The organism is Weissella hellenica (assembly GCF_005405545.1).
GTDB classification, from domain to species: Bacteria; Bacillota; Bacilli; order Lactobacillales; family Lactobacillaceae; genus Weissella; species Weissella hellenica.
Window position 1 is genome coordinate 1 of sequence record NZ_BJEG01000011.1, and the last position, 57,671, is coordinate 57,671.

General features: G+C 37.4%; 52 protein-coding genes and 1 riboswitch (1 of these 53 running past the window's edge). Of the genes, 2 read left to right on the forward strand and 50 right to left on the reverse strand.

The window, feature by feature from the left end; genetic code table 11:
- Positions 1-256: 256 nt before the first annotated feature.
- The 13 genes from FFM61_RS06415 to FFM61_RS06465 all read right to left on the reverse strand — a co-directional run bounded on the left by FFM61_RS06415 (position 257) and on the right by FFM61_RS06465 (position 15,674).
- Positions 257-2,725 (reverse strand): lectin-like domain-containing protein, encoded by a 2,469-nt coding sequence (locus FFM61_RS06415; protein ID WP_074427728.1) that lies wholly within the window; start codon positions 2,723-2,725, stop codon positions 257-259.
- 358 nt (positions 2,726-3,083) lie between these two features.
- Entirely contained in the window at positions 3,084-4,283 is a 1,200-nt protein-coding gene (locus tag FFM61_RS06420; protein ID WP_074427729.1) for an SAM-dependent methyltransferase, read from the reverse strand.
- Positions 4,284-4,410: 127 nt separating this feature from the next.
- The gene (gene rpsN / locus FFM61_RS06425; RefSeq protein ID WP_074427730.1) at positions 4,411-4,680 is read right to left on the reverse strand and encodes a 30S ribosomal protein S14; all 270 of its coding nucleotides are present in this window, start codon (positions 4,678-4,680) and stop codon (positions 4,411-4,413) included.
- A gap of 2 nt (positions 4,681-4,682) precedes the next feature.
- Positions 4,683-4,832 (reverse strand): 50S ribosomal protein L33, encoded by a 150-nt coding sequence (gene rpmG, locus FFM61_RS06430; RefSeq protein WP_002827335.1) that lies wholly within the window; start codon positions 4,830-4,832, stop codon positions 4,683-4,685.
- A 185-nt stretch (positions 4,833-5,017) separates the two neighbouring features.
- Positions 5,018-5,650 (reverse strand): hypothetical protein, encoded by a 633-nt coding sequence (locus tag FFM61_RS06435; RefSeq protein ID WP_074427731.1) that lies wholly within the window; start codon positions 5,648-5,650, stop codon positions 5,018-5,020.
- 139 nt (positions 5,651-5,789) lie between these two features.
- On the reverse strand, positions 5,790-9,227 hold the full coding sequence (locus tag FFM61_RS06440) for a pyruvate carboxylase (RefSeq protein WP_074427732.1): 3,438 nt from the start codon (positions 9,225-9,227) through the stop codon (positions 5,790-5,792).
- Positions 9,228-9,384: 157 nt separating this feature from the next.
- Entirely contained in the window at positions 9,385-9,552 is a 168-nt protein-coding gene (locus FFM61_RS08975; protein ID WP_168388714.1) for a hypothetical protein, read from the reverse strand.
- Positions 9,553-9,619: 67 nt separating this feature from the next.
- Positions 9,620-10,852, reverse strand: a complete 1,233-nt coding sequence (pepT, locus tag FFM61_RS06445) for a peptidase T (RefSeq protein WP_074427733.1) — start codon at positions 10,850-10,852, stop codon at positions 9,620-9,622.
- Positions 10,853-10,867: 15 nt separating this feature from the next.
- On the reverse strand, positions 10,868-11,665 hold the full coding sequence (locus FFM61_RS06450; protein WP_074427734.1) for a Nif3-like dinuclear metal center hexameric protein: 798 nt from the start codon (positions 11,663-11,665) through the stop codon (positions 10,868-10,870).
- Positions 11,652-12,353 carry a tRNA (adenine(22)-N(1))-methyltransferase gene (locus FFM61_RS06455; RefSeq protein WP_074427735.1) on the reverse strand — a complete coding sequence of 234 codons (702 nt, stop codon included), beginning with the start codon at positions 12,351-12,353 and terminating at the stop codon, positions 11,652-11,654. Before FFM61_RS06455 ends, FFM61_RS06450 begins: the two co-directional genes overlap by 14 nt.
- A gap of 149 nt (positions 12,354-12,502) precedes the next feature.
- Positions 12,503-13,783 carry a tetratricopeptide repeat protein gene (locus FFM61_RS06460; protein ID WP_074427736.1) on the reverse strand — a complete coding sequence of 427 codons (1,281 nt, stop codon included), beginning with the start codon at positions 13,781-13,783 and terminating at the stop codon, positions 12,503-12,505.
- Positions 13,784-13,808: 25 nt separating this feature from the next.
- On the reverse strand, positions 13,809-13,949 hold the full coding sequence (locus FFM61_RS08980) for a hypothetical protein (RefSeq protein WP_168388715.1): 141 nt from the start codon (positions 13,947-13,949) through the stop codon (positions 13,809-13,811).
- 21 nt (positions 13,950-13,970) lie between these two features.
- Positions 13,971-15,674, reverse strand: a complete 1,704-nt coding sequence (locus tag FFM61_RS06465) for a hypothetical protein (protein ID WP_074427737.1) — start codon at positions 15,672-15,674, stop codon at positions 13,971-13,973.
- Positions 15,675-15,793: 119 nt separating this feature from the next.
- On the opposite strand from FFM61_RS06465, the gene FFM61_RS06470 reads away from it, so the two are divergent.
- Positions 15,794-16,270 (forward strand): NUDIX domain-containing protein, encoded by a 477-nt coding sequence (locus tag FFM61_RS06470; protein WP_083194518.1) that lies wholly within the window; start codon positions 15,794-15,796, stop codon positions 16,268-16,270.
- Positions 16,271-16,346: 76 nt separating this feature from the next.
- On the opposite strand, the gene FFM61_RS06475 is transcribed toward FFM61_RS06470, so the two are convergent.
- From FFM61_RS06475 to FFM61_RS06565, 20 genes are all read right to left on the reverse strand, one after another.
- Complete coding sequence (locus FFM61_RS06475; protein ID WP_074427738.1) at positions 16,347-19,553, reverse strand: AAA family ATPase; 3,207 nt, start codon at positions 19,551-19,553, stop codon at positions 16,347-16,349.
- 1 nt (position 19,554) lies between these two features.
- Positions 19,555-20,727 carry a metallophosphoesterase family protein gene (locus FFM61_RS06480; RefSeq protein WP_074427739.1) on the reverse strand — a complete coding sequence of 391 codons (1,173 nt, stop codon included), beginning with the start codon at positions 20,725-20,727 and terminating at the stop codon, positions 19,555-19,557.
- Positions 20,728-20,750: 23 nt separating this feature from the next.
- Positions 20,751-21,467, reverse strand: coding sequence for an MFS transporter (locus FFM61_RS09135; RefSeq protein WP_240005986.1), 717 nt, complete (start codon positions 21,465-21,467; stop codon positions 20,751-20,753).
- Positions 21,409-21,966: an MFS transporter gene (locus FFM61_RS09140; RefSeq protein WP_240005987.1), complete on the reverse strand. Its 558-nt coding sequence runs from the start codon at positions 21,964-21,966 to the stop codon at positions 21,409-21,411. Before FFM61_RS09140 ends, FFM61_RS09135 begins: the two co-directional genes overlap by 59 nt.
- 63 nt (positions 21,967-22,029) lie before the next feature.
- On the reverse strand, positions 22,030-22,536 hold the full coding sequence (locus tag FFM61_RS06490) for an ECF transporter S component (protein ID WP_074427740.1): 507 nt from the start codon (positions 22,534-22,536) through the stop codon (positions 22,030-22,032).
- Complete coding sequence (locus tag FFM61_RS06495) at positions 22,533-23,348, reverse strand: bifunctional hydroxymethylpyrimidine kinase/phosphomethylpyrimidine kinase (protein WP_074427741.1); 816 nt, start codon at positions 23,346-23,348, stop codon at positions 22,533-22,535. Before FFM61_RS06495 ends, FFM61_RS06490 begins: the two co-directional genes overlap by 4 nt.
- Before the next feature lie 509 nt (positions 23,349-23,857).
- Positions 23,858-24,133: a non-specific DNA-binding protein Hbs gene (hbs, locus tag FFM61_RS06500; protein ID WP_042493879.1), complete on the reverse strand. Its 276-nt coding sequence runs from the start codon at positions 24,131-24,133 to the stop codon at positions 23,858-23,860.
- A 206-nt stretch (positions 24,134-24,339) separates the two neighbouring features.
- On the reverse strand, positions 24,340-25,650 hold the full coding sequence (gene der, locus FFM61_RS06505; RefSeq protein WP_074427742.1) for a ribosome biogenesis GTPase Der: 1,311 nt from the start codon (positions 25,648-25,650) through the stop codon (positions 24,340-24,342).
- Positions 25,651-25,801: 151 nt separating this feature from the next.
- Positions 25,802-27,019 (reverse strand): 30S ribosomal protein S1, encoded by a 1,218-nt coding sequence (gene rpsA / locus FFM61_RS06510; RefSeq protein WP_074427743.1) that lies wholly within the window; start codon positions 27,017-27,019, stop codon positions 25,802-25,804.
- A 105-nt stretch (positions 27,020-27,124) separates the two neighbouring features.
- On the reverse strand, positions 27,125-27,790 hold the full coding sequence (cmk, locus tag FFM61_RS06515) for a (d)CMP kinase (RefSeq protein ID WP_074427744.1): 666 nt from the start codon (positions 27,788-27,790) through the stop codon (positions 27,125-27,127).
- Positions 27,791-27,899: 109 nt separating this feature from the next.
- On the reverse strand, positions 27,900-28,514 hold the full coding sequence (locus tag FFM61_RS06520) for a LysM peptidoglycan-binding domain-containing protein (protein WP_074427745.1): 615 nt from the start codon (positions 28,512-28,514) through the stop codon (positions 27,900-27,902).
- A gap of 91 nt (positions 28,515-28,605) precedes the next feature.
- A complete protein-coding gene (locus FFM61_RS06525; RefSeq protein WP_074427746.1) occupies positions 28,606-30,048 on the reverse strand; it encodes a RecQ family ATP-dependent DNA helicase in 1,443 nt (480 codons plus the stop codon).
- A complete protein-coding gene (locus tag FFM61_RS06530; protein WP_210726689.1) occupies positions 30,045-31,109 on the reverse strand; it encodes a YpbB family protein in 1,065 nt (354 codons plus the stop codon). The genes FFM61_RS06525 and FFM61_RS06530 overlap by 4 nt, the downstream gene beginning before the upstream one ends.
- Positions 31,110-31,371: 262 nt before the next feature.
- Positions 31,372-31,950 (reverse strand): ECF transporter S component, encoded by a 579-nt coding sequence (locus FFM61_RS06535; protein ID WP_074427748.1) that lies wholly within the window; start codon positions 31,948-31,950, stop codon positions 31,372-31,374.
- Positions 31,951-32,042: 92 nt separating this feature from the next.
- A riboswitch (FMN riboswitch) is annotated at positions 32,043-32,179 on the reverse strand.
- 61 nt (positions 32,180-32,240) lie between these two features.
- Entirely contained in the window at positions 32,241-33,008 is a 768-nt protein-coding gene (locus FFM61_RS06540; RefSeq protein WP_074427749.1) for a pseudouridine synthase, read from the reverse strand.
- Positions 33,008-33,649 carry an SMC-Scp complex subunit ScpB gene (scpB, locus tag FFM61_RS06545; protein WP_074427750.1) on the reverse strand — a complete coding sequence of 214 codons (642 nt, stop codon included), beginning with the start codon at positions 33,647-33,649 and terminating at the stop codon, positions 33,008-33,010. The genes FFM61_RS06540 and scpB overlap by 1 nt, the downstream gene beginning before the upstream one ends.
- On the reverse strand, positions 33,639-34,433 hold the full coding sequence (locus FFM61_RS06550; protein WP_074427751.1) for a segregation and condensation protein A: 795 nt from the start codon (positions 34,431-34,433) through the stop codon (positions 33,639-33,641). Before FFM61_RS06550 ends, scpB begins: the two co-directional genes overlap by 11 nt.
- Entirely contained in the window at positions 34,430-34,795 is a 366-nt protein-coding gene (locus FFM61_RS06555) for a reductase (RefSeq protein WP_074427752.1), read from the reverse strand. Before FFM61_RS06555 ends, FFM61_RS06550 begins: the two co-directional genes overlap by 4 nt.
- Before the next feature lie 19 nt (positions 34,796-34,814).
- Entirely contained in the window at positions 34,815-35,723 is a 909-nt protein-coding gene (gene xerD / locus FFM61_RS06560; protein WP_074427753.1) for a site-specific tyrosine recombinase XerD, read from the reverse strand.
- A 1-nt stretch (position 35,724) separates the two neighbouring features.
- The gene (locus tag FFM61_RS06565; RefSeq protein WP_074427754.1) at positions 35,725-36,597 is read right to left on the reverse strand and encodes a CvfB family protein; all 873 of its coding nucleotides are present in this window, start codon (positions 36,595-36,597) and stop codon (positions 35,725-35,727) included.
- Between the two features lie 244 nt (positions 36,598-36,841).
- Here FFM61_RS06565 and FFM61_RS06570 point away from each other — a divergent pair, with 244 nt between their 5' ends.
- Positions 36,842-37,393, forward strand: a complete 552-nt coding sequence (locus FFM61_RS06570) for a hypothetical protein (RefSeq protein WP_074427755.1) — start codon at positions 36,842-36,844, stop codon at positions 37,391-37,393.
- Positions 37,394-37,459: 66 nt separating this feature from the next.
- On the opposite strand, the gene FFM61_RS06575 is transcribed toward FFM61_RS06570, so the two are convergent.
- The 17 genes from FFM61_RS06575 to rpsB form a co-directional block, all read right to left on the reverse strand.
- Positions 37,460-38,425, reverse strand: coding sequence for a cation:proton antiporter (locus FFM61_RS06575; protein WP_074427756.1), 966 nt, complete (start codon positions 38,423-38,425; stop codon positions 37,460-37,462).
- 94 nt (positions 38,426-38,519) lie between these two features.
- Positions 38,520-38,696 carry a type II toxin-antitoxin system RelB/DinJ family antitoxin gene (locus tag FFM61_RS06580; protein WP_002827374.1) on the reverse strand — a complete coding sequence of 59 codons (177 nt, stop codon included), beginning with the start codon at positions 38,694-38,696 and terminating at the stop codon, positions 38,520-38,522.
- 145 nt (positions 38,697-38,841) lie between these two features.
- Complete coding sequence (gene dtd, locus FFM61_RS06585; protein WP_074427757.1) at positions 38,842-39,288, reverse strand: D-aminoacyl-tRNA deacylase; 447 nt, start codon at positions 39,286-39,288, stop codon at positions 38,842-38,844.
- Positions 39,288-41,519 carry a RelA/SpoT family protein gene (locus FFM61_RS06590; RefSeq protein ID WP_074427758.1) on the reverse strand — a complete coding sequence of 744 codons (2,232 nt, stop codon included), beginning with the start codon at positions 41,517-41,519 and terminating at the stop codon, positions 39,288-39,290. Before FFM61_RS06590 ends, dtd begins: the two co-directional genes overlap by 1 nt.
- Before the next feature lie 145 nt (positions 41,520-41,664).
- Positions 41,665-45,036: a DNA polymerase III subunit alpha gene (locus FFM61_RS06595; RefSeq protein ID WP_074427759.1), complete on the reverse strand. Its 3,372-nt coding sequence runs from the start codon at positions 45,034-45,036 to the stop codon at positions 41,665-41,667.
- A gap of 121 nt (positions 45,037-45,157) precedes the next feature.
- Entirely contained in the window at positions 45,158-45,346 is a 189-nt protein-coding gene (locus FFM61_RS06600) for a YjzD family protein (protein ID WP_074427760.1), read from the reverse strand.
- A gap of 97 nt (positions 45,347-45,443) precedes the next feature.
- A complete protein-coding gene (locus tag FFM61_RS06605; RefSeq protein WP_074427761.1) occupies positions 45,444-45,941 on the reverse strand; it encodes a dihydrofolate reductase in 498 nt (165 codons plus the stop codon).
- A gap of 1 nt (position 45,942) precedes the next feature.
- Entirely contained in the window at positions 45,943-47,841 is a 1,899-nt protein-coding gene (locus tag FFM61_RS06610) for an ABC-F family ATP-binding cassette domain-containing protein (RefSeq protein WP_074427762.1), read from the reverse strand.
- 6 nt (positions 47,842-47,847) lie between these two features.
- Entirely contained in the window at positions 47,848-49,065 is a 1,218-nt protein-coding gene (locus tag FFM61_RS06615) for a CCA tRNA nucleotidyltransferase (RefSeq protein WP_074427763.1), read from the reverse strand.
- Between the two features lie 90 nt (positions 49,066-49,155).
- Positions 49,156-49,986, reverse strand: a complete 831-nt coding sequence (locus tag FFM61_RS06620; protein WP_074427764.1) for an MYG1 family protein — start codon at positions 49,984-49,986, stop codon at positions 49,156-49,158.
- 229 nt (positions 49,987-50,215) lie between these two features.
- The gene (glmS, locus tag FFM61_RS06625; protein WP_074427765.1) at positions 50,216-52,036 is read right to left on the reverse strand and encodes a glutamine--fructose-6-phosphate transaminase (isomerizing); all 1,821 of its coding nucleotides are present in this window, start codon (positions 52,034-52,036) and stop codon (positions 50,216-50,218) included.
- 505 nt (positions 52,037-52,541) lie between these two features.
- Entirely contained in the window at positions 52,542-53,726 is a 1,185-nt protein-coding gene (locus FFM61_RS06630) for an ammonium transporter (protein ID WP_074427766.1), read from the reverse strand.
- 189 nt (positions 53,727-53,915) lie between these two features.
- The gene (locus FFM61_RS06635) at positions 53,916-55,028 is read right to left on the reverse strand and encodes an LCP family protein (RefSeq protein ID WP_074427767.1); all 1,113 of its coding nucleotides are present in this window, start codon (positions 55,026-55,028) and stop codon (positions 53,916-53,918) included.
- A 196-nt stretch (positions 55,029-55,224) separates the two neighbouring features.
- Positions 55,225-55,782: a ribosome recycling factor gene (gene frr / locus FFM61_RS06640; protein ID WP_074427768.1), complete on the reverse strand. Its 558-nt coding sequence runs from the start codon at positions 55,780-55,782 to the stop codon at positions 55,225-55,227.
- A 4-nt stretch (positions 55,783-55,786) separates the two neighbouring features.
- Positions 55,787-56,509 carry a UMP kinase gene (gene pyrH, locus FFM61_RS06645; RefSeq protein WP_074427769.1) on the reverse strand — a complete coding sequence of 241 codons (723 nt, stop codon included), beginning with the start codon at positions 56,507-56,509 and terminating at the stop codon, positions 55,787-55,789.
- A 21-nt stretch (positions 56,510-56,530) separates the two neighbouring features.
- Positions 56,531-57,412, reverse strand: a complete 882-nt coding sequence (gene tsf, locus FFM61_RS06650) for a translation elongation factor Ts (protein WP_074427770.1) — start codon at positions 57,410-57,412, stop codon at positions 56,531-56,533.
- A gap of 177 nt (positions 57,413-57,589) precedes the next feature.
- Positions 57,590-57,671, reverse strand: the 3' portion of a protein-coding gene (rpsB, locus tag FFM61_RS06655) for a 30S ribosomal protein S2 (protein ID WP_042493829.1). Its footprint extends 695 nt past the window's final position; only the last 82 of its 777 coding nucleotides appear in the window; its start codon lies beyond the right edge, outside the window — the gene reads right to left on this strand; it ends in the stop codon at positions 57,590-57,592.

The window sequence follows — 57,671 nt, forward strand, 5'->3', positions numbered from 1 at the left end:
GGAATGCTCCTATCTTGTTTTATTAATTATGGCACAACTGTTCAGAAATTTATGTACCAAATACTAGGATAGGAGCATTCCTTATTCTATGTTCTAGATAATATCTCTTAATTATCCTTTAATTTTTATTATATCAAAACACCTATAACATCGTATATATCTTAAAATACTTAGAAAAATAAACAGCAGCCTATTACAAATAATGTAACAGGATGCTGCTTAAAATTTAAATACAAAGTTGCCAATAATTAGTTGATTAATTATTTTTATCTGTATCTTTTTGCTTTTTAACTAAACTAAATAAACTTAATACAACACTAAATATAGTTAATATTGATACGCCAATTGTTTTGGCATTGTCTGCTTTATCATTTACACCAGTTTGAGGTAATTCTGGTTTATCAGTCACCGTATTCTCTGCTACTGTCGTTTCTGATTCCTCTTGAATTGACTCATTCAATGGTGTTTGATTTGCTTTACGAGTAGATGTTGTTATTTCATCCGTTGGAACATTCGTTACGTCAGGGATTTCAGGATAATCTGGTTCAATCTTATCATCCTCATTATCTGAATCTCCTGGATTCACCGGTGTGTCTTGTTCCTGATTTGCCGTATAAACAATCGTTTGTTCGTTATCCTGACTATCATGTCCTAAACCAGTGATCGCATCACTCTGCGCTTGACTTGGTGTGTAACCTGTAATCACGGGTGATTCCTTACGATCGAAGACATTGTCACCATCAACTGCTTGCCAGCCATCATCTTGTACAACTTCACCCGTTACCTTATCCACATGGATTTGGTGCGTAAAGTGTACGGCATCGGTCTGATCTGCTGCTGCAGTTGTGCCATCGGCGTACTCATAGTGGACCGTTTGGTTCACATCAGCTGTCAATGACGTTTCATCCGTTCCTGCTGGCCACTTGGGACCGTCTGGATCTTCTGGATTGATTGGTGTCCCTGGTTCTTGCGGTTCTTCTGGGTTAACCGGTACGATACCATGCACAAAGTGCACTTCATATTGCTTTATCACACCATCTTGATCGTAAACGACACCATCTGCTGGATAGTTATCTGATACGAATTCATAACCTTGGTGCTCGTAATTTGTAATCTTATCAGCTGTTCGGTAATCGTCAGAAGTTCCATATGCACCTGTTAATTGATCAGCACCAATGGTCTCACCCGTTGTGTCATCGATATACGTCACTTGCGCTTGTTCCTGATTTGCCGTATAAACAATCGTTTGTTCGTTATCCTGACTATCATGTCCTAAACCAGTGATCGCATCACTGTGCGCTTGACTTGGTGTGTAACCTGTAATCACGGGTGATTCCTTACGATCGAAGACATTGTCACCATCAACTGCTTGCCAACCATCATCTTGTACAACTTCACCCGTTACCTTATCCACATGGATTTGGTGCGTAAAGTGTACGGCATCGGTCTGATCTGCTGCTGCAGTTGTGCCATCGGCGTATTGATAGTGGACCGTCTGGTTCACATCAGCTGTCAACGCTGTTTTGTCACTACCTTCAGGCCACTTGGGACCATCTGGATCTTCTGGATTGATTGGTGTCCCTGGTTCTTGCGGTTCTTCTGGGTTAACCGGTACGATACCATGCACTAAATAAACATTATAATTTTGATCAACACTGATATCATTATCAAATACTGATCCCGGTATAAATTCATCACTGTCTAAAATGTAACCTTTATTTTCATAATTATTTATTATATTACTAGTAGTATATTCAATTGTGCTACCAGACTGTCCTGTTACTTCATCAACAGATAATTCATCTCCCGTTGTCTTATCAAAATAATGAACATATGCCGTTTGCCCCGCTACATAATTAAATTCATTGATTCTAAATTGCTGCAAATTAGTAGCACCACCAGTAGAACCTGACATCATAAATGCAGCTAACTTATTACTAAAATTATTAACATCAACAGCTTGTGACCAAACTAGGGAATTATTTTGTTGCTTTAAAGTAATCGTCATCCTGTGCGAATTTCCGTTATAATCAATTAAAAAATCATGAAAATGACCGTCATAAATATTGCGATTTAATGTTTGATACCCATCTTTTCCTTGTTTTTGCTCGGTCTCTGCCCACCACACATTATCTCTACCACCTTGTGGTCTCTTGTAAGTTGTTGTCACAAAACTACCAAAAGGAACACGGACAGGATCCTTATCCCAACCAAACTTATTTGATTCTGTTGAAGCATTTGGATTTGGTCGAGTCGCACTGTTATACCAAGAATCTAATTTAAACCCAAAAGCATTTTCCAAACCAGCAATTCCTAAATTACCACCTGAAACACCGACATCACTAGTTTTACCATCATGAAAAGCAATACCAATACCATCAGCACCATAAGAGTTAGAACCTAAATTAACAGAACCTGACAAAGTAAAATCATAATCTAAATTAATCTTATTTTTAAGCGTAAAGTTACCAACTTGGTCCTGTCTATTCTTTGTTAAAGTGACAATACCGTTTTTTTCATCATAGCTGGCATCTTTATTAAGAATAAAAAAATCTAAGAAATTGTCTTTGGTGACTTTTGTATAGTCTTGATTAACCTCTGCTAATTGATTAATTGCATCTTTATAAGACAGTTGAACAACACCATTTGTATCACGATTTGACGTTGCAACTTCACTCTCTGGCGCTACTTTCTCTGATATCGCTGCTTCACTCTCTATACACACTAAATATTGCTAATGAACTTTTCCCACATTATTATGAAAGTCCTATTTATATAGCCGTTGATTTTTCACAGAAATTACGTGAAAATTATGTCATTAACCGTTTAGAAAATTCAAAACGGTTAAATATTCATATCGAAAAAAGTACCTCTAATAAAACCGATATTTTAATATCAGATATGCATGATCCAAATTTCGATAATGAATTCATTTGGAAAGACGATCCTGACATTATTGACTGGATTAATCTAGACGAATTTATTCAATCGCAACATGAAGAAAATAACATTTGATTGTCTTTTTAATTCAAAATAAAAAGCCGAGTAACCCTCTAAAAAGGTGCTACTCGGCTTTATTTTATTTAATTATTATTATCACGAACTGTCATGTAGGCACGACTCATCGGTAAATCATGGCCTGCAGGTCCTTTAGTAACTAAGAATTGTATGATATCAATATTACCGGCTTCAAATGAAGCTGCACATGCTTGTAAATATAAGTCCCACATACGGGCAAATTGTTCACCATATTCTTTAACAGTCTCATCGTATACTTTATGATAATTTACTGTCCAGTGTTCCAGCGTCTTTTGATAATGGCGACGTAATGGTTCAAGATCATCTAGTTGCAAACCAGCATCCATAATATGCGTCATATTTTCAATGACGTTTGGAATATAGCCACCAGGGAAAATATACTTTTCAATAAATGGATCAACCCCTGCACCATAATGTTGACCTGTAATACCGTGAATTAAAGCACGACCATTAGGGACAAGATATTTAGCAACGTCTGCAAAATATTCTGCCAAATTATCCTTACCAACGTGCTCGAACGTACCAACAGATGTAATATAATCAAATTGTTGTTCAATATCACGATAATCTTTTAACATAACGTGAACTTTATCTTCCAAACCTAATTCTTTAACACGTTGGATCGTGTAGTTATATTGTTCCTCAGAAAGGGGCACACCATATGTTTCAAGATCATAATCTTGCGCAGCTGTAATAATTAAAGTTCCCCAACCTGAACCAATATCTAGTAGTTTTTTGCCTGGTTGACTATTTAATTTATCCAAAATGTGGTGAACTTTAGCAATTTGGGCTTCTTCTAATGTCATATCATCACGGGCCCAATAAGCACACGAATACGTCATCGTGTCATCTAACCATTTTTGATAAAAATCATTACCAATATCATAATGGCTTTGAATATCTTCTTTAGAAGTTTCTTTGTCGTGAGAAGACGTAAATTTTGATAGTAATGCACCCGTAAAGCCACTTTGATCTGTCAAAAAACTATCTGATTGACCATATGCTGCTGTCACAAGTTCTTGAATACTACCATCAATTTCAATATCACGTCTCATATATGCTTCGGCTAATTCTAGTGTTGGTACTTTTGCCATACGCTTTAAATCAAGCTTTTTGTTAAAAGTAATATGAATATCAGGTTGACCTTGACCATACGCTTCAGTCTTACCATCCCAATAAGTTACCTTAACAGGTATATTAAATGCCCTTGCTAACAGCTTATTTAAAACTTTCTTTTGTAACATACTTTTTAAACCTCACAAACAATAATAGATATACTTCTATTGTACCCCTCCGTGTCAAGTGCATTTAAAACAAAAAAAGAACATCCACATTAATGTGGATGTTCTTTAATGCTTTATGGTAAAAATTTTACCATGAAGCCTTCTTAACACCAGGAATTTGACCCTTGTGTGCCAATTCACGGAAGTTCAAACGTGACATACCAAACTCACGCATGTACGCACGTGGACGACCATCAATCTTGTCACGACGGTGGATACGAACAGGTGAAGCGTTGCGAGGCAACTTTGACAACCCAACGTAATCCCCAGCAGCCTTTAGTTCAGCACGCTTTGCAGCGTACTTCTCTACAGTTGCTTCAATCTTCATTTCCTTAGCGATCTTTGACTTTTTAGCCATGATTACTTTACCTCCTTGAACACTGTAACACGACGCAACTTTGGAGAATATTTCTTAAGCTCCAAACGGTCAGGTGTATTACGACGGTTCTTAGAAGTCAAGTAGATACGCTCACCGGTTTCGGCGGCTTCTAATAAAATGTTAATGCGCATTAACATAACTCCTTGAATTTATTTGCGGGGTGCCCCCCGCCACTAATTTGAACGACAGGATTAGCTGCATTAAACTAACCCCCAAGCTTGCGCCGTCACAATATAGCTAGTAAATTACAAATATTTATATTACACATGTTTTAGCGAAATAGCAAGAGTTTTGCTCGAAAAAATGAAATATTATTTTATGATTCAGCTAAACGCATAAAATACCAACTAACAAAGCCCATTGCAACAGCTATAACATCATTAGCAATAACATCCAGAAAACCATTCACCGGCCAGCCCAGTAACGTCACAACATATGTCAGAAAATTAAACAAAATATACAAAATCCCTAACAAGGTTACTGCATTACTCAATGATTCAAACTGATTGGCTTGAGCTGAACGCCCTAACTGTATTAAACTAACGCCTAACCCAATAATCACCAAACCAAACACAACATCTCTAACAGAAATTGGCGTTACTGTAATTGCGACGTCTAATGTAATTGGCCATACAAATTGTAAAACCATCCAGATTAACCAAATTAGTGATAACCATCGCAAACTGCGATTGAATTTACTCTTCTTAGTTACAACAGCGTATTTAATTAATGAAATTAGCGTAACTAAAATGAGCATCCCCGCAATCAATTGCAGCATTCTAAATCCTAATTCATAAGGTGTTCCTTTAGCAGTCAACATAGCTATTGGATACGGACCAATTTTATAAGTTGACCATGCCACCGTTCCCAAGACACTTTGTAGTATCAATAAAAGGCTTCCTATCATTCCTGCCCCAATAATAATTTTTTTCTGCCACCACTGTTGCATTATTTTCTCCTCGATTGTATAAAATAAAAAAGAGCAAAAAGCTCTATCACCAATATAACGAAAATTTTTTTGAACAGCAAGCTCATAAAATTAACTTTATCTGATGAAGTGTTTTTACTCTCTTTATCATCATTCATAATTAATTGGATTCTATTTCCAATAATAAATCACCACCATCAACCACATCACCGTTAGCAACATGAACTTGCTTAACAGTACCATTAAACGGCGCTTGAATGGTTGTTTCCATCTTCATTGCCTCGGTAACCAACAACGTATCCCCTTGCTTAAACGTCTGACCATCAATCACTTCCACCGACAAGACGCTTCCAGCCATAGTTGCACCAATTTCATTCTCATTAGTTGGCTCGGCTTTACGTCTTACAATTGTTGTTGTTTGAACACTTGTATCCTGTATATCAACTTCTAACGGTGTACCGTTGACATCAAAGTAAAGCGTCCGAACGCCTTTAGCGTTTGGTTCACCAATTTCCTCAAGTTGGAAAATAACTGTTTTACCAATTCCTAATTGGACATCCACTCGCTCACCTGCTCGCATTCCTTGGAAGAATGTCGGTGTATCAAGTAATGTCATAGGACCAAATTCATCATATTTAGCAACATAATCCAAGAAAACCTTCGGATACAAAATATAAGAAATCACTTCTTCCGGCGTTGGTTGCCGCTTTAACTTGCGTGCCAGAGTTGCTTCTTGTTGTGCAAAGTCTGCTGATTCACTTAAAGCACCTGGACGCACCGTAATTGGTTTGCGTCCCTTCAAAACAACAGCTTGTAACTCCTTAGGGAAACCACCCACAGGTTGGCCCAAATCACCCGCAAAGAAATCAACGACTGATTGTGGAAAATCAATGGTTTGTCCTTCAGCAAGGACCTTTTCAGGTGTTAAATCATTTTGAATCATGAACAAAGTCATATCCCCAACGACCTTAGATGACGGCGTTACCTTAATAATATCACCAAACATTTCATTAACTGTGACGTACATTTTCTTAATATCAGACCAGCGATCGCCTAAACGTAATGCTTGTGCTTGTTGCTGTAAGTTAGAGTACTGACCACCAGGCATCTCAACTTCGAAAATATCCGTTTGCGTACTGCTTGCAGCACTCGCAAAATCACGATAATAAGGACGTACACTAGTCCAATAGTCATTGATTTTATTCGCAGCATCAACATTAATTTCAGGTTGGCGCTTATTCCCGCTTAATGAATAATAAACGGCACCCATTGAGGGTTGCGACGTTGCGCCAGAGAAAGCTGACATTGCCACATCGATAATATCAACGCCCGCCTCAGCAGCCCGTGCATAAGTATACACACCATTACCAGTTGTATCATGTGTGTGTAGATGAATTGGCACATCAACCGTATCTTTCAACGCACTAACCAATTGGTAGGCAGCTTCTGGCTTTAACAAACCAGCCATATCCTTAACTGCAATAATATGGGCACCGGCGTCAACCAATTCTTGTGCAAAGTCAGTATAATACTTCAAATTATATTTTGTCCGACTTGAGTCTAAAATATCTCCGGTATACGCCATGGCTACTTCAGCAAGTTTATTGTTGTCACGCACATATTGAATTGACTTTTCCATCTGTGGTAACCAGTTTAAACTATCAAAGATACGGAATACGTCCATCCCATTCGTTGCGGCTAATTTAATAAATTCTTGCAATACATTATCTGGATAATTTTGATAACCAACAGCATTAGAACCTCTAAATAACATTTGTGTCAATGTGCGTGGCATCTTTTCGCGTAAGATACGCAAACGTTCCCAAGGATCTTCTCCCAAGAAACGATAAGCTGTATCAAAAGTAGCACCACCCCACATTTCACTTGAGAATAAATTAGGCAATGCATTTTGTACATCCGTTGCAATAGTTACCATATCTTTTGTACGCAAACGTGTTGCAAATAATGATTGGTGAGCATCACGCATCGTTGTATCTGTTAGCAACACTTTATCTTGTTGCTTCAACCAAGCAACGACACCTTGTGGTCCCTTAATATCTAAAACATCCTTAGCAGTTACCAAATCACTTGGTAAAACAATGTCTTTAGCCGGTTCAACAATATTTGAAGTATAAATTCTTGGTCGATTACGATCCAAACCTGGGAATCCATTAACAGTTGTCTCAGCAACATAACGTAATACTTTACGTTCAGGATCCTTATCCGGTAAAATTTCAAATAATTCAGTATGTTTATCAACAAAAGTTGTCGGTGCCGCAGCATTTCTAAATGTTGGATGGGCAAAAACATTTTTTAAAAACGGAATATTCGTTTTAACACCACGAATGACAAATTCATCTAGTGCTCGCTGCATCTTATCAACAGCGGCCGTAAAATCAGATCCACGGGTCACTAATTTAACTAGTAATGAATCAAAATACGGTGTAACCGTTGCACCCGCAAACACATTACCAGCATCTAGACGAACCCCCGTTCCACCTGGTGAACGATACCAATCAATTTTACCTGTATCTGGCATGAAACCATTGGCTGGATCTTCAGTTGTAATACGTGATTGAATCGCAACACCATTTGCTGTTAATTGTTCTTGCATCGGAATATTTAACGGTGCCTCATGTAGCTGATATCCCTGGGCAATTAGAAGCTGTGATTTAACAATATCAACACCTGTCACATCTTCAGTAACAGTATGTTCAACTTGAACACGTGGGTTCACTTCGATGAAATAAAAATCATCCCCCTCTACTAGGAATTCAACCGTTCCAGCATTTTGATAATCAACACTACGCATTAAGCGTAAAGCAGCATTTTGAATGCGTTGTCGCATATTAACAGATACTGAAACTGCCGGTGCAAATTCAATGATTTTTTGATGACGACGCTGAACAGATGAGTCACGCTCAAATAAATGCATAACCTCGCTATGTTCATCAGCCAAAATTTGGATTTCAACGTGTTGGGGATCTTTTAGATACTTTTCCAAATAAATATCTGGTTTACCAAAACTTTGTTGTGCTTCTGAAGCAGCACGTTCAAACGCTTCTCTTAGTTCCTCAGCATGTTCTACAACACGCATACCACGACCACCACCACCAGCAGCTGATTTAACAAATAATGGATACCCATGAGTTGCGCCAAATGCTAAGGCCTCAGACACATCCGCAACAGGATGATCTGTACCTGGTACTGTTGGTACATCAGCCTTGATAGCAGTTTGTTTGGCGATAATTTTATCACCAAACATTTTTAAATGTTTTACTTTTGGACCAACAAACTTAATATCAGCTGCTTCAACCGCAGCTGCAAAATCAGCATTTTCCGATAAAAAACCATAACCTGGATGGATGGCATCAGCACCTGATTCTTTAGCAATACGAATTATGTCTTGACTATCAAGATAAGCAGCAATTGGGGCTTTTCCTGCACCAACTTGATACGCTTCATCAGCTTTAAAACGATGCACTGCAAATTCATCTTCTTTTGCAAAAATCGCCACTGTTTTAATACCCAACTCTTTAGCCGCACGAATTAAACGAACAGCAATTTCGCCTCGATTTGCAATCAACAACTTTTTCATTTGCTTGAGTCCCCCATGTCTCTTTGCATGTATCTTATTCACATTTTATGATAAACATCTCATTTATTTTACCAAAAAAAAGCACTATATACTACTATAGAATAGTATACAGTGAAAATATTACGGACTTTGCTTATTTTTAGGTAAATAACCTGATCTAATGTTTGTCTTTAACTTCCTCAAACTCACCGTCAAAAATATTAGCATTACTTTTAAAATTTTGATTTGCAGCATTTAAATTACGTGCTACTAAAATTCTCGTACGTCGCAATCTAATACGCCACCAAACCCAAATAGCTAAGATTATCATTAGTAATAGTAACATTTGTATTCCCCCAACTTTAGTTTAACTATAATATCCGGAATAGCTTAAAATTTACTTATCTTTCTTGCTACTCGGCGTTTAGTGTTGCAATTTTAACAACTGTATCGGCTGCTTGCTGCATAACTATTGTTGAAACATATTCATAACGACCATGCATATTCTCGCCACCAGCAAACAAATTAGGTGTTGGCAATCCTAAGAATGTAATCTTTGAACCATCCGTACCACCACGGACCGGTTCAATAATTGGTGCAATATCTAATTGACGCATTGCTTCAGCTGCCAAATCAACCGATGTCATGTCATCTTTTAACACTTCACCCATATTGTAATATTGATCCTTCAAAGTTAACTTAATACGTTCAAGGCCGAGCTCTTTATTCAAACGATCAACAATTTCAGTCATTAAAGTCTTACGAGCTTCGAATTGTTGACGATCATGGTCACGAATAATGTAATCCATCCGAGCATTTTCAGGATTGCCGGTCAAATTTAGCAAGTGGAAGAAACCTTCCCGACCTGCTGTCAATTCTGGTCGATCACCTGCAGGTAATGCGTTGTGTACGTTGATTGCTACTTGCAATGCATTAACCATTGTATCTTTAGCAGTCCCCGGATGTACATTACGTCCCTGGATTTCAATAACAGCTGAAGCAGCAGAGAATGTTTCCCATTCAAGTTCACCTAATGGGCCACCATCGACTGTGTAAGCAAAATCTGCACCAAATTCAGCAACGTGGAAGTTATCAGCACCAATCCCAATCTCTTCATCAGGACCAAAAGCGAATACTAACTTACCATGCTTCGCTTCTGGATGTGCAATTAAATATTCAGCAGCTGAAATAATTTCAGCAACACCAGCTTTATCATCGGCACCTAATAAAGTAGTACCGTCAGTGGTAATTAATGTGTGACCTGCATATTTTTTCAATGACGGAAAATCTGCTACTGTTAATGAATATTCATCATTTAATTTAATTTCTGATTCACCATCATAATCCGTCACAAATTGTGGTTGTACATTTTCAGCTGAAAAATCTGCCGTGTCAACGTGTGAAATAAAACCAATTGTTGGCACATCTTTATCAGTATTAGCGGCTAATTCAGCAAACACATACCCGTCAGACATGGTGCGAACGTTTTCTAAACCGATTTCTTCTAATTCAGTTGCTAAATCTTTCAAAAAAGCAACCTCTTTAGGATCTGAAGGAATTGTTTGTGAATCCTCATTTGATTGGGTATTGATTTTAACATAACCAATAAAACGATCAATTAAATTAGGGTAAATTTCTGCTGCCATGTTGCACCTCTTTCTTTAAATATAAGTATAAGGATCTGTGTTAATTGTTGATGCGAAAACATCTGTCAATTCCCAATGATTTATTTGTTGCCATGTTTTAATTAAAGACACCATTTTATCTTTAGCAATTGCTTCCATATGATGATCAGGATCAATCACAATGAAATCATCTGCTAAAACATCATGCGCCGTATGATAATAAAAATCAGCCGTGACATAGGCATCAGCACCCGCCGCTAAAGCTGCAGGATACTCATCACCACCGTCACCACCAAGAACCGCAATTCGTTGAATAGGACGTTCTAAATCACTTGCAATCACGCGCACTGCTTTAACCTGGAATAGGTCACGAATAAACGATGCATATTCGGCTACAGTTTGTGGCTGCGCCAATGTTCCAATTCGGCCTAATCCGGTCTGACCATCAGGATTTGGTATTAGTGGTGTCACATCATGTAGCTGTAACGCATCGGCTAACCAATCATTTATCCCACCTTTAGCAGCATCTAAATTCGTATGCGCAGCATAAACCACAATATCGTGTTTAATTAAATCTGCATACATTTTATTTTGCGGTACGCTTAAATCTAAATTCTTAGCTGGTTTAAAAATCATGGGATGATGAGCAAAAATGAAATCAACATCTTTATCAATCGCTTCTTGCACCACTTCTGGGCGTACATCTAATGTCGTCATAACCCGATGGATTTCTTGTTGCATATTACCCAATTGTAAGCCAATCGGATCTTTCTCCCAAGCCAATGACTTGGGCGCATATGCTTCAATCTGCGCAATTAATTTATCTGCTTGCATACACTAAAGCCTCCATAATCATCTGTAACTCTTGTTTATATGATTGGTAAGCTTCCGTTTGTGTTTTATCAGCAGCTTCAATGTTTTTCATAATACTTTTAATTCTTGCTGCTTCACGTTGCCACTTTTCTTGCCACGCCTGTGAAGGCTCAGTTAAATGGTAAGGGCCAAATTGTAATTCCCGTGCAGAATAGGCAATATTACCAGGTTCGGCTACTAAAATTTCATAATAATGGCCTTCATCAACAATGACAGATTCATCCACTAACTGATAACCGTTCTCTGATAACCATAAACGTACCAAATCGATATCAATATTTGGCTGTAAAACTAATCGATGATACCGGTGGGTCTCTAAATGACCATCAGTTAAAATTTGGCAAATTAAACGACCACCCATACCCGCAATTACGACCGTATCAATTAAATCGTCTGTTTCAACGGCCGCTAATCCGTCTGCTAATCGTGGTATTAATCGGTCATTTAAGCGATGACGTTGTATTTCAGACTTAACATTATCAAGTGGACCCGGCGCTACTTCGCCTGCAATAGCAAACGATATTTGATTATTTAATAATAGATTAGCTGGTAGATAAGCATGATCTGACCCAATATCTGCCAAACGGGCTCCATCTGGCACAAAATTAGCTACTGCCGCTAAACGTTTTGACAAATGCCAAGCGTCCATTATTCATCCTCGTTTCTGTATCTTATTATTTTCTAATATTCACATTATACATTTTTAAACACACCGTGACAAACCACTCATGGATAGTAAAAAGCGCCCTATATTAGACCAATAACACATTGATCATACTAATATAAGACACTTATTTTTTATAATTCTTGATCTAATTCATTTTGTAAAGCTGCTACCATATCAAAATCATCTGGTACTAATTGTACATATGCTTGCAACGCTTGTAATGCTAGCTCATGCTCGCCTTCACTCCTAAAGTAATAATATGCTGGCTTTAAGAAATCAGCAGTATCCATATATGAGGGTAGCGCAGCTTGCCAGTACTTTGTTGCCATATCGAAATCTTCTAAAGCTGTATAACTTTGCGCTAGATACCAATATAATTGTGGATTAATATCCATATCATCACTAGCAAAATATGCATTCAATAAATTAATATTACCAACATGGTCCTCATTTTGAACCAAAAATCCTGCATAGCTTGTCATCAGAACAGCATCATTAGGATTATGATTCAATCCTTCTTGATACAAAGATTGCGCTTGTGTCATGTCGCCTAATTCCGCTGCAATCTTGGCACCTTCTTGGTAAAATTTCACATTAAATGGATCAATTGCGATTCCTTCTTGGTACGTTACTAACGCTTTATCTGGTTCATGACTAGCCATATAAAGTTGTGCCAATGGTTCATATACGCCTGCATATGAGGCATCTAAATCGCGTAATTGTGTAAATGTCTTAATAGCTTTTTGGCGATTTTCAGGATTTGTTGCATAAGTCAAACCAAGCTGAAAGCGCACATCTGGCGTCATATCTGCTTCTTTAATTTGTTCCAAATAACCTAAAGCATTATCAAAATTCCCCACAAGTGCGTAGGCTACACCAATACGTGACACAATATCTAATCCTGAGAAATAACGTTCACCTGCTTGAATCAATTGTCGATAATATGGAATAGCGGCTTTATATTTTGCACTAGCAAAATAAAATTCGGCTAAAGCAAATTGAATAATTGGTTCTTGATCATCTTGTTGATAAGCTGTTAGTAGTTTATCTTCAGCTGATTCAATTAGCCCTTCTGATTGATATAAATCAGCTGCAACTAATAATGATTCTATATAGGCTGTTGAGTCAGTTGCAATTTCTGACAGATACATCAAAGCCTTATCCGTATTATCTTCATCAATGGCAATATCAGCCAACGCTGTGCGCAATTGATCTTCTTTTGGATACTTACCTAACAATTTTTCATAGACCCGTTTGGCTTGATTTGAAAATCCCAACCCATATAATTCTTCTGCCAATGAATAGATCGTATCATCATCATCATAGCGTAGTGCTGATGCAAATGATTTTTTTGCGGCGTCTAATTGTCCACTTGATAATTCATCAAGCATCCGTTCTGCAAAACTAGCCATTAAAAAGTCCTTTCGTGATGTAATATTATTTTTTATTTTGTTGCGCTTTTTGCTTGGCCTTTTCTAATAAAGCTTGACGAGCTGTTTTTTTCTGTTCAGCAGTTATTTGGCCTTTTTTAGCAGCACCACGTGCAAAGTCGTTTGATTTTAGTGTTCCTTGTCCCATATTATTTATCCCGTTTATTGTTTACTTTAAAGATTTATTTGTTAATGACACAACATTAGCAACTGAAGCACCTGAAATAGCCTTAACTTTCAATTCAACTTGATCATTTACTTGTAATAATAATGCATCTTGTTTTTGTGATGGATCTAAAGTATATAAGGTATCATCATCAACTAGTTTAAACACCACAACTTGTTTGTTATTTAAGGTTGCATTGGTATTAACCCGACCGATTTTACCATTAATCTTTTTGATTTTTACTTTTTGATCACTAGCTGCTGCTGATTGCGCACTACCTGCTAAAGCATTACGATATGATGCTAGAGCATCTGATGCATTAGCCCCTTCGCCAATGACATTTTGGTCTGCTCCTTTGATATAAGCATATTCACGGAAGCGTTCATTATTGTCCATCATTGAAACTACCCACGTTGGCGTACCATCAATATTCATAATAACCGGATTTGATCCATGCCACTTATTTTGGGGATGCAACTGCTTAGCAACTTTCATTGCACCTTCAGAATCCATAATTCCCACGTTTTTACCAGTATAGAAACGTAACTGCCCAGTACGCGTATCGATTAATGAATAACCTTTGTCTGAATCAGCATTTGATCTAACAGTGGTAAAGTCATCAAAGTAAGCTAATGAACCATTCACATTAAACATCGGCGTTACGCCACTTTCTGAACCATTTTCCGTTGGCTTAATTTGATTTTTATGACGGAAATTAAATGCATATGGGTTACCATACGTCCGATTCATTAAGGTTGCTGCTTCTGGTGAAACACCAACGTCCACCCACTTAGGCAAATTCTTAGTTTTATATACCTGTGTTTTACCAGTATTAGCATTCGTAATGGCAACATGAATATTGTCAAACATTACTTGACCAGCCCAACGAACACTTAATAAGGTTTGAACCCAGTATGTTTGACCATTATTACCAACCTCTAAGATAGGTTCACCCACCTGCTGGTAACGTGGATTTGCCATGTAAATCTTACGAGCAATACTATGCGAGAACCAGCTGGTTTCAGAGTAAGCCATTTTTTCTTTTACAAAATGAGCTGTATCATTAATATCTGTTGCTGAAACCACAAAATATCCTGGTAATTCACGGTTCATAAACCATGACACAAACCCATTAAATTCAACTGGTGCAACATAGTAAGGTTTTCCCTTAATATACTGTGCAGACAAATCACCTAGCTCATACATTGATGAATCAGGCACTTGTGAAAAGGCTTTTTTCATCATATTTTGTGCTGCTTGTGCAGATAAAGCAATTGGCTGATCGTCTTTAGTCAACGGTGCTTCTTTTTGCTTTGTCGCTTGAACCGAATGATACATTGGTCGAACCGTCAATGATTTTGAAACACCTGCTACAACTGAAATACTAATTGCAATTAGTGGGATAATAAACGGCCACAAACTAATGTTTAATGTTGACCGATTATTCTTTTTTGTAGTTACCTTTTCAATCACTACCGTGGCACTACCAATTAGTAATGTCCAAATACTAATTAAAGTCGTTTCTAGCGCCACAGGCATAACTAATTGTGACAGTATTGGCACTGGCATCCACCAATAAACAAAGATACCATTTAATATGGTTAATCCCACAGCAGCCAACCAGTCCAACTTACCTAATTTTAGCTTTTTTGCCCATAAAAACGTTGCAAACATGGCAATTTCTAGGACTAAAAATGATGTAATCATGTATTTCTCCTTAATAAAATATAGATAGATTAATTGTACCATAAAGCATCAGTCATTTTTTTAGTCAATGAACAATATGCTATGATGGCACTAAGTACAATTATAGGGGGAATTACACAATGGTTATGGAACAATATTTCAAAAATATACGTCAAAAAATTGGCCACGATGAAATCATCATGCCTGGTGTTGCTGGTATTTTATTCGATGAAACCCATACAAAAGTTTTGCTAGAGCAACGTGGGGATGGTGAAATTGGTTGGAGTTTAGTCGGTGGTATGCAAAATATTGGTGAATCAGCAATGATGTCACTCATTCGCGAATATAGAGAAGAAGCTGGTATCGATGTTCAAATTAAAGCTTTAATTGGTATTGACACCAACTTTCATCATGTCTTTCCATCCGGCGATAAAGCCCAAATTCCAATGACTCTATTTGAAGTTGAACAAATCGGCGGTCAATTAAAAGCCGATGGGGATGAAACCCTCTCACTTTCATATGTGCCATTAGCAGATCATCCTAAAATGTACAACGTTCAACACCAATTAGCCATTGATCAGATGATTAAGCAAGCACCTTACGGCTGGTATTTTTAATCGTATAAACTTAAAAAAGTTGGGACAAGAGAAGATGTCCCAACTTTTTAGTTATAAATATTAAACACTTATTTTTTTATAAAGTACGAAGATTTAATTGACTTCGTCCATCACCTAATTTTTTAACTTGCAATTGTTGTGGAATCTGTTGTTTCATTGAGGCAACGTGCGAAATAATACCAACTAAACGACCACTTTGCTCAACTAAACTAAGAGCTTCCATTGCTTGCGCTAGCGTACGTTCATCGAGTGACCCAAATCCTTCATCAATAAACAAAGCATCAATTTTGGCGCCACCTGCTCGTCGTTGCACCACTTCAGCCATAGACAAAGCAATTGACAATGCCGAAATAAATGATTCACCACCCGACAGCGTACTCGTAGCACGAATTTTGCCACCATCTTGATCATAAATATCAATATCTAACCCATTCTGATTAGAACGGCCACCTTGTCGATCTGACAAAATAAATTGATAGCGGCCACCAGATAAAGTACCAATATAATGATGATTAGCATAATCTAAAACATCAAACAAGAAACGGCGCAAAATAAATGGTTCTAAACGTAAGCGTTTTGCATTATTACCATCAACCGCTTGCGTTAGCGTTAATAAATCTTTACCAGCCGCCTGTTGCTGCTCCCATTTCTCCTGTAGTGCGTTTACCGTTGTTTCAATCTGTTTTTGTTGTGCCAATACTGATTTCTTCGTGGCATTATCTTCTATCAACTGATTTACTAACGTTTGTTGCTGCTCAATGGTTGCCTGTATTTTCGCCATATCTGGTCTAGAGACATCCCCTAAGACATGTTCCAAATTAGTAATATCTTGTTGTAGTTGCGTCACAGTCGTCTGATACTGCGTGATATTCTGCGTTAATTGATTTATTTTATCAGGTTGCTCCTGTAAGACATTAAGTAATTCATCAAATGCTTGTTGACTATCAACAGGACCATCAGAGATTGCTGCTACAATTTGTTGTGCCAATGTTTTAATGTCAGTCGCTGTTGTCGTTATCTTTTCAGCTAACGATGTCTTTTGTGACCGCTTTTCGACTTGAGCTTGTTGATTAGTCAAAACTTGATCATGTACTTTTTTAACTTGCTTATCATATTGCTGCTGTTTTTCCTGTAATTTTTGCAGCATTATTTCATACTCAGCAACTGATTTAAGCGTTGTTTCTAATGACGTAATTTGCTTAATTTCTGCATCATAAGCTTGCTGAGTATCAGTTTTTGCTACAACTTTTTGCTCATTTGTAATGACCTGCGTCTGAATATTTTGCAATTGCGTTTGACTATCGGTTACTTGTTCTTGCAAATCAGCGACCTCATTTTTAGCATGCTTTACAAAAGTTATTGCTTGTTCAAAACAATCGGTAAGTCGTGTTTCATCAAATACATCAGGTAACGTTACAAACGTTTCTGATGATGCTGTAAACAATTGTTGCCAATCTTGTTTAAATGTTGCATATTCTTTCTCTAATGTACCATTATCAGCCGTGATTTTGGCCGTTAATTCTTCAAATTGCGTTTGATTATTTTCTAAATCTGTTTGCAATTTTGTTAATTGTACGGTTGCCGCTTGTTCAGCTTTTTCACTATCAGCAACCGCTTGAATAGCATCAGCCAAATCTGCATAAGTACTCTGCGCATCAGCATGGCCGTGATTTGCTTGTACATGATAAATTTGACCACAAATAACACAAGGTTCACCATCAACTAGTTCTTGCTGTAATTGTTGAATTAAGATATCACGTCGTAATGACGCTTTATCTTGTAACTCTTGCTCTTTATCTAACTGATGTTGCACCGCTGTTGCAACCTTCTGTTTCAGTACAGTAACCTGTTCTTTTTTAGTTTGCGCATCTTTTTTATTCTGTTCAAAGGCATGTTGACGATTAATTAACTGATTAAATTGATATTTTCGATTAGCTAATTCACTTTCATAAGCTGCATTTTTCTGATAGTGCGCCAAATTTTCAGATTGCTTCGTGATAACTGCATCTAACTTTTGAGATGTTTGCTCAAGTTCTTCTCCTTGTGCGTATAACCTTTTAATCTCATCATCAATATTGGTAACCTTGTTGCGTAACGTTACCAATTGCCGTGCTTTTGGTAACAAGTTCTCTTGAATCTGTTTAGCCAACTGTTGATTAGTCGCAACAACATTAGCTTGCTGCTTAAGTTGAGTTTGCGCATCAGCTAAAACTTGTTGCTGTGCGTCCAATTCATCAAGCGCCGTTGATAACGCCTGTTCTTCATTAATCTGTTGCTGATATCGCTCGTGCAAATGTTTTTGCTGCGTAACTAATGGTTGTTGCGCTACACCCCAAGATAATGTTGCTAACATTTCTTTTTGCTGTGCAATATGATCCTTTTGTTCATATTGTTCGTTTAATGCACTTTTTTTCTGCTCTAGTTGATCCAATTGGTCAATAATCTGACGACCCTTTTGTTGCTCATCATGCAATGCTGCTAGCTGAGTCTGAGCTTGACTTAAAATTGTGGTTTGCTGATTAATCTCAGCAGCCATATCCGTATTTAGCTGACCCAAAACCTGAATTTTTTCAGTAGCTGTGGGCGCAATATCTTCAATATCAGGTTGTAACCACTTAACTTGTTGTAACTTTTCATCACGTTGTGTTGCTAATTTTTCCAACGCTTGTCCCGATTGCTTTTGCTCATCTTTTAAACGATTAACAAAGTCATCAAAAATGGCCGTACCAAAAAGTTGGCGCAAAATAACCATCTTTTCATCACTTTGTGCACTTAGGAATTCTCGAAATTTATCCTGCGGTAACAAAATAATTTTACGAAACTGATCCGCATTTAAATGTAATAATTCTTCAATTTGATCATTAACAATCTTTGCTTTATCACCCAATGCCTCTAGTGGTGTCTCTAGCGATTCATCAACCTCAATTAATGACGCTGTTGCTTGATGCGTTGTCGTATCATCGTCTGACTTTGCACCACGCTTTTTCTTTAATTGCTGTGTTGGCGTTCGCTTAATCTCATAAAAATGACCATTATGTTCAAACCAAAAAGTAACCATTGTTTTAGCCAGGCCATTTGCAAACTCGCTGCGCATGTCTTCTGGGCTACGCTCACCCGTACCTTTACCAAACAAAGCATATGTCATCCCATCAAAAATGGTTGTTTTACCAGCACCCGTATCACCAGTAATTAGAAATAATTTTGATTCCGTAAATTTCATAAAATCAATTGTTGTTTCATCATACGGACCAAAGTTATTTAATTGTAATTTTAAAGGACGCATCTTACTCCTCCTCTTGTTGATACAAATCACTCAATGTATCATCTACCAATCGTTGCTGGTTATCATCCAGATCTGTACCTGTCACATATTTATAAAATGCTGCAATTAATTTATCATCAGCACCATCTTCATCTGCTGTAATTTCTGGTATGCCCTGTTTATCAGCCACTAAAGTCGGTAAATCATATTGCACTTCAACAACATCACCATAAATCTTAGCCAACGTTGCCCTAGCATTTGTCGCATTTGCCAAGCCTTGAATCTTAATACTGAAATAGTTTTTATGACTTCGCTCATACTGACCATAAAAATCAGGATCAATTAAAGTATCAAATGATTCCGATAGTAAAATTAAATCTTTTTTAGGCATTAAGGGATGCCAAACTGTAGTCACAACATGTTCGTTAATTTCAACAACGTAAACGCCTTTTTGCGTTTGCGCTTCTTTCGTATTAAATTTTATTGGCGAACCTGAATAACGCACAGTTTCACTGGGACTGGCTTGCTTTAAATGCAGGTGGCCCAGTGCAACATAGTCAAAATCTTTAAACATCATATCATCAAGACTTCGTAACCCCCCAGCTTGTGAATTCGTTTCACTCGTTAATTCATAATCTTGGTTCTTACTGCCTGTAACGTAATAATGTGTGACTAATAAATGATTTTTCTGTGGATCAAATTTGGCTACCATATCTGCAATAATTTGTGGCATCACTTGATTAATGGTTTGATATTGACGGGCCTGTGATTCTGGTATTTGATAATAAACACGCGCCATTGCTGGTTCAATAAACGGCAATAAAAATATTTGCGTATCGGCAGTTTCAATTGGCGTAAAGGCATCAGCTAATGTTGTATTAAGATACAATTCATTCTGTTGGCGCCACTCACGGCCGGCACCTAATCGCGTTGCCCCATCATGATTACCCGAGACTGCATAGATTAGTAGATGATGATTAATGTTCAAATCTTTCAACATGCCTTCTAAACTATTAACCGCAGCTGTTGGCGCAATACCACGATCATATAAATCGCCAGCAATCACCACACCGTCGACCTCTTCAGACAGTGCAATATCACGTATTTGTTCATAAGCTGTTTGCTGTTCTGACAATAAAGAAAAACCGCCCAATTCCTTACCAATATGCCAATCGGCTGTATGTAAAAATTTCATTATCAATTACTCCCAATTCATAATTATTCGTCAAACACATTTTTTGTGTGCGCAATCATAACTGCCGATACAATCATTAACACAACCAAAATTAAATAAACGATATTTTGCATTTTTCCAGCTGGATTAATCTCAAAGGCATGTCCATATAAAACAGGACCAAACGCTGATAGCAAATAACCACCTGCTTGTGCCATACCAGACAAACGCGCAGTTTGTACTGGTGAGTGAGTTTTACTTGCAAACATTGTTAGTGAAAACAAAAAGAAAAAGGCAGTTGATGCACCAATTAATATCGTTACAAATCCCCAAAAAACAACCGATTTGGTTTGTGTGTGAAATAACATCATAACACTAAGTAAGGCTACTATACCTGCACCTAATGAAACCCAAGTTGTACCTTTTGCTTTTAATGTTAAAAATACCGTTGATAATACGATTGATAATGGCATACCAACAAATGAATATAGTGACATAAAAATCGTCATTAACCCGTTAGGAACACCATGTTGCAACATCATTGATGGTAACCATGCAACCGTCGTATAATTAACCGTTGCTTGCACACCAAAAACAAATAAGAATGACCAAGCCTTATAATTTGACCAAACATGTAGCTGCTCTTTAGATTGCACCGCTTGCTTAGTTGGTATTGTTTCCTTAGCTGTTGGTGTCGCTTTTTTAATCGTCAAAAACCATAAAAGTAAAGTAACTGCGGGCACTAATACCAACAATCCCATGACACCCTGCCAGCCAGATACAGCGACAACAGGGTGCTGTAATTAAACTAAATACTGCTGACCCAACCATGATGGCCAGCGAGTAGACTGATGTATATAAGCCAATTTTATTAGGAAAATAAGTGGCAACAAATGGTGGCATTAATACATTCAAATGTGCAATACCACTCCCGATTAAAGCAGTCCCTAACAAAATTAATGGCATGTTAACTAGCATACGTAGTATTGATCCGATAATAATGCTTAATAACGACAACATAAGTGCACGATTAAGTCCAAACTTTACCATTGTTTTAGTTGCAAAATTTGAAATAAGTAAAAACATGACTAAAGGAATCGTTGTAATAATTCCCAATTGACTCTGATCTACATGTAATGACTCTGCAATCTGCGGTAGCATCAACGGCATTGTAGTAATTGGTGCGCGCATAATACTACTCATTAGCACTAAACTAATCGTTAATAATATAATAATTTGGTGTGGTTTTTTCTCTAACATTGCAATCTCCTTCTAAAAACCAAATAAAAAACTGCCTACTGTGGCAGTTTTTTTATTTTTTAATTAACGAATCCACTTACGTAATGGCACGCTGACAAGTAATGCTAAAATAAACCCTACTAACACTTGCATTATGTTGGCTGTCACATCAGTCAAGCCGGCTAACATCGCTGCTTGTATTGACATCTTAGCCCCGCCTGTTATCCATAACAAAAAACTACCCGCTAGCCAGTATCCAAATATCATCGTAAAACTACCGAATAAGTTTCCAACAATCCGAACACCGACTGCTTTTTTTACATTAAAGTGCCCAATAATCCAACCTTCTAATCCATGAATAATAAGCGAAAAAAACATCCATTGTGGATAACCCGCAAATAAATCTAATAAAAATCCAGTCAAACCACCAACAGCTAAGCCCATTTTAGGACCAAAATGCCAAGCACCAATAAAAATCCCCGCTTCAACTAGAGAAACAAATCCCGTTGGTGTTGGTAATTTTGCAACATAGCTTAGTACGATATTTACGGCAATTAAGACTGCTCCAATTGTTATCTGTTTTGTTTTCATTTGTCCATCCCTTTGTGACGACGTGCTGCCTGCCAAACATTACCAACTTCAAATGCATCATTTAACTTAATACCCTGTAAAATGCCTTCATGAACAAAGTCTTTCGCATCATTAATTGCATTGAAAGGTGTTTCACCTTGCGCTAGCTGACTAGCAATTGCTGAGGAGAAAGTACATCCAGCACCATTATTAAATGGTTGCGTTATTTTTTGCAATTTCACTAACGTTTGTGTGCTATCAGATACAATTGCATCTGTTGCATTATCCCCAGACAAACGCATACCGCCCTTAACAACAACTGTCTGCGCACCAAGTTGGTGTAGTGTTTCTGCTGCTGCTAACAACTCAGCTTCAGATTTAATTGTTTGTTGTGTTAATAATTGTGCTTCAATCAAATTTGGCGTTATGACAGTTGCTAAAGGGATCAACTTTTCAATAATTGCTTGTGCCAATTTCCCCACATTAACAGTGTCCGTTTCTTTAAACGCCATCACTGGATCAATCACAACTGGTATATGTTGTGCATTTGCCCGCAAAAAATCGCTCACTAATTCTATATGTGCGACTGTTGGTAATAATCCAACTTTAATGCCCGCAACATCTGTTAGTTGGCTCAATGATTCTAGTTGTGCTGCCAAAACTTTTATCGGTACAACGTGCATATCAAAATCAGTTTGCGTAACTGTCACAATACTCGTGACTGCGCTTAATCCAAACAACCCATATTCATTAAAAGTTGCTAAATCAGCTTGAATGCCGCCACCAGCTAAAATATCAGAGCCAGCAATCGTTATCATTTTCCCAATCGCCATCTCACTACCCCTTTTATATTAATTAAATTTAATTTTAGCACAATTCAACTAATGTAAACATATTCATCCGATTACACTTATAAAAAAGTATCCAAAAGTTTTATTTAGCACAAAACCTCATAGAAATCTTTTTTACAGTACAAAAAACCAAGGTAGTGTATCTTTATTTTCTTTACACAAGTTCAATGACCTAATATATTAAAGTAATTATATGCATATTTACCTGACCAGTTGACACGTTCGAGTTGATTACCCAATAGTACCATCGCACTTATAAATTTATACACTTTAATAATAAAATTAAAGAAGCAGAAACAGACATCGTCATACCTGTTTCTGTTTTTACTGTTAATATGTTTGACGAATGACTCAAATAAAAAAAGAGTGAATATTTAAATTCACTCTCTCCTAATAAACTGGCCGTTTGGACCCAAAATATTTTTTAAAAAGTTTTGGACCCATTATGGCCCCACAAACAACTCTAAAGCCCAACATAAATAGGCTTTGAATTACTTGATAGCATCCTTCAATGCCTTACCAGGCTTGAATGCAGGAATCTTTGATGCAGCGATCTCAATTTCCTCACCAGTTTGTGGGTTGCGACCCTTACGAGCTGCACGAGAACGTACTTCAAAGTTACCAAAGCCAATTAATTGAACTTTTTCACCCTTTGCCAAAGTATCTTGGATTGAAGCAAATACTGCATCAACTGCAGCAGTTGCATCCTTCTTTGTCAAACCAGTTGCTGTTGCAACGTCAGTTACTAATTCTTGCTTGTTAGCCATTTTAATTTCCTCCTGCATAGTTATATTGACTGAATGTCAATAATTTCAGATTGAATCTGTAATTAGATTTCGATATTTAGAATATCATAATTAGCGCTATCTTACAAGTTAAAAATGTCTTAGAACGTTGATATAATAGGCTTTTTCATATTTTTATAAACATTTAGCTAAAAATAATCATATTCTGCTAAATATTAAGGTTATTTTTATTTTCGTGCTCTTTTGATTAAGTGAATTGGTGTACCCGTAAAGTCAAATGACTTACGAATTTGATTCTCTAAGAAACGCTCATACGAGAAATGCATCAATTCTGGTTCATTAACAAACACAACAAATGTCGGTGGCTGAATAGCAACTTGCGTGGCATAGTATACACGCAATCGCTTACCATTAACTGTTGATGTTGGGTTCAATGCCAAGGCATCCATAATCACATCATTCAATGTTGCTGATTGGATACGCTTTTGATGATTTTCATTAACTTGCTTAATTAATTCTGGTAACTTATTAAGGCGTTGTTTAGTCAATGCTGACACGAAAACGATTGGCGCATATGATAAGTATTGGAATTCTTGTCTAATCTGATTTTCAAAGTCCGCCATCGTGTGATTATCTTTTTCAAGCGTATCCCACTTGTTAACAACAATAATAACAGCACGGCCGGCTTCGTGCGCATAACCAGCAACGTGCTTATCTTGGTCACGAATACCTTCTTCGGCATTCAAAACCATTAACACAACATTCGAATCATCAATGGCACGCATAGCACGCATGACTGAGTACTTTTCAGTCGATTCATATACTTTACCACGCTTACGAATACCTGCTGTATCAACCATCACAAACTCATCACCTTCAGCAGAAGTAAAACGCGTATCAATTGCATCACGTGTCGTTCCTGATATATCAGAAACAATCACACGCTCTTCCCCTAGCATGGCATTGACCAATGATGATTTACCAACATTTGGACGTCCAATAAATGAAAAACGAACAGCATCGTCTTCTTCTTGGGCTTCAACGTCAGGAAAATTATCAACAACTTTATCCAGTAAGTCTCCTAGGCCGGTTCCATGTGCTCCTGAAATAGGATATGGATCGCCAAAACCTAATGCATAAAATTCATAAATTTCAGAACGTAATTCAATATTATCAACTTTGTTAACCGCTAGAACAACCGGCTTCTTTGAACGATACAAAATTTTTGCAACACGTTCATCAGCTTCTGTTAATCCTTCACGTGCTGACACCATAAAAATAATAACATCAGCTTCATCAATCGCAATTTCAGCTTGTTGTACTATTTGTGACATGAAAGGCTCATCACCCATGTCAATTCCACCCGTATCAATTAATCGAAATTCATGTGTTAACCATTCAGCGCGTGTATAAATACGATCACGTGTTACACCTGGCGTATCCTCAACAATTGAAATTCGATCACCCGCAATACGGTTAAATATTGTTGACTTACCAACATTTGGACGACCAACAACCGCCACAACAGGAAATCCCATATTAGCCTCTTTTCTAAATTACAAATATTATTGTAATTTGTTTTACTTCATATTAGTATATCTAATCTTAACATGGATTAATTTGAAACAAAAATTAGAGGCTGAGACAACGTATGTCTCAGCCTCTAACTGTTTGAAACTATTTTAATGCTTAGTTAAAATCTTTAAAGATGTCACCAAAGGCATCACCCAACGTTGCTGAACCTTCTTCTTCTGAAGTTGAGTAGTTAGTTGGAGCTGATTGGCGTGGACGACGAGCACGGCGTGGACGATCATTTTCCTCACGTGCAGGTGCTTCTTCCAATGCCTTAATTGACAATGACAAGCGTTGACGTTCTGGATTAACATCCAAAACCTTAACTTGAACCTTGTCACCAGCAGTCAAAACATCACTAGGGTTAGCAATGTGCTTGTGTGAGATTTGTGAAACGTGAACCAAACCTTCGACACCTGGGAATACTTCAACGAAAGCACCAAAGTCAACGACACGCTTAACAGTTCCTTCTAGAACTGTACCTTCTGGAGCTTGTTGTGCTGCTGCATCCCAAGGACCTGGTTGCGTTGCCTTAATTGACAATGAAATACGCTCACGTTCTGAATCCAATCCCAAAACCTTAACCTTAACTTCTTCACCAACTGACAAAACGTCTGAAGGTTGTGAAACGCGTTCGTGTGAGATTTCAGAAACGTGAACCAAACCATCAACACCACCAAGGTCAACGAATGCACCGAAGTTAGTCATACGAGCGACTTTACCTTCAATAACATCACCAACTGATAGTTCGTCAAAAATGCGTGCCAAAGCAGCTGAGCGCTCTTCGTTCAACACATCACGACGTGACAAGATCAAACGGCTATCTGCTGCATTGATTTCAATAATCTTTGCACGGATAGTTTGACCCTTGTATTGGTTCAAATCTTGCACGAAACGGTTCTCAATCATTGAAGCTGGTATGAATCCACGTACACCTTCAACATCAACAACCAAGCCACCCTTAACGGCTTGCGTTACTGGTGCTTCCACAATGTCATCAACATTGTGCTTGCTTGCGATTTCTTCCCAAGCACGACGAGCTTCTAGTCGACGCTTTGACAATAGGTATGATCCACCTTCCTTGTCAGAACCGATAGTAGAAACTACTACCAAATCCAACACGTCTCCAACCTTGACAAGGTCATTCACGTCCGCATCGCGGTCAGTTGTCAATTCGCGCAAAGGAATTACACCTTCAACACCGGCACCTTCAATACCTACGATAACTTGACGATTATCATCAATTGCCAAGACTTCACCCTTAACTACATCGCCAACTTTAACTTCAGCTACGCTGTCAAGAGCTGCCAATAGCTCGTTGTTCTCTTCGTTCATTACAATATATCCTCCTGGTCACACGACTCTAATAGCATTATACCTAATATTGCTATATTTTGCTAGTGCTTTTTTACATTTTTTTCAATGTTATGATTCGTTTTATTATTTAGTTGCAATAATGTGTTTCACACTATCAACAACTTCTGTAATTGAAAGACCGGTTGTGTCTAATTCAATGGCATCCGTTGCCTTTTTCAAAGGTGAAATGTCACGATGTGAATCTAAATAATCTCTTTTTTCAATTGCCGCTTCCAAATCTTCTAAGGTTGTATCCATCCCCTTAGCTTGATTTTCTTTAAAACGACGGACAGCTCTTTCATGAACAGAAGCAATTAAAAAGATTTTAACTGCTGCATTTGGTAAGACTGTTGTCCCAATATCACGGCCGTCCATGACAACACCGCCATCAGCTGCAATATTGCGCTGTATGTCAGTCATGGCCTGACGAACAGCAGCATAAGCAGATACAACTGAAACATTCGCAGTAACGTCTACTGAACGAATTTCGGTCGTTACTTCTTCATCATTTAAAAATACTCGTTGTACTGGATTACCAGGTTTAAACGAAATATTGACATCTGGTAGCACTGCTACCACTGCTGTTTCATCCTGTAATACGATATTTTTCCGCATCGCAGCAAGCGTAACAACACGATACATTGCACCTGTATCTACATATACAAAATTTAAGTCGGTTGCTAGAATTTTAGCAATCGTTGACTTGCCAGCAGATGCTGGTCCATCAATTGCAATCTGAATTGGGTTCATACTCCACATCCTCATTCAATCTATTATTCATACTATTTTACGCTTAATTACCAAGAAACACTAGGGGCTATATCAAAAAACGTCTAACAAATGTTAGACGTTTACAAACTTATTTTACTTTTAGACCCTTACCATAGAAAGTGGCATAGTTACTTGCATTCAAGCCAGGATTCATAGCATATAATTCCTCAGGTGTTGTACCATTAGCCACCGCAAAACTATATAAGGTTCCCGAATCAAATGGTACTGTCTTAGCTTCCTCTTCAGAAGATGCGGCTGCTTCAGATGAAGCGGCTGCTTCAGAAGATGCTGCCTCCTCTGAAGCTTGTGCTGCTGCTTTTTCTGATGACTCCTTTGCTGCCGCTGCCTTCTCTTCAGCATCCTTTTCTGATTTAGATGCTGCGACTGATGATTTAGATGCTGCGACTTTCGCTTTTGATTCTGATTTAGCCGTATCAGTTACTTTTTTGGTTGATGTTGTTGTTTTTTTAGATGATGCAACCGGTAATTCAGTATTTGTAGTCGCATCGGCAGGCTTGTTTAATTCCTGTAAATATTTATAAACAGGCACAAAAGACAAAACAATCACAATCAATACCAAAATTCCGACAACCATGCTAACACGTTGCGACTTACGCCGGTTTTGTGTTCTTGAATACTGCTTAGTCGTTTCATCTTTGAAAGATGCCTCCCATGGCTGTTCTTCATTCTTCTTTTCGGTCATGATTAGTGACTCTCCTTACTTTACCTTTATTTTTCAATATATTATATCATACACTAACCTTCTAAAAAACAGTTAGTGTCACACCAAATCTTTACTGTAAATTAAATAGTTTTTTTAACTGTTGCGACCACTCTGACACCTTTGTTATATGGCCACTTGTTTCTTGCCGAACTAAATTTAGTGATTCTGGCTGCCACGCTGTCACACCTACACTTTCTGTATCTTGTGGTAAATGCTGCGTATCGTTGCCAAAATGTTGACTAATTCTGTTACGTAATTGTGTTTTTGCTTGTGCGTAATCTATCATATGCTGTAATTTATTTTGCCGTAATTGTTTGCGATCAGTAAATAATTTTATAATACTAGTTGTTGTCAAACCTTGATGGCGATATTCTATCAGTAATTTAATTTGTTCTTCTGTTACTTTTGTTTTTCCATCCCGATCTAAATAATCTCTGATGGCAAATTCACTAGGGATTGATTGGTCAATCAGGTTAAATTGAATTAATTCATCACCTGTAACGTATAACAAAATGGCCACAGCTTGCTTGCCATCACGACCAGCACGGCCAATTTCTTGTAAATAATTAGCTAAATCATTACTCAAATGGTAATGAATGACAAAGCGCACATCTTCTTTATCAATGCCCATACCAAATGCTGACGTAGCTGTAATAACGTCAATATCACCTTGCATGAATTGTTGCTGCACACGATAACGCGAAATTGCATCCATCCCAGCATGATAGGCAACCACATTTAAACCAGTTTCATTTGATAACCACTCAGCCATACTTGTTGCTAATTTTCTAGAAGTAAAGTAAACAATTCCTGGCCCTTGAACTGTTTGAATCAAAACTTTTAACCGTTGTTTTTTCATTGATTCATTAGCCAACTGCTCATTGTGTAAAAAAATATTAGGTCGGTCAACCGGTTGTTGGTAGATAAACCAATTTTGAGATGTCTTATGGAAGCTGGCCACGATTTCTTGCATCATATTCGGTGTGGCAGTTGCCGTTAACAACAACAATTGTGGTTCATTTAATTGCGCATGGATTTGTGGTAACGCTAAATAATCTGGCCGAAAATCTTGCCCCCAGGTTACCATTGTATGCGCTTCGTCAATCACCATTAAATTAATCATCACTTGTTGTAAAGCTACTTTCACTGGTTCTTGATTCAATGTTTCTGGTGAAACAAAGATAAAGTGGTAGCGTGATAAATTGTTTAAAATAAACTGTTTCTCTTGGAATGTTAAATTAGAATTTAGCGCTATAACTTGCTTCTCTCCTAAATAATTTAAACGCGCAACTTGGTCTTGCATTAACGATAATAATGGTGTCACAATCACAACTAGCCCCGGACGTAGTGCCCCCATCATTTGATAAATTAACGTTTTACCACCACCTGTCGGCAAAACTGCCAACGTTGATTGTTTTGCCATCAAAGACTTTAAAATTTCTTCTTGCCCGATTTTAAAATTTTCAAAACCAAACTTTTTTTGCAAAACTTTTTTTAAATCAATTTGTGTCATGGTCGCTCACCTCTTTTTGTCAAATAAATTTCGTATAGACGAAACAAAAAGAATTCCAACGGATCATTCGAAGTACGAACATCAGCAAACTGCCATTCGTCAATATTACCAACCAAATGACTTTGTAAATAAGTCACGACATACGTCGTTAAGAATAAATCATATGGAAAATCCTGTTTGGGCAAACGGATTGCTGCTGTCAATAGGTGTTCTCGAACTGTCCCAATCTTTAAGTGACGTTGTTGGCTAATAATTGTCATTGAAGTACCTTGGCTAATTTGTTGTACAGTTGTTCGGATGCTAGGTGACAAAAATGACTGACGTTGCGTTAACTCCCATAATATTCCTAATGCTTGTTTATCATCTTGCTTTTGACTTAAATACTGTTGCCAGTACGCAAATAAATCGAGTTCCCATAAATAAAAATCTATTTCTGTCCACGATGTTGGTAAACCAAGTTGTTCTAAATTAAACCCTGGTATTTGATGACCAACCCATGTTGCAGCTAATTGATTCGCTGTGATAGGCGGTAACTGTTGTAAAAATTCAGTTATACTAGTTACCCATTCGCTGATAATATCGCGCTTATACATTTTTTGATACCAGCGTTTAACTAAATTTTTTGTCTGTAAATCAACTTGTAATGGATAGTAGCGTTTATTTTGATAGGAACTTTCTGAAACAACTTGATTGGCTAGCCAAAATGCTTGTTGAAAATCACGTACATTTGATAATGGTTGGGTCGCAAGTGTCATATATTTTATTTGATAATGTTGTGCTTGGCACGCTTGTTTCGCAGCTAGCCCTTTTTCTGTTAATAAAAATTGATTTGTATCTGTACCGATTTCAATTAATAGTCCTTGTTCTACAAATTGTGTTATTCGCTGATTAAAGACCTGCTGATCTAAATGTGGAAACAAACCGACGTATGTCAACAAATTATAGCGTAATCCCCAATATTCGGTTGATACCGTTAAACGACGCTTTAACAAGCCAAAAATAACACGTTGTCGACGTGCTTGTACAGATGAAAAAAGTGTTATTAAAAATGCATTCACCACCCGTTGGTCCACCTTTCATGATGATCATCAATCTATCTCAAATATTTACCTCTTAAATTTAAAAAATCGAAAAAATTCACTTAAGATTTTTTAACCACCATACTTGCTATAGCATAGCACTAAGCATATCATATTCTTTTCATTAAAATGATTATTCAAATGGTGGATTAGCATTTTAACAAATAAAAAGGATCATTAATCTAACCGATTTAATACGGTAGATTAACAATCCTCTGGAACGCGCTCATATGTTTTATATTGATTAATTTAATTGTGAATGCATCCGTGCCAAAACATGGCGGATTGAAAAAAAGACTAGTGCAGATACAGTACTCAAAATAAGTCCTTCAATTAAATTAAATGGTACAACCATCCAAAGTAAATATTGACCCATACCAATTGTTGCCTTAATATCAAAATTTGCAAATATAGCATAAAGTGGTACGGCATAAATATAGTTTAGAATAACCATACTAATAGTTAGCCCAACTGTTCCTAATAGACCACCCATTGCAAAACTACCCTTAGTTATTTGCTTTTTGTTCATTACAACAACAATAATTGTAATAAGCATCGCCATACCAACGATATTCATTGGTATTCCAATTAAATCACCCGGTCCCTCGTTATTAAGTAATAATTTCAAAACTGATCGTAAAATCAAAATTAAATACCCTTGCTTTAACCCTAATAACAATGCCCCTAATAATACTGGCACAATTGAAAAATCAATTTTCAAAAAGCTTGCACCAGGTAAAATTGGAAATTGTGGAAAAATCATTAATACAAATGAAATAGCGGACAGTAATGCCACAATTGTTAAACGACGTGTCTTATTCATAACTTCTAAAATCCTCCAACACTGATAATAAAAAGTCGGTTCTATTTATGCCAGGGCGACACAAATAAAACCGACTCTATCAGTCAATTCATTAGTTTCTTCTGCATACCAGACTTTACTGTCGGTTATGGATTTGCACCATATCAACCACATGACGTGGGTCGCGGACTTTTTTGTTACAAACAAAATTACCGCCGGTCGGGAATTACACCCTGCCCTGAAGATATTAAGTTAATAATTTTATTATATGATTTCAATAATATAAAGTCAATAGGTACTTAATTAGTATGTTACCAACGGCCAGCTGACTTACGGAACTGGCGTCCTGATTGCAAAAGTTGTACCTCTTCGTGTGTTAATGGTCGGTATTCACCAGGTGTTAAACCTGACAAATCCAACATACCATAGCGTTCACGTGTTAATTTGATTACTTCATGACCAACAGTACGCATCATTTCCTTAACTTGGTGATAACGTCCTTCATGAATTGTTAAACGCACAATTGATGTATGCTTCTTTTTATCTGTAGATAAAATTTCTGCTCGAGCTGGTGCTGCCTTAAAAACATGATGACGGCCATTTTGAACCGTCTTTACCGTAACACCATGACGTAATTTTTCCAATTGTTCATTAGTGGGAATACCCTTAACTTTTGCCACATAAACTTTGTCAATTCGGTACTTCGGGTGCATTAATTTATTAGCTAACTCACCATCATTTGTTAGTAACAATACACCAGTTGTATCATAATCCAAACGTCCAACAGGGTAAACCCGTTCTGGTTCATCCAAGATATCCATAACGGTTTGACGACCTTTATCATCAGAATTAGTCGTCACAACACCACGTGGCTTATCTAGCAAAAAGTATACTAATTTCTCTTTTGTATCAATTGGTGTCCCGTTAACTTCAATTCGATCACTAGCCTCGACCTTTGTTCCTAATTCGGTTACTAGTTTGCCATTTACAGTCACCTGACCATCAGTAATCAATTTTTCTGACGCTCGACGTGACGCTACCCCTGCTTGGGCCATTACTTTTTGTAATCGTTCTGCCATTATTTTTCCTCATTATTTTCTGATTCTTTAGTTAAATCTGCAATTGTCACGTCAAATAAAGATTGTTTATTTCCAGCCGGTATCAATGGCACCACAACATCTTGCTGATTCTTTAAGCTTTCGAGTGCTTCCGCTGTCACCAATGGTGGTAACTGATCAATGTTAGTTAGTCCAAAATAATTTAAAAAGTACGCCGTTGTACCATATAAAATGGGACGACCTGGTTCGTTGGCGCGACCTTTACTTGTAACTAAATCACGCAACAATAGCTTTTGAATCGTTGACTGCGACTGCACACCACGAATTTCATCAACTTCAATTCTAGTGACCGGTTGTTTATACGCAATAATTGCCAAAACTTCCAAAGATGCCTGGGATAATGCTGTGGTTAACGGTGCTATTAAGTAACGATGAATTGTTTTAGACAAAGCTGATTTAGTAACGAGTTGATAATGATCATCAGTAACTAAAATCTCAAAAGCACTGCTCTTATCTTCAGCATATTTAATTGACAATTCATCTAACAAACCTGAGACTGCTGGCTTTAAAAAATTAGTCGCTGCTGCTAATTCAGCCAGAGTAACACCCTCATCTCCTGCAACAAATAATAATCCTTCAATTTGTTGTAAGCTATTTTGCATTCGTCTCATTCTCCTCGCCATTAATTTGATGATACGGTATATCACCACGCATAATATCGATATTGGCAAACAATTCACTTTGCTTAACTTGAATATGTTGATGACTGACCAATTCTAGCATTGCCATAAAAGTGGTCACCACCTCATCCTTACTAACATCATCCACAAACAGCGCTTCAAAACTAATCACCGATGCTGTCGTCAGCTTCGCCATTAATTTAGTCATTTGCTTTTGAATCGACCAAGTATCACTTTGTACAGACCGCGTTTGTATTTGCTTATGAAACCGTCTTTTGACCAATTTATTAAACGCCAACTGCAAATCATTAATCGTTAATCCATCAGGTAATGGCGCACCTTTAATATCAGTTGGTAATGTCATTGGTGCTCTAGAAAATTGGAGTTGGCGCTCTTCTTCACGGTTACGCAACTCATCAGCAGCTTGCACAAACCTTTGATATTCTTGTAACTGCGCCATTAACTCATCTCTTGGATCAACAGTATCTGTTATAAATTCAGATAATTCTTCATCATATTCAAAAACATCATTTTTAGGCAATAAATAACTTGCCTTAATTGACATAAGCGTGGCAGCCATGACTAAAAATTCGCCTGCAACATCTAAATTACGATCTTGTGCTTGATGTAAGAAGTCTAAATATTGTGATGTTATGGCAACGATTGTAATGTCCATAATATCCATTTCATTAACTCGAATTAAATGTAATAACAAATCCAGTGGACCATCAAAATCTTCAATATGATAAGTTAAATTTTCGTTCATAACTCATTTTGCCACGCCATCACGTATTTTTGCGTTGTAATAGATCCCATCAAAACTTTATCTGGGTATTGCGCTTGGAGTGCCTTATAAATACGTGTTCCCAACCTTCGTTTTTGTCTATTTAACACTTCTGGGCTAAAGACAATATGCCGAATAACCAGCGAATTATAAACCTGCGCCACACCTAATAAAACTGTAAAATGATGTGTTTCTTCATCACGCCACAATAAAATATCACGGCTATCATCGGATTGGTACCAATCATATTCACGTTGCACAGCCGCTATATCGGCTAAATTTGGACTATAAGATAATAATCCCATCACGATTTTTGATTGATCTTTCCGTACGATGACTAGCATATTTACCCTCCAATTAAATTTATGCACGAGGATGTGCTCTTTGATAAACTTCAGTTAATCGTTTATTAGAAATATGGGTATAAATTTGAGTTGTCGAGATATCAGCATGGCCCAATAATTCTTGGACAATACGCAAATCAGCTCCATTTTCTAAAATATGTGTTGCAAAAGAATGACGCAATGTATGCGGTGATACCTCTTTAGTGATACCTGCCTGCTTGACCCATTGTTTAATTAACTTCCAAATACCTTGGCGGGTTAATTGATGACCATGATCATTTAAAAAAATCACATGTGCATCTTGTTGCTTACCTAACAATGGTCGTGCGTCATTAAGATAGTGTGTTAGCCACTTAGCTGCTACATCACCAATAGGGATGATCCGCTCTTTATCCCCTTTTCCAATTGTTTGAATCAACCCTAAATCTAAATGCAAATTATCAAGCTTTAAATTAACTAATTCACTAACACGTAATCCAGTCGCATACAGCACTTCTAAAATAGTGCGGTTTCTGAGACCTAAAGGTGTATTAGTGTCTGGTACTTGTAAAAGCATTTCAACTTCTTCCAAAGTTAAGACTGCTGGAATATGTTGTGCTTTTTTAGGTGAATCCACTTGTTCCATTGGATTCTTTTGAATCATTTTATTCAACTGTAAAAATTCAAAGAATTTACGCAAGGTTGACACCATTCGAATAACCGTATTACGTGATTTACCGTTTTGTTCAAGTTGACCTAAAAAAGCCATAATCGTAAATCGATCAACGTTTGTTAAACTTTTATAGTTTTCGGCCATTAAATACTGAAAAAACTGCACCAAGTCTTGTTGATACGAATGCTTTGTATTCATTGACAAACCACGTTCAACGGTTAAGTAGTGAAGGTAGTCAACCAGTTCATCTTCAAATGGTCCTACCTGAGGCTTCATGTTACTCGCCTTCACTTTCTACCAAATAAATACCTGTTTCATTTTGCGTAATGCGACGCTCTTTATATAAGCGACCAACAGCACGCTTAAATTGTGATTTAGACATACCAAAATATTTTTTAATTGCTTTTGGATCCGACTTATCAGTAAAAGGTAAACTGTGTGTCGTTGATCGTTCAAGTAGTGTTAATAACATTTGGGCATCTTCCGGAATAGCTTCATAAGCACGTGGTCGTAGTGATAGATTCAACACACCATCAGGACGAACACCGATAACTCTTGCTGACAAAACCTCACCTAAACGAGGTTCACGTTGCCGTTCGTCTGGATGAATAAATCCAAAATTATAATCTGCTGTTATCACCATCGTTCCAACCATCTTTAGACGATAAGCTGTTGCTTGGACTTGTTTGTTGTGCATGTCTGGCTTAGCCGGAATTCGAATAGCTTGTAATATTTCAGGAGCTGCCAATTCACCCCATAAACGATCTTTTTTATCGATGCGCAACGTAATCATTAATTTATCACCACGTTGTGGCCATAGTTCTTTAATTGTTGGTAGTTCGTCTAATGAAACGACAACGTCCTTGTTTGGTAAACCAATATCCACAAACACACCTAAATCACGGCGAATATCCGTTACCGTTCCCCAAGCAAAATGACCTAAACGAACCTCTGGTAATTGCTTTGTTATTTGTAATTGATGCTTGTCATTTTCGTAGGCAAACCCTGTAATTAAGCCACCGATATTTAGAGGCTTTTCTAATTCTTCTTTAGCAATTTCGTAGGTCTCACCATCAATTTGTGCATAATAATAACGATCATTCTGGTCAGTTACTTTTGCTGTAATCACATCACCAAGTTTATGTGTCATTTTTTCTCCATCCTTTTACGTCAGTTGCATCTCATTGTTCTACAAGTCGTCCGATGCCACGGCACTGGTAAAGGTGCTTATTAACCAGCCTAATAGCGCCAGTAATCTTGTTCACTATATCTAATTATCTTAACAGATATATCTGAGATATGGTATATGTAAACCACAATCTATGTAATAAGCTATTAAAAATAGCGTTTTTTCTGCTAAAATGTTTTATATTAAGTTGAAAGTGAGTATTATTATGAAAGCAATTGGTATGGAACCACAAGTCCTAATCGATATCCTTGTTGGCGCTAAAATTGGGGTTGTTTACCCCTTTGGTACTGACCACCGTGGTGATTTAGTCGTCACATCATATGCATTGAAGCAAGCTGGGTTGCCATCTAATATGGCTGGTGCCGTCGTGCAATTAGAGGATGTTGAAGAAACAGCGCCGGGTAATTTTGTTTGGAAATTTAATCCAGAAGTAACTCTAATTCGCCCCTTTAAAGTTCATGGTACGATGGAACTATTTGACGTTGAGGATCAATTAATTCATGCAGAACCAACAAATTGGTTTAACGTTGAAGCTGAAAATGCTGGACATGCCAAAATTGATGATTGGTTGCAAGAATACTTTGCATCCCATCCTGATGCAAATCGTGTTCCTCGCCAAGAATTACCAGAAGAAATCATCAATTTAGCAACATCATTTGATGATTGGCGTGCAGAATATTTTGAATTCTTATATAAGCCAACAAAAGCACAAAAGCACGAACTACGTACTAAGCGTTATGACATCGACCCACTATAATAAACGCCGATAATACATTAAAAAAGATCAAAGGGACTTCACATTGTGAGGTCCCTTTGACCTTTTTTATAACTGTTTTAATAATGGTCGCAAAAGTAATGGTGCGATAATTGTTGATAAAATAATGACAATAACCATATCTCCAAAAATATTTTCTGCAATAATATTTGCTTGTAAGCCAATTTGTGCAATAACTAGCGCCATTTCACCACGTGACACCATCCCCGCACCGATTGCACGAGCTGCTGGTTTATCTAGTTGCGCCATGCGAGCACCCCACTGCGCACCATAGTATTTTGTGCCGACTGCCAATCCGGTCAGAATAATAATCAACGGCCAACTATCCTTTAAACCAGCCAGAGAAATATGTAACCCAATTGAACCAAAGAAAATTGGATATAATGTCCATTCACCAAATACATTAACTATTTGGGTCATTTTTGTTGTGTTTACCATTCTATTTAGGACAGCGCCAAGCAAAAATACAATAATCGGCAGTAACGTTGAAATACCTAATCCTTCACCCCCAAAAACTAATACGTAGCCTCCCACTAACAACAGCGCAATGATATCATCTAAAACTGCCGCACCTAATACAACAACCCCAACTTGTGATCCTAATTGTCCCGATTCACCCAGCACGCTGATTGTAATAGATATTGAAGTTGCTGCAAAGACAATACCCCAGAAAACAGCAATATTAAAATCATAACTTAACATAATTGCAACAACGACAAATAAAATTAAAGGCACAACAACACCCCAAATAGCAGTCAATGATGCCCCTTTTAAATGCTGTTTCAACTGCCCCATATCAGTTGATAAACCGGCTGTAAACATCAATAACAACACCCCTATTTCTGATAATGAATCCAGTGTTGTCCCGGTAGTGACCCAATTAAGCAGTGCAGGCCCAACAATAATTCCAGCAAATAATTGTCCTACCACCTGTGCAAATCCTAATTTTTTACTAATTTTACCCAATATAAGCGTTATTATAATTAAAATAACGAGTTGCCCTAACAATATCATTAAAAACCTCCAAAAAAAAGCGTACACAACAGGTCCCTAACTGGTTACCCACCCAGGAACTTGAAGCATATGCCCAACCGAATTTTATTTACTTTTACTTTGATAAATTGCGTGAGAACAAATTGCTAAAAGGTGACTCACCAGTATTTGCAACTTGTGTCAAGAAAATCTTGATTGCTGTCTGCGTAGTTAAACCTTGTGACTTAAAAATTTCATCCGCCTTGTCTTTGACGTTGTCCTCAACACGCAATTGAATTAACTTTTCTGCCATAACACTACTCCCTTCACACTTTGTTGTTCAATTTAGTATATAAAGTATTATATCATAGAGCACTTTACAGGCACCTTAAATATACATCAAATACTCCTATTTTTTATGCAAATCGACTAACATTTGATAGTCAAACTGAAACGAATTACTTATTTTCAGTATCAAAGATAATTGTAACTGGTCCATCATTTATTAATTGAACTTGCATATCCGATCCAAATTCTCCTGTGGCAACCATTAAACCAGTATCACGTAATTTCTCGTTGAATAGTTGGTACATTTTATTAGCAAATTCAGGTTGACCAGCCTTCGTAAAACTAGGTCGATTGCCTTTTTTAGTATCTGCATATAACGTAAATTGCGAAACTGACAAAATTTGGCCTGAAATATCGCCAATAGCCAAATTCATTTTGCCAACAGTGTCTTCAAAAACTCTTAATTTTGTAATTTTTCTAACTAAATAATCTAATTCATCTTCCGTATCATTGTCACTAATTGCTACCAATAGTACATAACCAGCACCAATTTGACCGACAATTTTATTCTCGATAGATACATCAGCTGACTTTACTCTCTGTAGAACCACTCTCATTACTTAAATGCTCGCTTTACTTCATATACGTCTTTAATATTACGAATGTTAACCATAATAGATTCTAATTGCGCTAAACTTTTAACCCCGATACTAACTGAAATACGCACATCATTATTATGATCCGTCCGACCATTAACAAAATTAAGGGAACGCGTTGTGTTATTAATTATGCGAATAACGTCATTCAATAATTTATTACGATTAGTTGCCGAGATTTGTAAATCTGCATCATATTCAGTCTTATTGTTTCCTTCAGGATCATCCCAAGTGACATCAACTAAACGATTACCTTGGACGGTCGCTGCCTTAAGATTAGGACACCCTAGCCGATGGACAGAGACACCTCTTCCCTTTGTAACGTAACCGACAACTTCGTCACCAGGAATTGGCGTACAACAGTGGCCCAAACGAACTAACATGTTATCTACACCTTGAATGACGATACGATCTTCACGATGAGTATGTGACTTATTATTTTTGACAGCCCTTTCGATTGTTTGATGTTGCTCTAAAATCGCTTTTTGCTCTACCTCTTGTCGCGCAGCTTCAATTTCAGCACGCTTTTCTTCAGTAAAACGATTGGCTACCCCTTGTGGCTTTATATCACCAAACCCAAGCGAAGCATACATATCATCAACTGCTAGATAATGTAACTTTTCAGCAGCGTGTTCTTCGTTTTCAGGTTGCATAATCTCTTCGACATTGTAACCTTCTTCTTCTAAAGCGGTTGCCAACATCATTTTACCCGCTTCAACGTTATCTTCTCGATCTTGTTTACGAAAATATTGATTAATTTTATTACGAGCACGTCGTGTTGAAACCATCGATAGCCAATCACGGTTAGGTTGTGCGTTTGGTGACGTTAAAATCTCAACGATGTCGCCTGTTTTAATAGGGAAATCCAATGGTACCATGCGGTCATTGACTTTCGCACCAACCGTGTGATTTCCCACATTGGTATGAATCGTATAAGCCATATCTAGCGGACCGGCTGTCTTTGGCATCTCAATCACGTCGCCTTTAGGTGTAAAAACAAAAATACGATCTGTAAATAAGTCTCCCTTAACAGATTCCATAAAGTCATCAGCATCTTGTGCATCGTCTTGCAGTTCTAAAATACCTTGAATCATATTTAATTTTTGTTGATCCGCATTTTGAACGTCCGCACCAGCAAAATTACCTTCTTTATAAGCCCAATGAGCGGCAATACCGAACTCTGCAATTTCATGCATCTGATATGTTCGAATTTGTACCTCTAAGGGGCGTCCGCCTGGTCCAATTACGGAAGTATGCAGTGATTGATACCCATTTGCTTTTGGCAAGGCAATATAATCTTTAAAGCGGCCTGGCATCGGCGTCCAACGAGCATGAATGGCACCTAGAACAGCGTAAGTTTCTGGAATCGTATCAACTAATACACGAATTGCCAATAAATCATAAATTTCTTCAAAACGCTTATTCTTGTCTACCATTTTACGATAAATTGAATAAATATGCTTAGGTCGCCCGTATACGTCAGTATGTTTCAACTTCAAGTCTGTAATAGCATGTTCAATATCATTTACAGCTTGATCAACGATTGCCAAGCGTTCTTGTCGACGTAAATTCATTGATTTAGCAATTTCGTGATATGCTTCAAAATTCAAATAACGTAATGCCATATCTTCTAATTCCCATTTAATCGTCATAATTCCAAGACGATCAGCTAATGGTGCGTAGATTTCCAAAGTTTCAGAAGCAATCCGTTTTTGTTTTTCTTCACGTAAGGCCGAAAGTGTTCGCATATTATGCAAACGATCAGCCAGTTTAACAATAATCACACGTATGTCATGTGACATAGCTAGCAATAACTTACGATGATTTTCAGCGAGCTGCTCACGTGATGATTTATATTTAATTTTTGATAATTTTGAAACACCATCAACAATCACAGCGACATCATGCCCAAATGCATTTTCAACGTCTGCCAATGTTGCGGTTGTATCTTCGACAACATCATGCAAATATCCAGCCACCACTGTATCTGGATCCATATGTAATTCAGCTAAAATACCAGCTACTTGAATGGGATGAACGATATAAGGCTCACCAGACTTCCGCCGTTGTTCTTCATGTAAATGTGCAGCAAATTGATAAGCTTTATCCACTTTTTTGACATGCCCATCATTCATATAGTGTGCCACTAATTCATGCACATCTTGTGCCGTTAACTGTTTTGCTTCTGCCATAAAATCATCCTCTATTTTTAGATTCACGCCGATTGGGATTTAATACCCGCAGCATTGTATCTTTCTACTAATCTGAATAGTTAACCTATTCTAACCCATTCAGCTGGTGTTTGTATTGTATCTTGTTTACTTTTTTCATAATTTATTAAGAATTATGTTTAAAAATCACATTATTCTCACCTAAAACACTCTGAATTGCTTGAACAGTTGCTTGATCATCTGCTAGCCAATAAGTTTCATTTAATGCAATCTTACGACCATCACGTTCAAAAACCATTAGCACTGGATTAGCACCTAAATGTTGTTGAAAAATCGCTGGTAATGTTTCTAATACCCCCGCTTCTTGGGCTGATGTCATGATTCGTAAGTACCATTGACCAGTAGCCTGTGTTTTTTGCAGTTTTAATTGTTTTTTAGCATTTAACAAATCGTCCCCATTAATCACCTGGTTTGCAACCATTTGTATGTCATCACGCCCACGTTGCTGTTCAATTTTACCCGTCACAACTAGCACCTGTTCATTAACTAACAAATGACTAATTTTTTTGAATAAACCCGGGAAAATCGTGATTGACAAATTGCCTGTTAAATCAATACCATCCACGAATGCCATTGCATCACCTTTTTTTGTACGTATCTTTTTAACATTTTGTATATAAACAACAGCCTGTACATGATTCATACCTGCTGTCAAATTAGCAACATCAGTACGTTGTGGTGCAGGTACAACTGCTAAATAAGGTTCGATAGGATGCCCACTAAGATACACACCTAACACATCATGCTCATATGCTAATTTTTCCGTTAATGGAAATTCTGCAACTTCGCGCATCTTAGGTGTTAATGTCGCAAACAAAGACATCGACTCGCCAGCTAATCCAATCGCATCTATATAACCTTGTAGTGACGCTAATATTGTTTTACGATTAACGCCAAAATCATCCAATGCGCCTGCGTATACTAAAGGTTCTAGGTGGCTAACGTTCCTATATTTACTGGGGAGGCGACCAATTAAATTAGCCATATCTTTAAAGCGCCCATTTTCTTGGCGTTCTCCTAGTACTGCTTCTCTGAAATCGCGGCGCAAACCACTAATTGAAGCTAATCCCATTTGCAATTGTCCTTGTTTATTTGTGCTATAACCTTGCCATGATGTATTGATATTGGGACGTAAAATGACAACTTGTCGTAATTTTGCTTCTGAAATATACCGACCAATTTTTTTGCGATCTGCAATAGCATCATTTAAGACTGCTTTATAAAAGGCTGATGGAAAGTGTGCTTTGATGTACGCTAATTGAAAGGCTAATTTTGAATATGCCACCGCATGTGAACGATTAAATCCATATTCAGCAAAAGTTTCAATATAACTAAATACTTGTTGTGCCACCTTTTCGTCATGTGATAAAGCAACTGCGCCATCAACAAATTTTGATTTCATAGCTGCAATCTTTTTATGATCTTTTTTAGACATTGCGCGCCGCAATAAATCGGCCTCTCCCAATGAAAAGCCTGCAAATTTTTCAGCAACCCGCATAACTTGTTCTTGGTACACAATGATGCCATATGTCGGAGCTAAAATATCAGCCATACTTTGATCAGGCACGTCTTGTGCCTCTTTATGATGTTTACGTGCCACGAAATGCGAAATATTTTGCATTGGACCAGGTCTAAACAAAGCATTCGCTGCAACAATATCTTCAAAACTATCAGGGCGCATTTGACGTAAGATATTTTTCATACCGCCCGATTCAAATTGAAACACACCATTAGTTAAACCATTCTGAAATAATTTTAAAGTTTGTTCATCGTCTAACGAAACCGTTGTAATTTTAAAATTTTCATATTCAGGTATTTTTTGAATTTCTCGAATTGCAATATCCAAAATATTCAAATTAGACAGCGCCAAAAAATCCATTTTTAAAAGACCTAACGCCTCGACTGGTCCTTTCGGCAACTGTGTTACAAGACGACCATCTTCACCTAGCTGGACAGGCATATGTTTAACCAAGGGCTCGGCTGACAAAACAACCCCGGCCGCATGTAGCGAGGCATTCCGTGGCAAACCTTCTAGTTTTAACGCTGTTTGATATAACAGTTGCCCATCCACAGGTAAATCCATTAAAGCATTACGAAACGGCAACGATGTTTCATAAGCTGCTTTTAAATTGGGAGTGTCACGCGGTAAAGTTTTTGCCAAACTATCAATTTTACTAGGATTCAAACCAAAAACCCGGGCAACATCACGAATAACGGCTCGTTGTGCCATTGTTGAAAACGTAATAATTTGAGCAATCCGTTCGTGACCATAACGTTGATGCAGATAAGTCAAAATTTCTTCACGTCGATTATCGGGAATATCAATATCGATATCTGGCATTTGCCGACGTTCAGGATTCAAAAAACGTTCAAACAATAAATCATAAGCAATTGGATCAACATCTGTAATCCATAAAGCATAAGCAACTAAAGAACCGGCTGCTGAACCGCGACCCGGGCCAGTCCGAACACTATGTTTGTGTGCATAATTTAAAACATCCCATACAATCAAAAAATAGTCAGCAAACCCTAATTCATTTATAATTTGCAGTTCTTCATTTAGTCGTTGTTCATACGTTGTCGTATCAACATGCATATCATGCAAACGATTTTTTAAACCTTCTTTGGCTAAAACTGCCAAATAATTACCTGATGTTTGTTGTTGTGGCGTTTCAAAGCGAGGTACAGTGACCGCTGATTGTTCCAATTCAAACTGACTATGGGCGGCAATCCAATCCGTATTTTTGACAGCTTGCATGAGGCCAACACTATCATAAGCACTAATCCAATCTTCTTCTTCTCGTAAATAAGCGGTTGCAGGATTTTTTTGCGCTAAACCAATATTAGTGACGATTTCACCCTGCCCCAATTTTTGAATAACTTGAGCGGCAAATTGATCCGATGCATTTGCATAACTGACACTATCGTTTGCAACAATACGTGTCTTAGTTTGCGTGGCAATATTCGTAATTGCCTGTTGTATCTGTGTACTCATTGTTGTTGAAACACCTAAAAACACATTATTTTCATCAACAATATTGGTTAAAGTTTCTACCAATGAGATACCACGATCAGGCTCTGTTCCTAATACCACCGATAGTTCGCCCATACTAGGCAAAATAATGTATAGACCTGCTAAATAATCCGCTAAATAATCCAGCGTAATTTTTTTTGCCTGTGTATTAAGCGTACTACTAATCGTCAAAAGATTATGATAGCCTGCTTGATTTGCCACAATTAAAACAAGTGGATATTCTTGTGAATTTTGCAAACCGACAATCTTAATCGTTAATCCTAAGATAGGTTTAATATTTGCATTTTGTGCTGCTTGATAAAAATCATACATACCATAAAGGACGTTTTCATCAGTCATCGCAACAGCCTGATAACCTTTTTCTTTTGCCGTATTTACTAATTGCTGAGGGGTCATCGGGCTCCGCAACAAACTAAATGCTGTCATGGTTTGCAGTGGTACCATAATAGCCTCCTTTTTATATCACTTGATTCGTGTATTGTAACTTGTTTTTATTATAGCGATTACAAATAAAAAAGACCACTGGCAACAGTGATCTCCTTGTCTTAAAACGATGAGATGAAATTTATTTATCTGCATGTGGTGCAGCAGATTTAGAAATTGCGACATAAGCAATCGTAGCAATCATACCAACAACAACTGCAAACAAAGAAGTTGCTGTTGCATCATAGGTTGTGCTTTCTAGAGCACTACCAATGTAACCAATAATTTCACCTAAAACAAAAGTCCAAAAAAACGTTACAATATACTTCATATCAATACCCCTTAGTGTATTGCCAAAATGTTTTACAAGGTCATTCTACGCTCATTCACCATGTTTGTCACAGAATAATTAATGAATTTTTTGGGTTTTAAAAACGTGTATACTTTACCAAATGCCAAGCGTAATCATTATCATCGTCAGCTGAACCTTCATCAATAATCTCAGCTTGCCAAATCGTTTGATCAACCGGTGGCATTTTAACATCCCCCGTAAAATCCGTTTGCAAATAAGTGACATATAGCGTATCAGCAATCGCTAAAAAGCTATCATAAATTGCCTTACCGCCAATAACTTGTAACTTTAGATTTTTACTATCCGCAAGTTGGTCTGCTTCTTTGAGAGAGTAAACTTTTTGAAATCCCTCAGGTACGACTAACCCCTCATCGTGTGTCAAAACAACATTTAAGCGATTAGGCAAGGGACGCCCATGTAAACTTTTCATCGTATTACGACCCATCAACGCCATTTCATGAATTGTTGCTTGTTTAAAAAAACGTAAATCAGCTTTTTGACGCCATGGCACTTGCCCATTTAACGCAATTGTACCATCAAGTGTTTGCGCCCAAATTAAATTTTTTTCAGCCATATTATGCCCCACCTTCTATACGTTCAGACAATTCTTCCCAACGTAACATTTTATTTTCTAGCGCTTCATTAGTCTCATCAAGTTGCTTTTGTAAGTCACCTAATTTTGTGAAATCGTCCCCTTGAGTTGTCATATCAACTTCAATTTCACTAATTTTAGTTTCCAATGCTGCCATTTCGTCTTCAATGGTTTCCCATTCTTTTTGTTCTGACCACGTTAGTTTTTTCTTCTTAGGTGCTGGTGCTTTAGTTGTCGTTGGCACAACTGATACTGGCTTAGTATCTTTTTGAACCAGCGTTGGTACACCATAATCAGTCAAATAATCACTAAAACGACCATTGTAACTGGTAACAGCACCTTCACCTTTGAATATCCAAAGTTTATCTGCAACTTTATCCAAGAAATATCGGTCATGGGAAACAGTAATCACTGTACCTGTGAATGTTTGCAAATAATCTTCTAAAACAGTTAGTGTCCCAATATCCAAGTCATTAGTTGGTTCATCTAATAGCAAAACATTTGGCTGTTGAATTAATAATTTTAATAGATACAAACGCCGTTTTTCACCACCTGATAGCTGACGAATTAATGTACCATGCATGAATGGTGGAAACAAAAATTGTTCTAATAATTCAGCAGCTGATACATGATTACCATCCCGATCAATCACTTCTTCAGCAACCTCACTCAAATAGGCAATCACACGTTTATCATCTGGAATCGGTTCAGTAATTTGCGTATAGTACGCCATCTTAACTGTCTCCCCAATTTCAACAACGCCTGTATCTAATTGTTGCTGTTTTGCAATCACATTTAACAAAGTTGACTTACCTGATCCATTAGGTCCGGTAATACCAATCCGCTCATTTCCTTGCACCAACGCACTGAAATTATCTAAAATTTTGAGCTGATCAAATGCTAGACTAGCATTTTGAATATTGATAACTTTCTTACCTAAACGTGTTTGTCCTAAATTAACTGCCACATCTTCTTCAACCTGACGCGTGCCTTGTTGTGCGGCTAAGTCAGCAAAGGCATTTTCTCGTGCTTTTTGCTTAGTTGAACGAGCTTTAGCACCTGCATGCATCCAAGCTAATTCTTTTTTATATAGTTGCGCTGACTTGTGCTCAGCGATTGCTTCAGATGCGACTCGTTCAGCTTTAGCTGTCACATATTTTTCATAATTACCGTGGTATTCATATAATTTTCCAAATGATAACTCAAAAATTCGATTCGTCACCTTGTCTAGGAAATAACGATCGTGCGTTACGGTCATAACAGCACCCTTGTAACTAGCAAGATATTTTTCCAACCATGCAATTGAGTCAAAATCTAAATGATTAGTTGGCTCGTCTAATAACAATAAATCTGGTGCTTGAATAAGTACTTGGGCTAAACCGACACGTTTACGTTGTCCACCAGACAATGATGAAATTGGTAGGTCTAGATTCGGTAAATGTAATTGCGACAAGATATTTTTCACTTCAGATTCAGCTAACCAAGCGTCTTGTTGCGTCATTTGTTGTTCAAGTGTTGTATACCGTGCCAATAATTTATCATCAGTTGGATTTTGCGAATACGCACCCAAAGCCGCTTGATAATCACGAATTAATTGGAACACTGGTTGCGCACCACTAAAAACGGCGTCTAATACTTTTTTATCTTCATCCAAAGATGGCTCTTGCTGTAGATAACCAATCGTATAATCATTTGGTGTTTCAATAGTCCCTGCATCAGCTGGCATAATGGCAGAAACGGCATTAAGCAAGGTTGTTTTACCAGTACCATTGACACCAACAATCCCAACTCGGTCACCTGTTTCAATTAAAAACGATACTTGATCCAGTAACGTTTTTTCACCATAAACACTGTGCAGATTTACTGCCCGTAATTGTTTCATTGTAAGTTATTTCTTCTCTTTCTGTACAAATTCGACAGCCGCCCGTAATAACATTTCTTTGTCATTAGATACTTGTCCCATCACGACTTGATACTCTAAATTAGCTAAAATTTCTCCAAATAACGGTCCGGGGGCTAACTGTAGTTCTTTAACTAATTCACCACCATTAATTGCTAATGCTTTTTTATCTTTAATGGAAAGTGCTTGATAACGTTCCTCTAACCTGTCGACATCAACATTTAGCTCACTAAGTCTAATGGCTGCTAAAGTTGTTGTGATAGCTGATTTAGTTTGATAGAGTTGCCAATCGTCAACATCTTTAGATCGCAAATCGTTCATAACTGACACAGATGCTTTAGCAATTTGAATCATGTCATTTGGCTGCTTCCAAGCTTTTAAAAATTGACCAGTTGTTTGTGGATTTAGGCCTAATTCAAACGCCAACAATGTCCAAGCTTGGTTATCAGTCGTGGGTTGTCCTTGTTGTAACAAAAGTGCCAAGGCTGCTAAATCACGATCACTATTGCCAAGCATTGGCATATAATTGTTCAATCTACTTTTTATAAGTTCAACCAACCCATAGCTTGCTGCCGTACCCTGCATAAGTTTTGTAAACTCAATATTAATCCGTTCAATCGCAATATTAGCTAACAAAGCTGCATTAGCAGAAATAGCCTCTAACGTTTCCTCATCAATTTTAAAATCTAATTGTGCTGCGAAACGAACCGCACGCATCATCCTTAAAGCATCTTCATGAAAGCGTTCTTCAGCTTTTCCAACGGCTCGTAACACCCTTTCGTTCAAATCTGAAAGGCCGCCAAATAAATCAATAACTTCACCCGTTTTTGTCAAAGCTAAAGCATTCACAGTAAAATCACGCCGTTTTAAATCTTCTGCCAGGGACCGCACAAAAGTCACTTCATCTGGGCGCCTAAAATCTGTATAGGTTGATTCTGTTCTAAAAGTTGTTGTCTCATATCCTGTACCATGATCTAAAATCATCACCGTACCGTGATCAATACCCGTATCTACCGTTCGTTGAAAAATACGCTTAATTTCTTCAGGATAAGCCGAAGTGGCAATATCAACATCATGAATTGGTTTATTTAATAGTGTATCTCGTACTGAGCCACCGACAAAATATGCTTCATACCCAGCAGCTTCAATTGTTTCCAAAATTGGTAACGCATCCGTAAACTCTGTTGGCATTGTGTTAATTTTCATATTTAGCCTCCTCAATTTTTCCTATATTAAGTATAACAGACCAACCTCTATAAAAAGGCATCAGTTTCAGATTAATTAATGAATATTCATTTATAATAAACTGTTGTCAATTAGCGATTTTGCTAATGATAACGCATGTTCTTGTGTGTCTACTACCCCCATAAAGCCCGTTCGATGAATAAATATAATCCATGGCTTATTAATTTGTGGTAATGGTTGCTTAACTTGGAAACTACCATGGCTTACTGGAACACCTTGAATCATCCAGTTACCATCCTTTCTAGGCATCACAACAAAACGACATTTATCAAAATGTTCTACATAATCTTTCCATGTCCCAACAACTGGTAATAACAATAATTCATCAGATATAAAAGTCGCATGTTCAATAACCTCTTTTTCGGCAATTAATTTTGCAACGGTTTTATAAATATGGTTTTCTAATACACCTTTTGCAAACGCAATAGCGCTTTTAAAACTTTCTAAATCATGATCTTCATCATAAAAATCATTGATAGCATCCGAAATCGTAAATGCAGGACTTTGATAAGTTGTAACCCCGTTATCCAAGGCATCGATGCCAATAATAAAACTTTTTTCCACATGTGCTTTTGTTTTCACAATTAAATCTGAGGTAATGGTTGGCATCGTTGTTTTTAAATATGTCTCACCAAATTTTTGCCAAATCAACCCAAAGGCTGCCATTGGGACACCATTTTCATGTTGTCTTTGGTCGTCAATACCGTGGTGGTCAAATTCACCACCACCAACATCATATACAAAATTATTTTCATCATCTGTTATCTTTTCATCGCGTGTACGGATAAGTGATAATTCAGGAAACAGTTGTGTCAAAATAACACTTGCAAAGACATCATCGGCATGAAACTTGCCGTTGTGTGTCACTAATTGTTGATACATTTTTACTTAGCCTCCAAATTACTTATAACCTTTATTTTCTATTTTACACGTGATTGCATGATAAAAAAATAGCACGACAACAAAAGGTACTTTGAAACAAAACGGCATTCATTGGTAATTATTAACTACCCAAACGATGCCTATATTAAAAAATAGCAAATTACCAATAAATTAGTAATTTGCTATTTTGCAAGATAAGAACACTTATTGTGTTCTGACCTCATTATTTTTACTGAACCGTAACTGACTTTGCTAAGTTACGTGGGTGATCGACATCTAAGCCACGACCAAGTGACGTATAATAAGCCAACAATTGTGCTGGTACAACACTTACTAATGGCGTCAATAACTCATTAATATCTGGTAATACCAAATCATCTTCTGGTTTAGCGATAGCCTTAGTAACAATCGTAAAGGTCTTTGAACCACGTGCTTGTGTTTCAGCCAAATTACCACGTACTAATCCTGCTAAACTTGGTTGTGTCATGATGGCGATAACGGGCGTATCTTGTTCAATTAATGCCAAAGTCCCATGCTTTAATTCACCAGCTGCAAAACCTTCTGTTTGAACATATGATACTTCCTTCAATTTCAAAGCATCTTCAAGAACTACTGCAGAGTCCACACCACGACCAATGTAAAAGGCATTTTGTGACGGCACTAGCATATCATTAGCAACTTTTTGTAACGTTTCTTTATCATCAATGATTCCTTGAATAGTAACAGCAATCTTTGATAATTCTTGTTCTAAATCAAGACCTAATTGCTTGCGGTCTGCTAAAGCGTACGCCAAAATAACTTGTAATGTAATTTGGGCAACATAAGCTTTTGTTGAAGCAACGGCAATTTCAGGACCTGCAATCAATGGTAAAGCATATGTTGCTTCACGCCATAACGTTGACTTTTCAACATTAGTTAATGTTAATGACTTAAAACCTAACTCATTAATATTTTGAAGTACTTCACGAGAATCAGCTGTTTCCCCTGATTGTGATAGGAAGATAAAGAATGGATTTTCTGCTAACAATGGTTGATCATGAGCAAATTCTGATGAAACATGGACTTCAGTTGGAATACCCGCCCAACGTTCAAACATACGTGCACCAACTAAACCAGCATTATATGATGTACCAGCAGCAATGATGTACAAACGATCAGCAGCTTTGATATCATTGATAATTCCTTCACCAATTTGAGGTTCATCATTTTGTGGCAAATAACGTGAAATAAGATGGCGTAAAACAATTGGTTGCTCATCAATTTCTTTTAACATGTAGAACGGATAAGTGCCCTTGTCTGTTTCAGTTGCATCAATATCCAAGTGGAAAATATCACGGGTCACTGGTGTACCAGTTTGATCAAATAATTGTATATTATCTGGATCAACAATCGCAATTTCACCATCATGCAGTTCAATAAAGTCATGTGTTTGATCCAGCATAGCAACTGCATCAGATGTTACCACATTAAAATCTGCGCCAACTCCGATCAATAATGGGGACTTTTGCTTAGCAACGTACATGCGTTCAGGCTCTTCGCGATCCATTAATAAGAAACCATATGCTGAATTTTCATCCATCAAACCAATTAATTTCTTTAATGCATCAATTGTGGTGGCCCTTTCTTTAACAAATTTATCAATCATTTGAACAGCTACTTCAGTATCAGTATCTGATTCAAAGTGCACGCCTGATAAATAAGCTTGCTTTAACTCAGCATAGTTTTCAATCACACCATTATGAACAAGGTAGAAGCGACCGTCACCCGACATGTGTGGATGAGCATTATCAACTGATGGCACACCATGAGTTGCCCAACGCGTATGTGCAATTCCTGCAGATCCTTTAACATCCTTTGAAGACACAAGCTTTGCTAATTCTGAAACACGACCGTTTTCTTTAACTAGTTGATCAGTTCCTGTCGTTTCATCAGAAACATACAACCCTGCAGAATCGTAGCCACGATATTCTAATTTTTGTAGCCCCTTCAATAAAACAGGTGCTGATTGATAATTGTTACTACCAGTAAATCCAACGATTCCACAAAACATATTTTTCTCCTTAAAAACTAAAGCCCAAATGGTATAGTATTTTTTTTGATTATTTTTAATTTTTTTATATCACAAACACTATTATTACGCGTTAGTGTTTACTGGTCAACAGATTAACACGAATATATAACTACTTTGGTATAAATTGGTATAGCTTCAACAATAGTATCAAAAATAACAATATTTTGATTGCAAAGAAAAAGAGTTAGCTCAAAATGGGGCTAACTCTAAAAATACTAAGCTCATTGACCAATAGTGACCAGAGCTGTTTATAATCATCGCTTAACTGTGAGCATTTGAATGCTTACAATCATTGTGGTGGCGCTTAACATCCATGCTTTTATATGCACGAACAGCGCGACCAACTTTTTTATTCAACATATTCATTCCAAACATCGGATTGCCCCCTTATATATATTTATTCAAAATGTAAAGTTTTCCTTTACATAACTGTAATATTAACCGTTGATATATACTAACGCACTTACCTTAAATTGTCAATAAATTATATGTTAATTTCTCCATGTAAATCATAGTCTAGACCTTTTTCTTCAATCGCTTCATCTACACGTAATGGCGTCACTAACTCAACTAATTTTGCGATGATAATTGTCATTATTGCAGCCAATAAGATGGTAATCACCATCGCACCAATCTGTGTACCTAGCAATTGCCAACTAACTGATTGTCCTGTTAATGATTTTGATGCAAATAATCCTGTTAAAATACCACCCATAACACCACCAATACCGTGTAATCCAAATGCATCAAGCGTATCATCATAGCCCAATCGATTCTTTAGAACGTTGGTTGCAAAGTAAGCACCCACGGCAACGATAATCCCTATTCCCATCGCACTAGCGGGTTGAACAAATCCTGCTCCAGGTGTAATCGCCACTAAACCAGCAACACCACCTGACATTGCACCTGAAACACGCACCCGTTTGAAGATAACCATATCCATGATAACCCAAGTCAACATTGCGAATGCAGCTGCAATACTTGTATTTGTAAAGGCAATTATTGCAACGCCATCAGCAGCTAATGCTGATCCGGCATTAAAACCAAACCAACCAAACCATAACAAACCACCACCGACAACCGTTGCAATTAAGTTAGTTTCGTTTAGAAACTGTACTTTACGTCTTTTACCAATCAACAATGCCAATACCAATCCAGAAACTCCTGATGAAATATGTACAACATCACCACCAGCAAAGTCTAACGCACCATGAGAAGCTATAATACCATCACCCCAAACCATGTGCGCTAATGGAACATATACTAACAACATCCATGCCAACAAAAAGAGAATGAAAGCTTTAAAATTCATACGGCCAACCACAGATCCTGCAATAATAGCCATGGTAATCATCGGAAACATCCCTTGAAATAAAGCGAACAGTCCATCTGGAATGCTCAATCCTCTGGTGCTCTTAGTCATCGAAACATTATGCAAAAAAGCAGCGTCTAAATTACCAATAATTGGTCCTGAACCACTAAATGTTAAGGAATAACCAACCGTGAACCACACAACACCTCCGACAGCAACTGCAATCATAACCATAGCCAATGTATTAACGGTTGTTTTTGTTTGCGATAAACCGCCATAAAATAAAGCTAATCCCGGAACCATTAACCAAACTAACCCTGCACTAATTAATATCCATGCAATATCCGCACCATTCATTACCCACACCTACGCTTTCTTAAATATCTTAACATCAGTATAAGCATCTAAATAAAAATCGTAATGAAATGTGTTAGCAATTGTGACATCTAATGGTATAGACTATTTATATTTTCAATGTTTAAACCCATTAAAATAGCCGAAGCTATCTAAATTAGATACCTTCGGCAAAATTACAATCATCATTTATTAATTTGTTGGGACACCAATTGTATTCAATGTAGCAGTTGAAACATCTCCACCATATAATGATCCCGTTTGTGCTTGCTTAAGTCCTAGCGACTGACGCAAAACATTGGTAGCACGTTGTTGTTCATCACTTGAAACAACTTCAGTTGAGCCTGAAGATAGACTATAACCATCACCTTGAATATGATCATTTTTAACGTTATCTGCAGCACCTGCATACTTGCGAACCATAGTTATCATATCACCATATGACAAATCAGTTTGCATTGACGACGTAATTGAATTCAAGAAACCTGAATCCAATAATTTAGTTGGGTTATTTTCAGCTGCTTTAATAATACCTTGTAATACCAAGCGTTGCCGATTTTGACGACCATAATCACCTTGTGGATCATCATAACGCATACGTGAGAATGCTAGGGCTGCTTCACCCGTCATACTTGTATAAGTCTTCCCATTATGGGTATAAGTACTTGAGCCTTGTGTAAAGCTATACAAATTACCACCAGTTGCATGTGCTGTATCAGGATTAAAATCAAATGTTAACGGTGAATTGACCTTAACGCCACCAACTTTATCAACTACTTTTTCCATACCACCCATGTTAACCAAGGCATAGTAATCAATGGGCACGTTTAACCATTTTTGAACCGTCTTAATCGTTGATTCAGCTGAACCATATGAATAAGCTGCATTTATTTTTTGTGGGAACGTATCTTCATGACCAACAATTGAAACCAAGGTATCACGAGGGATTGACATAATAGTTGTCTTGTCCTTCTTTGGATTAATCGTTACCAACATAATTGAATCAGTACGTCCTTTGTAGTGTCGATTTAATTCACCCGTATCAGTCCCTAACAATAAAATTGAAATTGGCCGACCCGATTTCATAACACTTGAAACATCACGCGCCTTTTTCATTGTTGGTTCTACATATGATTTATCGATTGCACCTTTAGTTTGCATATAAGCATACCCAAATAATCCAGCGACTATCAAAATCACCAATAATATTAAACTTAAAATAGTATTGCGTATTTTATGTGATTTTTTAGGGCTTTTCTTCTTATCACTGCGATTACTGCGTGATACTTGTTGCTCGTCATTCATGAGCTTTTCCTCCTAATATAGTGATTACCATTACCTATCTTGCTGTTAAAAACAAGCATGACAGTATGTATGATAATTAATGCCTATAAAACATTATACACAAATAAGTTCATAAATAGCTGCTAAAATTATTAAGATAAAAAAAAAGAATTGAAAACCTATACAGTCCCCAATTCTCGTTGAATAATTAACGAGCTTAAATCGTTAATAATTCTTTTTCTTTTTCAGCAGCAATTGCGTCAACATTCTTAATGGCTTCATCTGTCGCCTTTTGAATGTCATCCTCAATACCATGCGCTTCATCTTCAGATAAGTCATTGTTCTTTAAAGCCTTTTTAGCTTCATCCATCGCATCACGACGGACGTTACGAACAGCAACCTTAGCACTTTCTGCTTCACCTTTAACTTCTTTAGCTAAATCTTTACGTGTCTCTTCTGTCAACGCTGGAATAACCAAACGAATAACTGAGCCATCATTAGCTGGTGTTAACCCTAAATCAGATGCAAAAATAGCTTGTTCAATACCTTTAAGAGCTGTCTTATCAAAAGGCGTAATCAATAAAACTCGTGCCTCTGGCACAGTAACTGATGCCAACTGATTTAAAGGTGTTTGTGCCCCATAATATTCTGCAGTAACACTACGCAAAATTGATGGATTGGCAACACCGGCACGAATATTTCCTAATTCACGCTGTAAAGCATCACCTGCTTTACTCATGCGTGTCTTTGCTGATTCAACAATTGCATTGGCCATAATACTAATTTACCTCCACGGTTGTTCCAATATTTTCACCCAAGGCAACACGTTTAATGTTACCCGTTGTATTCATATTAAAAATTACCAAATTGATATCATTATCCATAGATAGTGTTGAAGCGGTTGAATCCATAACCTTCAAACCTTTATCAATAATGTCTTTATGTGTTAACTTTTCAAACATTGTTGCATCAGGATTCTTACGAGGATCGTCGCTGTAAACACCATCAACACCGTTTTTAGCCATTAGAATAGCTTCAGCATTAATTTCAGCTGCACGCAAAGCAGCAGTAGTATCAGTTGAAAAATATGGTGAACCTGTACCTGCACCGAAAATAACAACGCGTCCCTTTTCTAAGTGACGCACTGCCTTACGGCGAACGTATGGTTCAGCAACTTGACGCATTTCAATAGCAGTTTGTACGCGTGTTGGAACATCGTGTGATTCAAGTGCATCTTGCAATGCTAGTGCATTCATAGTAGTACCCAGCATACCTACATAATCAGCTTGTGCACGTTCCATACCTAATTTGGCACCAGCTTCACCACGCCATAAATTACCACCGCCAACAACGATTGCAATTTCAACACCTAGTTCATAAACTTCCTTGATTTCCGCTGCGATATTGTTAACAGTTTCTGGATTAATACCATAACCACGTTCACCAGATAATGCTTCACCTGATAATTTTAACAATACTCGTTTGTACTTTACATCTGCCATTCTTTAATTGCCTCGGCCTTCTTATTCACCCATTTGTGCTGCAACTTCAGCAGCAAAGTCGTTTTCAGCCTTTTCGATTCCTTCACCCACTTCATAACGAACGAATGAAACAATCTTGCTGTTATTGTTTTCAACATACTTTGCAACAGTTTCTTTACCGTCACCCTTAACAAATGGTTGGTCAACTAGTGCAATTTCAGCCAAGAACTTGTGCAAACGTCCTTCAACCATCTTTTCCTTGATGTTGTCAGGCTTTCCTGCCAAATCTTCTGACTTCATTTGAACGTCCTTCTCATGAGCCAAAACTTCAGCTGGCACTTCTTCACCTGAAACATACTTAGGTGCAATAGCTGCAACGTGCATTGCAACGTCCTTTGCAACTACTTCATCAGAACCATCTACCAAAACAAGTGATGAAATACGACCACCCATGTGTGAGTAAGTTCCGAATACTTGTCCTTCTGTCTTTTCAATAACAGCAAAACGACGTAGTGTAATCTTTTCACCAGTAATTTGAGTTGTATGAACAATCATGTCATTCAAAGTTTCATTTTCAGCCACTTTTAGTACCAAAGCTTCTTCAACATTAGCTGGTGCATATTCAACAACTGCATTTGCAACTGCATGTAGCAATTCGTTAAATTCTGCATTACCAGCAACGAAATCAGTTTGTGAATTCAATTCGATGATAGCAGCTTTGTTATCCTTTGAAACAACGTAAGTCATTCCTTCTGCAGCAACAGCGCCAGCCTTCTTAGCGGCTTTTGCCATTCCCTTTTCACGCAAAGCATCAATAGCCTTGTCCATGTCACCTTCAGTTTGAACCAATGCCTTCTTGGCATCCATCATACCAACACCGGTCTTCTCACGTAATTCTTTAACTTGTGAAGCAGTAATAGCCATTTTTATGGTCTCCTTGTATATGCTAAATCTTATCTAAACTAGTATACACGAAAATTAAGTGATTTTCTATATAGTTAGTTGAATATCTACTACCATTTTACATGAGTTTTACTCATAGCGCAAAAAAAGCTTATCGCTAGTTAGCGATAAGCTTTTTTCGATTCTTGTGAAGTAGAATTAGTTCTTCTTACCTTCAACAAGATCAGTCAATTCTTCGATTGAAGCAGGCTTGTCACCTTCGGCTGCAAAGTCAGCTTCT

Bases quoted from the DNA above. Each gene is read 5' to 3' on its own strand.
- FFM61_RS06635 (WP_074427767.1), bottom strand. From the start codon at position 55,028: ATGAATGACGAGCAACAAGTATCACGCAGTAATCGCAGTGATAAGAAG.
- rpsA (WP_074427743.1), bottom strand. From the start codon at position 27,019: ATGAACGAAGAGAACAACGAGCTATTGGCAGCTCTTGACAGCGTAGCT.
- pepT (WP_074427733.1), bottom strand. From the start codon at position 10,852: ATGGCAGCAGAAATTTACCCTAATTTAATTGATCGTTTTATTGGTTAT.
- FFM61_RS06435 (WP_074427731.1), bottom strand. From the start codon at position 5,650: ATGCAACAGTGGTGGCAGAAAAAAATTATTATTGGGGCAGGAATGATA.
- xerD (WP_074427753.1), bottom strand. From the start codon at position 35,723: ATGAAGCCTCAGGTAGGACCATTTGAAGATGAACTGGTTGACTACCTT.
- FFM61_RS06465 (WP_074427737.1), bottom strand. From the start codon at position 15,674: ATGATTACATCATTTTTAGTCCTAGAAATTGCCATGTTTGCAACGTTT.
- tsf (WP_074427770.1), bottom strand. From the start codon at position 57,412: ATGGCTATTACTGCTTCACAAGTTAAAGAATTACGTGAGAAGACCGGT.
- FFM61_RS09135 (WP_240005986.1), bottom strand. From the start codon at position 21,467: ATGGGATTGTTGGTATTAGTGCCCGCAGTTACTTTACTTTTATGGTTT.
- FFM61_RS06480 (WP_074427739.1), bottom strand. From the start codon at position 20,727: ATGAAATTTTTACATACAGCCGATTGGCATATTGGTAAGGAATTGGGC.
- FFM61_RS06605 (WP_074427761.1), bottom strand. From the start codon at position 45,941: ATGGCTGAAAAAAATTTAATTTGGGCGCAAACACTTGATGGTACAATT.
- hbs (WP_042493879.1), bottom strand. From the start codon at position 24,133: ATGGCTAACAAGCAAGAATTAGTAACTGACGTTGCAACAGCAACTGGT.
- FFM61_RS06580 (WP_002827374.1), bottom strand. From the start codon at position 38,696: ATGGCAGAAAAGTTAATTCAATTGCGTGTTGAGGACAACGTCAAAGAC.
- FFM61_RS06440 (WP_074427732.1), bottom strand. From the start codon at position 9,227: ATGAAAAAGTTGTTGATTGCAAATCGAGGCGAAATTGCTGTTCGTTTA.
- frr (WP_074427768.1), bottom strand. From the start codon at position 55,782: ATGGCCAATGCAATTGTTGAATCAGCAAAGACACGCATGAGTAAAGCA.
- FFM61_RS09140 (WP_240005987.1), bottom strand. From the start codon at position 21,966: ATGTTAGAGAAAAAACCACACCAAATTATTATATTATTAACGATTAGT.
- dtd (WP_074427757.1), bottom strand. From the start codon at position 39,288: ATGAGAGTGGTTCTACAGAGAGTAAAGTCAGCTGATGTATCTATCGAG.
- FFM61_RS06575 (WP_074427756.1), bottom strand. From the start codon at position 38,425: ATGATATTGTTAGGGCAACTCGTTATTTTAATTATAATAACGCTTATA.
- FFM61_RS06610 (WP_074427762.1), bottom strand. From the start codon at position 47,841: ATGAAACAATTACGGGCAGTAAATCTGCACAGTGTTTATGGTGAAAAA.
- FFM61_RS06455 (WP_074427735.1), bottom strand. From the start codon at position 12,353: ATGGACGCTTGGCATTTGTCAAAACGTTTAGCGGCAGTAGCTAATTTT.
- FFM61_RS06565 (WP_074427754.1), bottom strand. From the start codon at position 36,597: ATGACACATAAACTTGGTGATGTGATTACAGCAAAAGTAACTGACCAG.
- der (WP_074427742.1), bottom strand. From the start codon at position 25,650: ATGGGATTTCCTGTTGTGGCGGTTGTTGGTCGTCCAAATGTTGGTAAG.
- FFM61_RS06540 (WP_074427749.1), bottom strand. From the start codon at position 33,008: ATGGCAGAACGATTACAAAAAGTAATGGCCCAAGCAGGGGTAGCGTCA.
- FFM61_RS06630 (WP_074427766.1), bottom strand. From the start codon at position 53,726: ATGAATGGTGCGGATATTGCATGGATATTAATTAGTGCAGGGTTAGTT.
- cmk (WP_074427744.1), bottom strand. From the start codon at position 27,790: ATGAACCCAATTCAGATTGCAATTGATGGACCAGCATCTGCTGGCAAG.
- FFM61_RS06450 (WP_074427734.1), bottom strand. From the start codon at position 11,665: ATGCAAGCAGATAAATTAATTGCGCAGATTGAAGCATATGCGCCCAAG.
- FFM61_RS06550 (WP_074427751.1), bottom strand. From the start codon at position 34,433: ATGAACGAAAATTTAACTTATCATATTGAAGATTTTGATGGTCCACTG.
- FFM61_RS06595 (WP_074427759.1), bottom strand. From the start codon at position 45,036: ATGGTACCACTGCAAACCATGACAGCATTTAGTTTGTTGCGGAGCCCG.
- FFM61_RS06420 (WP_074427729.1), bottom strand. From the start codon at position 4,283: ATGTTACAAAAGAAAGTTTTAAATAAGCTGTTAGCAAGGGCATTTAAT.
- FFM61_RS06590 (WP_074427758.1), bottom strand. From the start codon at position 41,519: ATGGCAGAAGCAAAACAGTTAACGGCACAAGATGTGCATGAATTAGTG.
- pyrH (WP_074427769.1), bottom strand. From the start codon at position 56,509: ATGGCAGATGTAAAGTACAAACGAGTATTGTTAAAATTATCAGGTGAA.
- FFM61_RS06620 (WP_074427764.1), bottom strand. From the start codon at position 49,986: ATGTATCAACAATTAGTGACACACAACGGCAAGTTTCATGCCGATGAT.
- FFM61_RS06535 (WP_074427748.1), bottom strand. From the start codon at position 31,950: ATGAATAAGACACGTCGTTTAACAATTGTGGCATTACTGTCCGCTATT.
- FFM61_RS06600 (WP_074427760.1), bottom strand. From the start codon at position 45,346: ATGAAGTATATTGTAACGTTTTTTTGGACTTTTGTTTTAGGTGAAATT.
- FFM61_RS06490 (WP_074427740.1), bottom strand. From the start codon at position 22,536: ATGAAAACAAAACAGATAACAATTGGAGCAGTCTTAATTGCCGTAAAT.
- FFM61_RS06470 (WP_083194518.1), top strand. From the start codon at position 15,794: ATGGTTATGGAACAATATTTCAAAAATATACGTCAAAAAATTGGCCAC.
- FFM61_RS06525 (WP_074427746.1), bottom strand. From the start codon at position 30,048: ATGACACAAATTGATTTAAAAAAAGTTTTGCAAAAAAAGTTTGGTTTT.
- FFM61_RS06555 (WP_074427752.1), bottom strand. From the start codon at position 34,795: ATGCTAGTCATCGTACGGAAAGATCAATCAAAAATCGTGATGGGATTA.
- FFM61_RS08975 (WP_168388714.1), bottom strand. From the start codon at position 9,552: ATGTTACTATTACTAATGATAATCTTAGCTATTTGGGTTTGGTGGCGT.
- FFM61_RS06495 (WP_074427741.1), bottom strand. From the start codon at position 23,348: ATGGCGATTGGGAAAATGATAACGATTGCTGGCTCTGATATTTTAGCT.
- FFM61_RS06475 (WP_074427738.1), bottom strand. From the start codon at position 19,553: ATGCGTCCTTTAAAATTACAATTAAATAACTTTGGTCCGTATGATGAA.
- glmS (WP_074427765.1), bottom strand. From the start codon at position 52,036: ATGTTTTGTGGAATCGTTGGATTTACTGGTAGTAACAATTATCAATCA.
- FFM61_RS06460 (WP_074427736.1), bottom strand. From the start codon at position 13,783: ATGGCTAGTTTTGCAGAACGGATGCTTGATGAATTATCAAGTGGACAA.
- scpB (WP_074427750.1), bottom strand. From the start codon at position 33,649: ATGCAAAATAGCTTACAACAAATTGAAGGATTATTATTTGTTGCAGGA.
- FFM61_RS06520 (WP_074427745.1), bottom strand. From the start codon at position 28,514: ATGACCGAAAAGAAGAATGAAGAACAGCCATGGGAGGCATCTTTCAAA.
- FFM61_RS08980 (WP_168388715.1), bottom strand. From the start codon at position 13,949: ATGGGACAAGGAACACTAAAATCAAACGACTTTGCACGTGGTGCTGCT.
- FFM61_RS06570 (WP_074427755.1), top strand. From the start codon at position 36,842: ATGAAAGCAATTGGTATGGAACCACAAGTCCTAATCGATATCCTTGTT.
- FFM61_RS06615 (WP_074427763.1), bottom strand. From the start codon at position 49,065: ATGAAAATTAACACAATGCCAACAGAGTTTACGGATGCGTTACCAATT.
- rpsN (WP_074427730.1), bottom strand. From the start codon at position 4,680: ATGGCTAAAAAGTCAAAGATCGCTAAGGAAATGAAGATTGAAGCAACT.
- rpmG (WP_002827335.1), bottom strand. From the start codon at position 4,832: ATGCGCATTAACATTTTATTAGAAGCCGCCGAAACCGGTGAGCGTATC.